The organism is Bradyrhizobium forestalis (assembly GCF_002795245.1).
In the GTDB taxonomy this organism is placed as follows: Bacteria; Pseudomonadota; Alphaproteobacteria; order Rhizobiales; family Xanthobacteraceae; genus Bradyrhizobium; species Bradyrhizobium forestalis.
Window position 1 is genome coordinate 1 of record NZ_PGVG01000015.1, and the last position, 57,671, is coordinate 57,671.

At 58.4% G+C, this 57,671-nt stretch carries 35 protein-coding genes, 5 pseudogenes and 1 riboswitch (1 of these 41 running past the window's edge); of the genes and pseudogenes, 16 read left to right on the forward strand and 24 right to left on the reverse strand.

From position 1 onward, the window contains the following. Positions 1–532: 532 nt before the first annotated feature. Positions 533–1,849, reverse strand: coding sequence for a preATP grasp domain-containing protein (locus CVM73_RS18930; RefSeq protein WP_100233429.1), 1,317 nt, complete (start codon positions 1,847–1,849; stop codon positions 533–535). 131 nt (positions 1,850–1,980) lie between these two features. Between CVM73_RS18930 and CVM73_RS41760 the strand changes: the two genes are divergently transcribed. After that, positions 1,981–2,283 (forward strand): hypothetical protein, encoded by a 303-nt coding sequence (locus tag CVM73_RS41760; protein ID WP_430641308.1) that lies wholly within the window; start codon positions 1,981–1,983, stop codon positions 2,281–2,283. Between the two features lie 55 nt (positions 2,284–2,338). On the opposite strand, the gene CVM73_RS18940 is transcribed toward CVM73_RS41760, so the two are convergent. Next, entirely contained in the window at positions 2,339–2,602 is a 264-nt protein-coding gene (locus CVM73_RS18940) for a hypothetical protein (protein WP_100233431.1), read from the reverse strand. A 966-nt stretch (positions 2,603–3,568) separates the two neighbouring features. Then, positions 3,569–4,427 (reverse strand): annotated as a pseudogene (locus tag CVM73_RS18945) (M20 family metallopeptidase); the annotation flags it as partial. A gap of 709 nt (positions 4,428–5,136) precedes the next feature. Here CVM73_RS18945 and CVM73_RS18955 point away from each other — a divergent pair. Then, positions 5,137–5,865 carry an outer membrane protein gene (locus tag CVM73_RS18955; RefSeq protein ID WP_100233432.1) on the forward strand — a complete coding sequence of 243 codons (729 nt, stop codon included), beginning with the start codon at positions 5,137–5,139 and terminating at the stop codon, positions 5,863–5,865. 348 nt (positions 5,866–6,213) lie between these two features. Here the strand turns inward: CVM73_RS18955 and CVM73_RS18960 are convergent, their stop codons facing one another. The 3 genes from CVM73_RS18960 to trpD form a co-directional block, all read right to left on the reverse strand. Beyond that, positions 6,214–6,732: a flavin reductase family protein gene (locus tag CVM73_RS18960; protein ID WP_245452349.1), complete on the reverse strand. Its 519-nt coding sequence runs from the start codon at positions 6,730–6,732 to the stop codon at positions 6,214–6,216. Between the two features lie 441 nt (positions 6,733–7,173). Further along, positions 7,174–7,359, reverse strand: coding sequence for a hypothetical protein (locus CVM73_RS18965; RefSeq protein WP_100233433.1), 186 nt, complete (start codon positions 7,357–7,359; stop codon positions 7,174–7,176). Between the two features lie 252 nt (positions 7,360–7,611). Beyond that, a complete protein-coding gene (trpD, locus tag CVM73_RS18970; RefSeq protein ID WP_100233434.1) occupies positions 7,612–8,625 on the reverse strand; it encodes an anthranilate phosphoribosyltransferase in 1,014 nt (337 codons plus the stop codon). A gap of 1,751 nt (positions 8,626–10,376) precedes the next feature. Here trpD and CVM73_RS18980 point away from each other — a divergent pair. The 5 genes from CVM73_RS18980 (at position 10,377) to CVM73_RS41035 (ending at position 19,356) form a co-directional block, all read left to right on the forward strand. Beyond that, positions 10,377–10,583: a hypothetical protein gene (locus CVM73_RS18980; protein WP_208639223.1), complete on the forward strand. Its 207-nt coding sequence runs from the start codon at positions 10,377–10,379 to the stop codon at positions 10,581–10,583. A 2,060-nt stretch (positions 10,584–12,643) separates the two neighbouring features. Then, entirely contained in the window at positions 12,644–12,967 is a 324-nt protein-coding gene (locus tag CVM73_RS41765) for a DUF7694 domain-containing protein (protein WP_430641312.1), read from the forward strand. Positions 12,968–13,773: 806 nt separating this feature from the next. Further along, positions 13,774–14,463, forward strand: coding sequence for a YopT-type cysteine protease domain-containing protein (locus CVM73_RS41030; RefSeq protein ID WP_283809927.1), 690 nt, complete (start codon positions 13,774–13,776; stop codon positions 14,461–14,463). 1,179 nt (positions 14,464–15,642) lie between these two features. Beyond that, positions 15,643–16,098: an IS1096 element passenger TnpR family protein gene (locus CVM73_RS41770; protein ID WP_430641309.1), complete on the forward strand. Its 456-nt coding sequence runs from the start codon at positions 15,643–15,645 to the stop codon at positions 16,096–16,098. A 324-nt stretch (positions 16,099–16,422) separates the two neighbouring features. Then, positions 16,423–19,356 (forward strand): Ulp1 family isopeptidase, encoded by a 2,934-nt coding sequence (locus tag CVM73_RS41035; protein WP_245452351.1) that lies wholly within the window; start codon positions 16,423–16,425, stop codon positions 19,354–19,356. Positions 19,357–19,542: 186 nt separating this feature from the next. On the opposite strand, the pseudogene CVM73_RS19015 reads toward CVM73_RS41035, so the two are convergent. The 7 genes and pseudogenes from CVM73_RS19015 to CVM73_RS19045 form a co-directional block, all read right to left on the reverse strand. Further along, positions 19,543–19,758, reverse strand: a pseudogene (locus tag CVM73_RS19015) (transposase domain-containing protein); the annotation flags it as partial. 100 nt (positions 19,759–19,858) lie between these two features. Continuing rightward, on the reverse strand, positions 19,859–21,475 hold the full coding sequence (locus CVM73_RS19020; RefSeq protein ID WP_100233442.1) for an acyl-CoA dehydrogenase family protein: 1,617 nt from the start codon (positions 21,473–21,475) through the stop codon (positions 19,859–19,861). Between the two features lie 753 nt (positions 21,476–22,228). Then, on the reverse strand, positions 22,229–22,360 hold the full coding sequence (locus CVM73_RS41930) for a hypothetical protein (RefSeq protein WP_488226283.1): 132 nt from the start codon (positions 22,358–22,360) through the stop codon (positions 22,229–22,231). Between the two features lie 765 nt (positions 22,361–23,125). Further along, positions 23,126–24,766, reverse strand: a complete 1,641-nt coding sequence (gene groL, locus CVM73_RS19030; RefSeq protein WP_100233443.1) for a chaperonin GroEL — start codon at positions 24,764–24,766, stop codon at positions 23,126–23,128. Positions 24,767–24,851: 85 nt separating this feature from the next. Beyond that, complete coding sequence (locus tag CVM73_RS19035; protein WP_100233444.1) at positions 24,852–25,166, reverse strand: co-chaperone GroES; 315 nt, start codon at positions 25,164–25,166, stop codon at positions 24,852–24,854. 100 nt (positions 25,167–25,266) lie between these two features. Further along, positions 25,267–25,368: pseudogene (locus tag CVM73_RS41040) on the reverse strand (co-chaperone GroES); the annotation flags it as partial. A 973-nt stretch (positions 25,369–26,341) separates the two neighbouring features. Then, the gene (locus tag CVM73_RS19045; RefSeq protein ID WP_100233445.1) at positions 26,342–27,595 is read right to left on the reverse strand and encodes a DUF418 domain-containing protein; all 1,254 of its coding nucleotides are present in this window, start codon (positions 27,593–27,595) and stop codon (positions 26,342–26,344) included. A gap of 388 nt (positions 27,596–27,983) precedes the next feature. On the opposite strand from CVM73_RS19045, the pseudogene CVM73_RS19050 reads away from it, so the two are divergent. Both CVM73_RS19050 and CVM73_RS19055 read left to right on the forward strand, forming a co-directional pair. Continuing rightward, positions 27,984–28,414, forward strand: a pseudogene (locus tag CVM73_RS19050) (ATP-binding cassette domain-containing protein); the annotation flags it as partial. 1,172 nt (positions 28,415–29,586) lie between these two features. Further along, a complete protein-coding gene (locus CVM73_RS19055; protein ID WP_100233534.1) occupies positions 29,587–30,234 on the forward strand; it encodes an FkbM family methyltransferase in 648 nt (215 codons plus the stop codon). Positions 30,235–30,977: 743 nt separating this feature from the next. Here CVM73_RS19055 and CVM73_RS19065 read toward each other — a convergent pair. From CVM73_RS19065 to CVM73_RS19095, 6 genes and pseudogenes are all read right to left on the reverse strand, one after another. Then, positions 30,978–31,338, reverse strand: a pseudogene (locus tag CVM73_RS19065) (hypothetical protein). Positions 31,339–33,887: 2,549 nt separating this feature from the next. Beyond that, positions 33,888–34,880 carry an acyl-CoA dehydrogenase family protein gene (locus CVM73_RS19075; RefSeq protein ID WP_245452352.1) on the reverse strand — a complete coding sequence of 331 codons (993 nt, stop codon included), beginning with the start codon at positions 34,878–34,880 and terminating at the stop codon, positions 33,888–33,890. 213 nt (positions 34,881–35,093) lie between these two features. Next, complete coding sequence (locus CVM73_RS39260) at positions 35,094–35,384, reverse strand: hypothetical protein (RefSeq protein WP_146006623.1); 291 nt, start codon at positions 35,382–35,384, stop codon at positions 35,094–35,096. 952 nt (positions 35,385–36,336) lie between these two features. Continuing rightward, positions 36,337–37,074 (reverse strand): carbonic anhydrase, encoded by a 738-nt coding sequence (locus tag CVM73_RS19080; RefSeq protein WP_100233447.1) that lies wholly within the window; start codon positions 37,072–37,074, stop codon positions 36,337–36,339. A gap of 52 nt (positions 37,075–37,126) precedes the next feature. Beyond that, the gene (locus CVM73_RS19085) at positions 37,127–37,825 is read right to left on the reverse strand and encodes a thermonuclease family protein (protein ID WP_245452370.1); all 699 of its coding nucleotides are present in this window, start codon (positions 37,823–37,825) and stop codon (positions 37,127–37,129) included. 1,816 nt (positions 37,826–39,641) lie between these two features. Further along, the gene (locus tag CVM73_RS19095; RefSeq protein WP_245452353.1) at positions 39,642–40,445 is read right to left on the reverse strand and encodes a nodulate formation efficiency C protein; all 804 of its coding nucleotides are present in this window, start codon (positions 40,443–40,445) and stop codon (positions 39,642–39,644) included. 634 nt (positions 40,446–41,079) lie between these two features. Continuing rightward, a riboswitch (cobalamin riboswitch) is annotated at positions 41,080–41,280 on the forward strand. A gap of 103 nt (positions 41,281–41,383) precedes the next feature. On the opposite strand from CVM73_RS19095, the gene metE reads away from it, so the two are divergent. Continuing rightward, positions 41,384–43,729 carry a 5-methyltetrahydropteroyltriglutamate--homocysteine S-methyltransferase gene (metE, locus tag CVM73_RS19100; RefSeq protein ID WP_100233450.1) on the forward strand — a complete coding sequence of 782 codons (2,346 nt, stop codon included), beginning with the start codon at positions 41,384–41,386 and terminating at the stop codon, positions 43,727–43,729. Positions 43,730–44,917: 1,188 nt separating this feature from the next. Here metE and CVM73_RS19105 read toward each other — a convergent pair. From CVM73_RS19105 to CVM73_RS19125, 5 genes are all read right to left on the reverse strand, one after another. Further along, the gene (locus CVM73_RS19105) at positions 44,918–45,517 is read right to left on the reverse strand and encodes a hemerythrin domain-containing protein (RefSeq protein WP_100233451.1); all 600 of its coding nucleotides are present in this window, start codon (positions 45,515–45,517) and stop codon (positions 44,918–44,920) included. 926 nt (positions 45,518–46,443) lie between these two features. Beyond that, the gene (gene fixJ, locus CVM73_RS19110) at positions 46,444–47,049 is read right to left on the reverse strand and encodes a response regulator FixJ (RefSeq protein ID WP_100233452.1); all 606 of its coding nucleotides are present in this window, start codon (positions 47,047–47,049) and stop codon (positions 46,444–46,446) included. Then, entirely contained in the window at positions 47,046–47,354 is a 309-nt protein-coding gene (locus CVM73_RS19115) for an ATP-binding protein (RefSeq protein WP_245452354.1), read from the reverse strand. Before CVM73_RS19115 ends, fixJ begins: the two co-directional genes overlap by 4 nt. 171 nt (positions 47,355–47,525) lie before the next feature. Continuing rightward, positions 47,526–47,777 (reverse strand): hypothetical protein, encoded by a 252-nt coding sequence (locus CVM73_RS19120; RefSeq protein WP_245452355.1) that lies wholly within the window; start codon positions 47,775–47,777, stop codon positions 47,526–47,528. 19 nt (positions 47,778–47,796) lie between these two features. Beyond that, positions 47,797–48,117, reverse strand: coding sequence for a hypothetical protein (locus tag CVM73_RS19125; protein ID WP_146006624.1), 321 nt, complete (start codon positions 48,115–48,117; stop codon positions 47,797–47,799). Between the two features lie 1,310 nt (positions 48,118–49,427). On the opposite strand from CVM73_RS19125, the gene CVM73_RS19140 reads away from it, so the two are divergent. The 6 genes from CVM73_RS19140 to cysN all read left to right on the forward strand — a co-directional run. Next, positions 49,428–49,655 (forward strand): hypothetical protein, encoded by a 228-nt coding sequence (locus CVM73_RS19140; RefSeq protein ID WP_100233537.1) that lies wholly within the window; start codon positions 49,428–49,430, stop codon positions 49,653–49,655. A gap of 1,793 nt (positions 49,656–51,448) precedes the next feature. Beyond that, positions 51,449–51,760: a hypothetical protein gene (locus CVM73_RS19150; RefSeq protein WP_208639224.1), complete on the forward strand. Its 312-nt coding sequence runs from the start codon at positions 51,449–51,451 to the stop codon at positions 51,758–51,760. A 749-nt stretch (positions 51,761–52,509) separates the two neighbouring features. Beyond that, complete coding sequence (locus tag CVM73_RS19155) at positions 52,510–52,695, forward strand: hypothetical protein (RefSeq protein WP_183246806.1); 186 nt, start codon at positions 52,510–52,512, stop codon at positions 52,693–52,695. Between the two features lie 1,943 nt (positions 52,696–54,638). Next, entirely contained in the window at positions 54,639–55,739 is a 1,101-nt protein-coding gene (gene noeE, locus CVM73_RS19160) for a nodulation protein NoeE (protein ID WP_100233459.1), read from the forward strand. A gap of 220 nt (positions 55,740–55,959) precedes the next feature. Then, on the forward strand, positions 55,960–56,916 hold the full coding sequence (gene cysD, locus CVM73_RS19165) for a sulfate adenylyltransferase subunit CysD (RefSeq protein ID WP_283809928.1): 957 nt from the start codon (positions 55,960–55,962) through the stop codon (positions 56,914–56,916). Beyond that, a protein-coding gene (gene cysN, locus CVM73_RS19170) for a sulfate adenylyltransferase subunit CysN (protein ID WP_100233461.1) crosses the window boundary here: on the forward strand, positions 56,916–57,671 show its 5' portion. It continues 1,128 nt past the right edge of the window; 756 of the gene's 1,884 nt are visible here — the first part of the coding sequence; its start codon is at positions 56,916–56,918; its stop codon lies beyond the right edge, outside the window. Before cysD ends, cysN begins: the two co-directional genes overlap by 1 nt.

Consider the following 57,671-nt stretch of genomic DNA (forward strand, 5'->3'; position numbering starts at 1 on the left):
GCCTCGGGAGACAATGTCAGTCGGTAGGTCATGTACAGCCTCATCTGGTGGTCGGTGATGTGAAGGCCAGGCAAGGCATCGATTCCCTCTTGTCGAGACGAATCAACAGCTTGCACCAGCCGCACCCGGCCGCCAGACGGGTCCGAAAAACGCGACGCCGATGGGGACGGTCCTCCGGTCGGGCTACGCCCTCCCTTCGGTCCGTCCCCATCGGCGCAGTCTCATCCTGATTGTCGCTAAGGTCTCACCTTGATCGCCGCCGCCCAAACGGCCATGATTGCGGGGTCTACGTGGTAGAGGCGACGCGAGCGCTGATTGGACGATTGGCGCGGGGCGAGCGGCCAGACAATGAGCCGATGCACCTCGAGCACCTCATCGCCGATCGGCCAGCCCTTCAGGAGCGACTTAAGGGCGGTCGCGATTGGAGCGGACAGAGCTCGAGCTAGACGAGCGTCAGGTACCGCGCGCGATCGAAAGCAGGGACAAGTTCCGATGAATTGAGCGGTTGAAGATATGGCCGCTGTGATCTCAATCAAACCATTCGCAGTAGGTGGTGCTGTAGATCGCGGGCCGCGGCCCTATCGCGCGCAATCACAAGGCACTCCACCGTGCCAGCCTCTTGGTCGGCGGCAAGCGGGATCACGCCCTCCTTGCGTGTGCGGTCGAACAGAAATCCTTCCCTGACCAAACGATCATGTGCTATTTTGAGGGATCCTGATCGAACATTTCTTACGGATAGAATAACGTTGCAACCGGAATAGTCGAATCCCAGCAGCCGGACGGCAATGCTGTGTAACACCGAGCCGCCACCCCAACGGCCGTTCGCTTCATTAAACAGCAACCGTCCGTCAGTAGCGAAAATGGCGTCAATGTTGATCATTCCGCGATATCCCAGGTTTCGCGCAAGCGCCACAAATCGGTAGGCATGCGCCTGGGCAGTCAACCATTGCTCGTTCCCCAGGTCGCTTGGAAGCTCAAGTCCTGTCCAGATCAGAGCTCTCTCAGATCGATCCGCGCTTTTACACAGTCGTATGTTTCCACTGTTCCTGAAAACGATTGAACCATCATCCTCGATTTCATACTCGAGATAGAACAAAGACTTCGCCAGGTGGTAGGACTCAACGACCAGCGTCTTACAGGATGCCGTTGTCATCTCAGACCAAAGCGCGTCAGGATCAAAGGACGGCCATGGAATCCGCCGGGTATCTCTTGCTCCAGGTAGTGGATCGCTTTCATTGCCGGTCAGAATGACATTTCCGACCCCACCGGCTCCATTGTCCAGCTTTACGATGACACTGCCGGTCTGGGTTCTGAGCGAAGCGACCGCTCTGAATAGTTCGTTCGAGTCCGTCGTGACAGATCCATTGGGCAGCGGAAGTGCGACGCTTGTCGCCAATTGACGGAAGTGGCTCTTGCGGTTCAACAGATCAGGCCCTCGCTGCAGAGCGAAGTCGTCGCCGATCTGCGGTATGCCCAGCATGGCCGCCAGGCGTGCGACGCCTTCAGTAGAGTAGCAGGGATACAATCGCCAAGTTGAGTTCTGACGAATATGTCTGGCGATTCGCTCAACAACAGTCTTGGACAGGAGTGTGCAATCATCAAGGACCGGCGATTGGCTGCCGCCTTGAGGTACAAGCAGACAGAGACTCGATGCGTGGAAATCGAGCGTCGCGCCAATGAAGGATAGCAGATCCGCCGGGATGACTACCGGGGAGACTATCAGGTCACCCTCATGAGAAAACCACGCTGAACGGTATGCCGAGTTGGCGGCCAGCGAAAGTTGAGCTGGTGACAGATCGGCGCCCGACATTTGAGCCGTACCGGCATTCATGATCAGGATCCGCGGCATCCGCGACCTCCGGACATCTTGACGCGATCAGAAAGGGATCGTGATGCAACAATGCTGAACTTGCTGCGCCGTGGTGAGGCACTGAGCGAAGCTTGATTTCGCGCGGTCTTGCTCCGAGAGAGGATAGGTCGGTGCGTTCTCATCGACCATTACAGCCCCAGAAAATGCGGCCTGCTGAAGCTGAGGATCGCTATCCGCTCTCCCTTCTGCACGCCGAGCTGATTGAATGCGCGAGCGATACGCTCAGTCTGTCGGTTGAGGCTGACGTAGCTGAGAGGCTGCTCTTCGAAGTGGATCGCAGTTTTGTCGCGAGCATACGTAGCGTTTCGGTCGATCAGGCTGCAGAGATCCAACAACCTATTCATGCGCCTCGCGCCCGCATATTACGTTTCCGCCGCAATCCGGAATTGCTTGGCGAGGCCCCGATCACATGATTCGGTCTCCCCTTGTACAGGCTATGATTACACGGCCTTGGAAGGATGATGGTTCTCATGGGTTGCGAACAATGGATATTTCTTGAGGGATCTCGGCCGATTGATCTCTCTCTTTGCTCTGCTGGGCGGCGGTCGTGTGCATCTGTCCGTAGTGATAAACACACCACGAAGACAGTTTCTTGCCGCGTCTTTGATATACAGGCTCGCCGCACATATAGGCCTCTCTGGCATCTCCATCTTTGAAGCCGATGATGCAACGGCATTGGCCTTCAATATGGTCGATCAACAGGACCTTCTTGAGGCCGTCGGGCTCCTTCAACTTGCTGCTCCATAATGCCAACCAATATCTTCCGATGCCGCGCGGGCCACGCGGAGCGACAATTGCAGCTTAGGCTCGTTGAAAACCTGCGCAGGCCCGCCGTCGGTCGCACCTTTGCGCGATGGAAATGCCTTGCTACCACGGGAAAGCAGTAACAGAGCGGAAAGCCGGGTCGGCAAACTGATTTTGGCGCGGTGCCGCGCCAGAGGAGGGGCTTGGTTCAGATTCGGGAAGCAGCGTCGCCCACTTAGGGGTTCGGATGGAGGCCTACGTCGCTCAATTCTGACCTCGTCGGCTCTCTGATGCCCCGGGCCAGAACAGCCACGTAGTCTCGTTTCCGGAATGGCGAGCCTTTCAAAGCTACGTACGAGCGATTGCGCCGCAATTAGGATTCGCTGCAGGACCCTTCCGACCGACCCGCCACTGGGGGTGAGGATCGACGAGGATCTGACCAGCTGAGACATTCGCAATCCTTCACGATCCCCGCGGCAGAGCGAGATATGTGCCCACCTCAAGACCGTACAACGTAACGTTACGTCCGATTCAAGCCCTTTTATGCAGCCGTGTGAACGTGGCCAAGCTCTCAAATCGGGCCGGCCGGCCGGTCCGGTCTCGCACGCATTTAGCGCTGCGATTTGCGTCAGGAAAGCTCGTCCTCTCTTTGAGATCAGGGCCGCTGCCGATAAGCCCATTGTCGGAAACCGCCCTTTTGCGACCAAGTGCTCACTACCTTTGCAGCCGATTGCCCCCCTGACCTCCGGTGCCGTCATCGGATAGCTCGGTCACTTCTATCCGACGCTGATTTGCAATGCGAAATCCGGCCTGCGGCCGATAGTTTTCGATGAGGTCGGCCTGACGGGGCGCAGCCTGTAGCCCTTGGGGAGGGCGAAGAACGGTCCTTCGAATCTGCCGGCGGCCGTCAATCAAAACGCACGTCGCGGTCACTGACTTCGCCTGGCGCCGCGATTATCGCAGCGTCTGATAGAGGCGGTACAGCAGCCGCGCGCGAGGGTCAATCGACGAGATGTAGAGTTGCTCATAACGCGTACGCGCGCTCTTGCCGTCAACGCCAAGGCCATCAAGGGTCGCGGTATACGGCGCGGTGAAATTGCTGTCGGAGCCGTCGCCGCTGAACGCGTCGAGCAGCTCGAAGCTAAGTTCGGCGGGCGAGCGTTTTGGCGTGCGCGTAAAGTGCGACACCGGCGCTGGCCTTCTCATATGGCGGACGGTTCAATTCGCCTGATACCTTCACGCTGACGCCCTCGGTGCGCGAGGTGATGCCGAGAATCTTGGGCACCAGCTCGTCGGCATGGGCCATGGTCGGGACGCGCATGTCGACTTGCGCATAGGCCAGTTCCGCGACGACGTTGGGCCTGGTGCCGCCGCGGACGCCCCCGACATTGACGGTGATACCGCGCGTGAGATCGTTCATCGCCTCCAGCGTCTGGATCACATGGGCGAGTTCCCGGATCGCGCTGCGGCCGTCCTCGGGCCGCGTACCTGCATGCGCGGGAGCGCCATTGATGAATACGTCAAAGTGCGCAACGCCCTTCCGCCCCGTGACGACCTTGCCCCCGTCGCGCGCCGGCTCGGTCACTAGTACGTATTTGGCCTTGCGGCCCTCGGCCTCGATCAGCGCGCGCGAGGTTCGGCTGCCGATCTCTTCGTCCGAGACGTAGAGGTGCGTGATGCCGAGCGGCGGGTGTGCATCATCCGCGCAGATTTGCCGGAATGCGTGATAGGCGAGGTAGGCACCGCCCTTCGTGTCGTAGATGCCGGGGCCGAACGCTCGGTCGCCCTCGATCTTGAATGGTATCCGTTCGATGGATCTAGCTCGGATGGATACTCTCGTTCTCGGCGTCAAGCGCGAGCACCATCTCGGTCAGAGCTGACGGATCGACCATGAGCTCGATTCGCAGGGCTATCTGACCGACGTGCTGGAGCGCATCGTCTCCGGGCGCACCAAGAGCCATCAGCTCCACGAGCTGCTTGCCTGGAACTGGAAGGCTGCCCGCCAGCGGGGCGGCCGATGCTTGGACCACCCCGAAGCGGCCGAGAGACCGCCGACTTTCTGCGTAACGCCCACGCCGATATTCCAGCGGTCGTCGAGGCCATGCGCCAATATTGGATGCCGATCCGCTACCCACGCGCCCGCTGATCACCGCAGACGTGGAAGCTCATGCCGGTTACCATGCAGCAGCTGGAATGAGAGAGTGACCTTACAACTTCGAAGGGCAATCATGCTACACTCTCCATCCATGCCCTGAATAATTATCGTCTGCGCGATCAAGTAACGCCCGTCGCTCCGCATACAAGGGCGTGAACTGAATCATCACGCCTTCGCCTCAGCCAGCCAAGACGCAGCTCGAAACGGCTGTACAAAAATTGAGTCTGCAGCGCACTTCAAATCTAACGCTAGGTTCGATTCCAATTGAAATGTCGAGAGGGTTGTTGCAGCTCTGTGACAGCATTTCTCGCAACAGATGGTAAGGAAGGGTTCGCTCGGGGAATGAGTACAAGGAAGTAGCACCGACATGAAAATGAGCCGAATACTGAGCGCGAGCGTTATCGTTGTTTGCATTCTGCGACCCGCATTTGGCGCGGACTCCGCTCCGCGACAAATCTATAAGGCGCTGCCGCCAACCGAGATTGCTGCCGCCTACTACGATTGGAGCGGCTTCTACGCCGGCCTAAATCATGGTTGGGGATCCAGTCAAAACTCCTGGTATCTAAACGGCACCACGCCCGAAGGCTCGCACGACGCAAGCGGGGGCACTTTGGGAGCGCAGATCGGCCACCGGTGGCAAGTTGGCAGAACTGTTTTCGGGGTGGAGGGCCGAGCCAATTGGTCCGACTTTAACGGCTCCAATAACAGCGAATGGTCAAACGCCAAGAATCAAACGGCGCTGAGCAAGGTGGGATTGTTCACTGGTCACCTTGGATATGCCTTTGGCGAAGCGCTGCTATATGCCACCGCCGGCGCCGCGGTGACGAGTACCTCTTATAAGATCTACTCGGATGTGACAGGGCAGCAGCTTGCGACGGCAGATATCGTCCGCTGGGGTCTCGCTGTTGGAGGGGGAATTGATGTCAAGCTCGCAACGAACTGGTTCTTGGGACTGGAGTACAATCATCTCTTCCTGCCTGACAACGATGTGAACTTCTCCAACGCTTTTGGGACTGATCGAATCCACCAGGGCGTTGATCTGGTCACGGCGCGGCTCAATTATAAGTTTGGCGACCCGATGGCTGCCTTCAAATAGGCCGGCTCGCATGGTGAGCTTCTTCTGTTCTCCCCACGGGGCTCTCTGGATCGCCAGGGAGGCGTGGACGCGCGACCCCGTCCTCGGGATCCATTCCGTTGGCCACGAACCGGTCGCTCAAAAAACGTGAACGGGGATGGGGAGAACGAGGCATGAGATCTCCTGCGTCCGAGCACGACAGGCGAAGCGCCGAAATCGCCGGAGCTGATAAGACCTTTCAATACGAGCTCTAATCTGTGAAACCAGTCGCAGCCCGGGCAATTGTTCGATGACTGTCGTGGAAGCGACCAGGGATTGAGGCCATCGACCGTTCTGCTCTCCCGACGGGATCTGCGCCAAAGATCGCACTCAGTCAAAAGTACGAAGCGCGCCCCGGAAGTTGATCAATGGACTCCCATCGCTTTGTCGGGTCGCGATAATTCGCCCGATAAAGACGGTGTGTGTGCCAAGCACCTTGTGGTCATACAAAACGCATTCGAGCGCGCAAAATGCATTCGGTAATAGCGGTACATCGAGGGCGCCCTGATCCCAGGGCGCGGTATCGAAGCGGTGAACGCCTTTCGCCCCCTCCTCACCGCCAAAACGCAAGGCAAGGTCCTCCTGGTCACTGCGGAGAACGCTGACTCCAAAGCTGCCATTGGCAAGGATGTCATCATGTGCTTCGGAGCGGGCATTGATGCCAACGACCAGGCACGGCGGCTCCATGCCGATGGACGTCACAGAACTCACCGTCAGTCCCCGTCTTCCGGCTGCCGTCCCGGTCGTCACGATGGCGACACCGCTTGGCAGGCTTTGCATGGCATGGCGGAACTCTGCCGGTCGGATAGACGGCATATCCCGAATCGCAGGAGAGAACTGGTGGGTCATGATCAGCCTCTGCAGTTGAACCCCACTTCTAGTGTCTCCACACCAGAGACGACTTTGATCCCTGTTGGGCCTGTAATGGGGTACGCGGTTTCAAAATTGCGTGACGAGTAGGCTCAGATTGAGACCGAGTATGCCTTTGATGTCCTCTGGATCAGCTACAGTCATGACCGGACGGACGTGCAATATCTCGGCGCGTTACGCTGGATGGCGATCGCGGCGGCGGAACTGAGAATTGTCGCCGCCACTGTTTCAACAGGGCCCCCATCAAACAGCGAACCGTGCTGAGCAGCCCGGCGACGCACCAGTGCACATGGAGCGGTGGTCGCGCTCCGACCAGCTGGGCTGGAACCTCGCCGGGCCTCGTGCGGACCGGATGATGCCGATTGCGGCATCGGCCCGCGCCTGCCAGAGTTTCTCCGCATGTAGACGGCATCGGCGCACCTAATGTACTTTTAGGAGAACACGTTTTTTTGCCTCGAGAAGATGCTGATCGAGCGTCGCGTGCAGCGTACCACGCAGCTCCGGCGGGATTGAGCTATCTGTATCGATCAATTCCCGAAACTTGCGAATGATGTGTTCTATCACTGCAATAGATCCGAGTGTCTCAATCCTCTGCCAGGACATCATCGATTATCTCCTTTGGCGCGCAGCGCTTCGTCGCGGGTTCTCACCTCGGCAACCCGGGCTGCAACAGGCTCTCGTCGATAAGAAAGTTGGCTCTCGCGTCCCGTGCTCAACGCGAACTGGCGTCAGGCCGAGCTCAGGCGGCGCACGCTCCTTGAAATTCCGCAGAAGTGACGTGCATTCCTGGCTGCAATATTTTCGCGCTCGTGAGCTGCAGACTTGGTCGCAATACTGGAACATCGGCCAACTCGGCTCTCAGGCGTTCGAAACTGCGATGAGGCGCTTCAGTCGAGCGGCTGCGGCGCCGCGATCAAGTGATTCTTGTCCAAGTGCTACGCCTTCCTGCAGTGTCGAGGCCCGCCCGGCCACGACCAACGCCGCCGCCGCGTTCAAAAGCGCGGCGTCGCGAAATGGACCTGATGCGCCATCAAGTGCATTTTGCAGCGCAACGGCATTAGCCTCCGCATCGCTGCGCTCCAGCGCGTCGTTGCGGCAGCGGCGGAGCCCGGCTTGTTCCGGCGTCACTTCGAAGGTGCGGACTATACCTGCCTCAAGCGCAGCGACAAATGATGGGCCGGTGAGGGTTAGTTCGTCGAGCCCGTCCGAGCCATGAACAACCCAAACCGACTCGGCACCAAGGTTCTTCAAGACGCACGCCAGAGGCTGCACCCATTCGGGAGACAAAGCCCCAACGATCTGCCGCTTGACCCCGGCCGGATTGCACAGAGCCTCGATCAGATTAAAGATCGTATGGGTTCCAACTGCGTTCCGGATCTGCCCAATGCGCTGCATCGCCGGATAATGGGCTGACGCAAACATGAAGCCGATGTCGGCTTCCTGCACACAACGTGCGATGGCCTCAGGCTTGAGATCGACCTTCACACCGAGGCGCGCCAACACGTCTGCGGTGCTTGAACCAAAAGACGCAGCGCGGTTGACATGCTTGGCGACAGGAATGCCGGCCCCGGCGACGATGAAGGAAGCGCAGGTCGACACGTTGACGGAATACATAAGGGTCTCGCTCGTGCCAGCGAGACCGACGGGCTCGCATGCCACCTCGACCCGCGGCATTCTATTCCGCATGGCCGAGGTGGCGCCGGTGACTTCTTCGACCGTCTCGCCCCGGACCCGCATCCCCATCAACAAGGCACCGATTTGCGAGGGAGTTGCGTAACCCGACATCATGCTGTCGAAGGCTGACGCAGTTTCGTCACGCGTCAGAGCGGCGCCTGTGGCAACTTTGCCGATGATCGATCTAAGAACTTCCATCGAACTTTACACGTTCCCTGTCCAAACCTTGAGCTCTTCCGTTCAGCGAGACATCGTTGAAGAGACCCGGAACCGATTGCCTTGATGCAGCGGCCCGCCCCACGCGGCATGGCCTCATTGACGCTTGAGGCGACAGTTGGTTGTGTGTGGGCACACTTGGCGAGGCTACAACCTGACGCAACGTGAGGGTCAAGCTCTCCATTTCGGTGGTGCCGTCGAGAGGAGATCGTCGACCAGCTAGAACACTGCAGTTTCTTGTCGTAGGACCGATGACACTGTCTCGCGCCCGGTGGCCGCGTCCGCAGCGGCCTCTTTACCGCGGTCTTCCGGCCGGATCACGCATCCTACAAAGCCTTTTAGCCTTCGGGCGCCGCCGTGGTGAAGCGTTGAAACGGTAAACGAACAGCCGCCACATCGTCACTTCGATTCGCTGCTTTTCTTGCCAGTGTCTCGCACGGAGATCACGTGGCGACATTGCTGACTGAGGTTCGCCTGCTTGGATCTGAGGCAGGCAGTGATAGCTGCGCGATCTGGTATGTAGCTGCTACAAAGGCGGAATACGTCCTCCATGCAGGCCTCTTTCTCTTCTGCGGTCGGCGTTTGATCGCGCGCGTTGACCGGCCCGGGGATTACAGCTGTCATTGCGACGACAAGAGCGATGGCGCAGTGGTAGATTGTGAGGCGCGGAGTTAACTGACTTCGTTGATTTTGAGTCATGATATCCCTTCAAGTCCGTGTAGCTACGTTATTGTCCTCTGCGCGGAGCGCGACATGACCTGTCAACCGGTAAACAGGCCGGAACTGCTTAAGGACGGTGCCGGCATGCTCGTGCTTCCGCTTTTGCGGTCCGCATGGTGCTGGTCATCTGTCCGGCACGACAGAAACGACACGTGCCCTAGTGGCGCAGCACCACTAACCGTGGAAGCACTGGCGGCTGAGCTGGTCCAGCAAGTGATCATTCTGGAACTTCCAGTTGTTCGGTGCATGCCTCGACGTCGCGAGGCATTCTGGCGCCTGACATGTGCTTAGGTACTCTGGCTCACCGTACCGCCAACCGACTAATGACGCCGTAGCAGGGGAGGGCTCGTGCCAGCTATCTCGAGGCAGAGAGAGCAGGCAAAAGGGGCAGGTGCGCCCAAGCCACTGTTGATGATGCATTCGATCGTTCAGAGCGAACCATGATGGCGCGCGCCGAGACTATGTTTGGTGTAATCGCGCCTGTGTTCCGCGATATGTGAAGACCTTGGGTGGGGTATCTGGGATGGAGCCTCCATCGTCCGCTCTGCCGAGGCGACGGTGATGGGAGCGCCTACCGTGCAGAGCTCGAAACGCGCGATTTCGTCCAGCCGCGACAGGAACAACTCCGACGCAGCGCGGACAAGGATGCACCTGGAGGATCTTATCGTCCTGATCGAGTCGCGCCAGGTGAGCCTAGATGTCTGAAACATTCGCAATTCTCATGACCTGTCCGGAACGGTCTGGATTGTCGGACGTGGTTCCCGCTTGTCGAGGATCGTACAATCTAACGCTACGTGCGGTTCAAGCCCCTTCGTGCGTCTGATCGCCTGAGGATGTCGGAGCTGTGCATTCTTCGTAAGAGCCTCGGCTGCAAAGCGCACTGTGGTGTTTCAGAATAGCGGCTGTGCATGCGACTGTCCGCTTCGCAACCGTGGCTCCGAGCGTCGCTGTTACGTGATTATACGGAGCGCCGGTGTCGCATTTCTTTGATCTGCGAATTGCATGCTCGCGGCATGAATCCGAAAAGTAAACTCTACCAACCCGACCACTGGCGAGGCCGTGCGGAAGCAACGCGAAAGAAAGCGGAAGCGCTCGCTGACGGAAAAGCCAAAGACAGGCTGCTCAAAATTGCCGTGGAATACGACAAGCTGGCTCGGCGCGCCCACGTGTGGCAGATGCACAAAGAGGAGGACGAGACCTGGCATGAGGAAGAGCTGTAAAGCGTCCCTTCGGATCATCAAAAGGCGCCAGCCTGTTGATCGCTAGCCAACCCAATGGCCACGCAAATGTCGCTCAGCGAGCAAGTCAGTGCCTGGAAGGGACGTTGAGGGGCATCGTAGGGTGGCGCATCCTGACGGTCCTGTGCCGCGCTCCAGATCGCGACATATATGTGAAGGCGGAGCAGTCCGCCTGCCGAACGCTCCTTCAGGCCTACTTGTTTAGTCAGCTTCTCGAAAGCTAATTCTCATATAAAAAAATGCGCAACTTACACCTCAATTTGCAGTCGATGCGTCGCAGTTAACGCGGAAGCCCGTATGCCATCTGCGCCGGAACGCTCAGCTGTTACAGGTCCAGTGTTTGGAACTTCGTCGCGGCTGCAATTGCACATCAGTTTCGCCAATTCGAGACATCTGCGTCATGCCTCAACATTCCTTTACGTTCGTCCGAGGGGCAGATTTCCAGGTAGTCGGGCGAAGTGTGCGCTGGAACCAAGTCTGTGAAAGAGGTCTCCACGTCCGGTTGATGGTCCGCAGATGGTGCGGCCGCGGCCTGCGAGAGGCGTCGGAAAGCTCCTCGCGCCTCTGCCGTCCGCGAGGATTATTTCAGAAGAACGCTGCGATGATAAAGTAGAGTCCAGCCCAAAGCAGCGCATTTACGAGGAGTGCGGCCAGAGGCCAAAGGTTCCACCTCTTTTGCGCCTGCCGGGAGCGACAATCGCAGCGGTAGTGCTTGATCGGTGGGTGCTTTGGTGCGCGCCAATGCGTCATTTCATCAGACGTCGCGCTGGTCCCCCGAAAAAAGCCGAGCTTTGCATGCCTCATACCACTCATAAGTTCGTAGTCCTCTTTCATAAGGAGAGTATCAGATCGTTGTCTGTTGCGCGGCGATCCTCCGGTCGATGTATGCTCGTGTATCGTCGGTACAGTTAAGGTCGCTTTCCGTCACCGCAGCAATCTACATGCCACGACGCAGAAGTATCGGTACCGCTTTGCTGCCAACAAAAGCGCGTCTGTCGGGCGTTGGCGATACAGAGTCGCTGCCAGAGGTCGGATTCGCGACGTCCATGTCTGAAAGACGACACCCGCAATGGCGGCAAAAGGCGCTGCGCTTCGCGAGCGCGATACCATGAACAATGAGTTGGGACTTGCATCGTAGTGACGCGGGAAGATCGGTCGACGGTCGCCCAGATTGAGATCGACTAATCATTGTTTCTGACCGTTAGCTTACGAGGAGATACCGAGATGCAGGCGACCCGCTGGATGCTACCAGCTCCAAGACAGTTCATGTCAGGCGTCCGCGGCTCTGGTGCAGGCGGCATAGAGGGTCGAACTCGACGACAAGCTGTGAATGATCAAGTGCGATCTCACCAAGCAGTTAATCGCCGGGCAGCATCAACTGGTGCCATCAGTGGCTTTGCGAGTCGTCATGGAGTGTGGATGTCGAAGGTCCTACGGGAGCATGCCATGATGACGACCAATTCGTTGGAGAGGAGGAGCCGCCAGTGTATTGTGCTCAAGCAGGTAGCCATGAAACATGAATGCCCACTAACGCTTGCTCGAAGCGCGGGAGAGCGATGGCGGGCATCAGTGTTGCTGATGGGCGCTCTATTCGTCGATGTGCGACCAATACTGGCTGGCATCGGTGAGTAAGATGCGTCGCATGAGAGGGGCTCGATGACAGAGTTGCATCATGACGGGAAGTTGCGATTGGCGGACTGATTCGCTATCGCCCAGATCGTTACCGCCGTACTCAGGCAATCAGTGGCCCCTGAGAGCGCTCGGCCCACAATGCGATCGAAGACTATAGCAGGAGAACGAGTGATGATGGACATCTGCGGTTTGCTCAGATGGTGCTCTGAAGAGCGGTATAGGAGCGCTGGGCCGAGGATCGAACCGGTTTACGAGTTGCGAGACAACGTCATCTGCATCGAGTTCAAGGCCCTCCGAAAGGCAGAGGAGCGGGCGTGCGAGCGCGGCTGATAGAGAAGCTGGAGGCCGGCCGCGTGCAACACGGCCGGTTCGCTACGGTTCCGGGATCAGGTCCTTGCGGCGTGTTCTTTGTGCAGGGGCCTTGCGGGTGTGAACTAAAGATAACTGGATTTGTCCGTCCTGGCTGGGAGCATGTCGCTGTCTCGACGCCGCGGCGTTGTCCGAACTGGGAAGAGATGTGCTTTGTCAAGGACCTGTTCTGGGATGAAGAGGAGTGCGTCATGCAACTGCATCCGCCACATTCGCAGTATGTGAATAACAGCCGATATTGCCTTCACCTGTGGAGACCCACTCATCGGGACATCCCGATGCCGCCGCCGAGCTTTGTAGGCATCGTTGGACTAGGGCCCTCAGACGCGGCAATGTTGTTCGCGCGGATCAGCGCGACACCATGATGAGCTGAGTTATTAATATCCAAGCGGAAGGTGACGCCGAGCGGCTGCAGAAGCACCGATTCGGCGCCGCCGAACTGACGCGTCAAAAGCGGGTATATGTCAGGATCGATCGGCGGTTGCCGTGTGCGGGGGCCTGAGCCTGAATTAGCTGCGATCAACTGGGAGCAGCTAACAGTGCACTGATCCCGGAAAGATCGCGGAGCCGTGCTGAAGGCGCTTCGCCAGCAACAACAGTCGACGCGACCGGTCACAAGGCAATCAGTGCGCGATCCGAGGACGCGAATGGCGCACTTCTTTGGCGCGAGAAGTGTGTGCCGAGGCGAAATAACGCAATGATGGTGAATCGAGGCCAACGCGACCGTCGAATTCGGTTTGACGAAGGAGGCGTTGTCGGCCCGTCACCCTGACTGCATCCGGAATTGCACAAGGTCGGCTTGCCGTCGCTGTGCGACAGTCATGAGCTCGTGGACGACTACCCCGCCTCTGGAGCGGGGCTCGTAGGCAGAGACGGTCCAGACACCAACTAGGCGCGGGGGAGGCGGTAGATTCGCCAAATATCTGGTTGTCAGCTCGTCGTCAGCTTGCCGCAAGATCATCCGCAAGCAGAGCGTAAGCAGCCCGCGCTCTGAGGAAAAGTACGCTGAAGAAGCAGGCGAACCGACATGTATAATCGAGTTAGTGACCGATCGACACGCCCTGATCAAGCTGACGAACCGAGTCGGTCGGCGGACAGTTACGAATTTGCCCAAACATTGACGGATCTCGCTCAACGGGAGAGCCCGGCAGCTGGGGAATTGTCCGACAAAATGGGGCTATGTTGCAGCAAGCCACAGACCTCAGATGCAATCATTTATAGTCCAAGCACCTCGGACCCCAGCACATCCCCTGTGTCCTCCAGCTCAAATTCATCCTCGCCAGCGAGGCCTATCCGTCCTCTGTTCGAATACAGGACTGCTGAATTGTCCGAGGCCAATGTCAACGGAATCTGCGTTGGATTGGCAGCGGAGTGGCTGCTCAATCTCCCGCGCAGTCCTTCATCCCGGATGAGCGCGCTGCGCCCGGGCACTCAAAATCACAACTCAGCGGCAATGCGGCAGCAGCGGTATGAAGACCTCAAGAGTCTGTTGCGAAGTGATGGGGCGGAAGGTTCTCACAACCTTCAGGCAAAAAGTACGATGTTACGCGAAGCCGGCATAGAGCCGTTCGCCGAACAGACTCAATATGAGTTTGGTACATCTTCGAGCATTGACCGAATCGTGAATGAGGTCACTGACGATGGGTCGATCTATTTGGTCAGCTTGCGTTTCGCCGCAGGTGGCGCCCACACAATCGCAACGTCCACATCGAATGGAATGACGACCCTCTTTGATCCTAATTATGGGGAATTTACTGTTCGGTCAGATCAGATGGGTGAGTTGTTCAAAAGTCTCGCCGATCGCTACAGGAACCCGAATCGACATGATATATCGACTGTCGCCACACAAAGGATAACGTGAGTGTTTCGGAGGTTGCAACAGACCCGAGGCCCGCGAGTGAATCTTTCGCGATCGATGCCGGACAGCCGCAGCCTCCGACAGCGCACCCACGGCAGGGAACATGGATGTGGCGCCCTGAACGCGCGCCCGACGTGTTAGCGAAGCTCACCGCGGCCCTTCGGACGTTGGAGGGGCACGCTCAAGAGAAGCTCTCTGGAAGTAGTGCGGCGAGGGGAGAATGTTCAGAGAGAGGCTGGCCGGTCACTCAGGTTGATGAGCTTGTGCCCTGGCGCGTCAAAGTCTGAATGGGCTGCGCTTGCACACAAGCAGGACCGTTGGCCCGTTAGACTTTCCTGATAGCTGGCTAATTTCCTCGTTGGGAGTTTCGACGCCTTTAGCCCTTGAGCTTAGGGCTAAGGGCGGGCATCACGCATCCAACACACGCGGCACAAGCTGTTTTTTCGGTTTGCTTCGGAATCGTCGCAGGCCCGTTTCTCTACTGACCTCGTCAGCCAAACAGCTGCTGTCAGCGACAATGCGTGCCGTAGCACCAGCGCGCGAACGACACGACGCTCGCCACGCGCTGCGCAACAATCCTTGCCCTTATCCTCGTCACTGCGCTTTCGCTGAGGTCCGGCTCTGGTTGAAGATCTCAAAACCGGACCAAAAATGATAGCACTACGCACCGTGTTCGTTCCAAGCAAACGTTTGCGCCGAGCCGATTACAAGGTCATTTAACAATTTTCGAATTTACGGCCTGGACCCCTCTCCGCGGAGCGGGCGCAAGCTGGCTATTAGTTTGATCTGGAAGATGTCGTCTGGTGGTTTTCATATGATCCCAGTCTCACACCGGGAGCAGCACGGGCGCGACTCGGCGTTGGTCAGGCCGGTGGATCAGACGCTGTCGCTGCCACGCCCGCACTGGTTGAAGTTAGCAGAAACGTGACTCGGCGCCCAAAAGCCCCACGCATACACGGGGCAAGCGCTGTCCCTACCACGCACCACTAACTTCGACGTCACCGTACAGGGACTAGCTTTCCGAAAGCTGACGAACCCGACGCGATTCACAAAAGCGAAAGCTGCGGGTGTGGGTCGGTGCCCTTCTGGAACCCACCCATCTGTCCAGCGGGCATCCGATTTAACGGTATGATCAAGCATAGACATAAGCCGATCTCTTCAAAGAGAGCGTGAAACTCGCATATGCCATGTGCCGCGAGAAGGTGTCAGCAGAAGTCCATCGATATTTGCAAAGGCGCGGCTCTGCGACATCGCAGGAAAGACGATCCATTATCTCTGGACTTCGACTACAGCTGGGCCCATCCGATCAAGCTCGAAAGTGATCGGCAACATGACAACGAACGGCCTTTCATTATTACTCGATGCCGCCGGTCGCGTCCCGAGGGAGATGTCGGCGGTGTGTCGGACGATGTCGAATACCTCGATGTCAAAGGTCATCCGTCTGTTCCCGAGCACGAACACTGGGCCCGCGCGGCCCAGATAGATCTGATCGCTGCCGGTCGTCTTCGCATTGTCCGGAAAATGGAAGGCGCGTCAGCCGCTGGACCGACCGGGCGCATACACTTCCAACCGCGAGAGAAGATCGACCGCGGTCAAGTGCGGAGCCGCCGGTATGCCGTTTTGCAACCAGAGCAATGACGAGGCATCGGGTCCCATGCCGCCGGAAGGCCTCTCGGCTGCGAGCAAGGCGGGTTCTGAATCCCATGAAACCCCGCGACGATTGAGAGGCGCGGGGCAGTTTCCTTTTGGAGATGTGGCTATGCATTGATTCGGCGACGGCCTCGTCAGCTTCTGGAAAGCCTATCCATAATACGATCAACTCAATTGTTTCTTGGACGTGAGGCTAGCATGGACCCATATAATTTTGATCCGTCCAATGTCCCAGCTTGGTCCCGGGCGCAGCAAGCTGTTCCGGACGAGCACCAGGGGGGCCATGACGCGCAAGAGGTCTTTGAGCAGCACTTGACCGAGGCGCGCCCAACCGACCCGAGTCCTGTCTCTGGTGGCGGCCACAACCACCATCCCCATCTCTCTACAGAACAGCGGGACACTATCGACAAGGCGATTGCCCAATATGAGGCTCAGAAGAGCCCGACGCCGAAGACAGTTAAGCGCTACACTCAGGCGCTTCGTCGACTAGGAAATCATCTTGGCGCTCATCGCCAAACGATTGATCTGGGGGATCATGAGGCCCTGGTCCGTTACGTCAAGACCAACTTCCCGAAGGACGAAGACATGAAGAAGGGGTTGGGTGTCCTTCGTGCGTATCATGATCCGAGCTTTGTATCTTCTGGCGGGCGGCCGCGCACAATGCCCTCAGCGGACGACGCGCCCCTCTCAGAGCGGCTTAAGGCCAGCGGCATGACGCCGGGCAGCGTCGCTCTTTATGATCGTAGTCTTCGCAGATTTTCTAAAGCGCTTAATGGTGCGGGCTACTCGATATCCGGGCTAGACCACGCCGCGCGCATTGAATTCGCTCAGAAGTGGTCCCCGAAGGACGAGCATGTATTGATCGCGTTAAAGAAGGTTGGCGAGGCCGAGGGCGTTTCCGCAGCGGGTGCATCTCGGAAGCCCAGCCGTCGTGCTGCCCCGTCGCCCACATTGCATCTTTACCCCGATGACGCTCGCATCATAGATGACCTGGAAAAGGCAGAGCTGAGCATGCTTAAACCCGAGGACAGCCGGAGAAAAGTTGTTCAAAATCTGGCCCAGAACCAACGAAGATTCGGGGGGTGGCTTCAAAGGGAGGGGCGACGGAGCATAGTGAGCCGACTCACCGGCACCAGTGAACAGCAAAAGTCTTTGAACGACGATCACACGGACTTTAAAAAAGCCAGTCGAAACGCCGACATGGGCTTCGATCGTCTTCGGAGCTACCTATTGCTCGTCGAGGCGAACGCTGCGCTGGGCGTCTCCCCTGATCGGGCGGGCGGAGAGCCGCGGCGTGGCGAGTCGAACTCAACGTGGTCGCCGCACCTGCCGTCCGATTTCGAGTGGCCGACGCCGGAAGCGGTGCCAGATGGGTCGTCCGCGATCTACCGAGGTCTCGACTCTTTGGTTGATCTGCCGCACTCCTTGCAGGAGGTGAGAGACGATGCTCAGTCCGGGCCGGGGGGTGGGGCTGCGGGGAGACCGCCACTCTTCACCGGATCATCTAACACGCCAGCTCAGTCGTCAGACATCTACCGCGGTCTCAATTCTTTCGTTGATCTCCCATACACACCGCAGCAGATGCAAGACGATGCTGAGTCCGCGCCGGTCGGTAGGGCTGCCGCCGGACCGCCGCTCTTCATCGGGTCACCTGAGACGCCAGCTCAGTCGTTAGGCATCTACAGCGGTCTCAATTCTCTCGTGGATTTGCCGTACACACCGCAGCAGATGCGAGACGATGCTCAGTCAGCGCCGGTGGCTGGGGCTGCGGGGAGACCGCCGCTCTTCACCGAACCATCAGACGCGCCAGCTCAGTCGTCAGACATCTACCGCGGTCTCAACTCTTTGGTTGACTTGCCGTACACGCCGCAGCAGATGCGAGATGATGCTCAATCAGCGCCGGTGGGTGGGGCTGCACGCAGACCGCCGCTCTTCACCGAACCATCCTACTCGCGAGCTCAGTCGTCGGACATCTACCCCGGTCTCAGCTCTTTGGTTGACTTGCCGTACACACCGCCGCAGATGCGAGACGATGCTCAGTCAGCGCCCTTGGGTGGGGTTGCCGCCAGACCGCCGCTCTTCACCGAGCCACCAGACACGCCAGCTCAGTCGTCGGACATCTACCGCGGGCTCAACTCTTTGGTTGATTTGCCGTACACGCCGCAGCACATGCGAGACGATGCTCAGTCAGCGCCCTTGGGTGGGGCTGCCGCCACACCGCCGCTCTTCACCGAACCACCACACACGCCAGCTCAGTCGACGGACATCTACCGTGGGCTCAACTCTTTCGTTGATTTGCCGTACACACCACAGCAGATGCAAGATGATGCTCAGTCAGCGCCGGTGCTCAACTCCGGCGGTAAACCCGAATTCTTCGTCGGGCGGTCGGGCGTGCTTCAGGAACTTGAGGACATCGGATACCGAGCCGACGAGGATTGGCAGGATGGCTCCAAGCCGGTACCGGATTTCCTGCTCGGTGTCCCGGATAACATCGAGGGCCGGCCGACCCAGTTCAGCGGCCCAATGAAGGTCTCCATGAACGGTGAGACCTACTCGATCACATTGGGGCGCCGAAGAGGCGGCGACGCGCAATTCATCCACGATCCTCGCCCGCCCCCTGTCCCGGGTGCTCAGCTTGGCCCAACGGCTACCGCTGCCTATTCCGACCATCGCAGCGGGCCCGTTCTGGGCCCCACGCAGTGGCTGGGTGACGAGCATATCCAGCGGGATTATGAGCTCCTGGCGCACGAGTTACAGCAAAACAATCCGGATCTCGCCGCCCGAACGCGGTTCGTGGATCCCCTGATAGCCCAGATGTTGCGATCTCCCTTTAAGGAGGTCGCCGAACGAGCATTAGGGTGGGTTCGCTATGATACAGCCGACTTCTTATTCCTGCCGGTGAGCGATGCCAGCGATACGGACAGACATCGGCGCGGCAGTCACTGGTCGCTGCTGCTGGTTGATCGCCGCGATCGGGGCCGGCCGGTCGCCTATCACTATGACTCCACCCAGGGATACAATGACAGGCACGCAGCGGAACTCGCAGGACGGCTCGACGCTAACCTGCAACGGGTACCGATAAGACAGCAGCAGAACGGTTATGACTGCGGCGTCTTTGTCGTGGACGGCACCCGGGAACTGGTTCGGCGATTGGCAGCAAGACGGCCGGACCTGAACCTCAATAATCTTGTCATCAGTCGTGAGGCACTGCGGGACCGACTAGGCCCTGGTGTCCGCTTCAACTGAACAGGGTGCGCGATCGACTCAAATGCGCTTCTTGCCGATCGAAGATCCGCAATCGGTGTGTTCGCAGAGCATCATAGTGTCTCACGTGAGGAGGTGCGCACGCATACGACGAAAACCGCCTCATTGACGCATGTGCGCGGGCACAATGAGCTCTGCGGCGGGCTTATCGGCCTGGTGCAGGAGCTTTCATTCCCAGGGCAGCAGTTCGTGCAGGCGTGTCGCGGGAAGGTCGGCGATCCGGGTCAGGACCTCGGTGAGACAGGCCTTGGGCTCGACGTCGCTGAGGCGACAGGTCCTGATCATCGTCAGCATGGTGGCGGCACGATCGGCCCCACGCTGGCTATGAAGGTCCAGTTGGGCTCCCAAGGCGGTGCCTCTCAATGCGCCCTCAGCGCAATTGTTAAAGGGCATGATGCTTTCGGCGCCTCAAACGCTGATGGTGAGGACTGGCCGGCGGCTGCCAGGACCACCAGGTGGAAAGACGTCCGGCATCCGCCAGATGTCAGACATACTGCACCAATCTAAGGTAATCGTCCGTGAGGACAGGTGAGCGAATAGAACAGGCCGCGTCTTCAAGGAAGGTGGTCAGAGTCCGACTAGCCCGATCGCGGACTTCGACAGATTGCCGAGTCGGCGCGCGAGTACGGAGAGTTGCAAGTTCGGAACTGACCAGGTCAGCCGCCGCTGCCGCGCAATCTGAGGCAGAGAAGCAACCAGCAGACATGACAGCTTTTGCCAGTCCCAATGTGGTGAGCCAACCCGCATAGATCAGCACGGCACCGTCGGTCTCATTGAGCCCAGAGAGCTCCTCGATTGCAGCAGCATGGACTGATGCCGCTCCAACTGACCGAAAGAGATTGGCTATTTCGTCACGCGTGGCTTTAGAGAGGAGGCAGCGGCCGAGATGTGATAGGAGTGCCTCAGTCGGACCTTCGAAGATGCGAAGGATGCGAGCGTCTCGATAGATTTTGGCTAAAGGCGCTCCCTCGTCGTAACCACGGCCACCTAAGAGCTGGACGCATTGATCAGCGACAAGGCCGCACCACTCCGAGGACAAAACCTTCGTTGCCGACGCAAGGTGGACGTTTGGCGCGCCCTGCGCTGAAACAAGTCGGCAGGATGCGGCCAGCATCGCCTTCACGACTTCCCGCCGCAGCACCATCTGTCCAAATAACTGCTCGATGTAGCTGTTCTCGATCATACGCAGTTTACCGAGCCGACGATGGCTTGCATAAGAGGCTGCGACCTGGATAGCGCGCTCAAGGGCTCCAAGACCCATAGCAGCCACACCGACACGGCCGCGGTTCATACTAGATGCCGCCGCGCCCCAGCCGTCTTGATCGCGAGAGAGCACGTACGAACGCGGCACCTCGACGTCGTGGAACTCCAGGGTATTCTGAATGATGCCACGTAGACCGAGTGTGCGATGCTCGTGCGTGACCTTTAGGCCTGGAGCTTGCCTGTCAACGAGTACACCAACGAGGCGACCTTTCGCATCGGGTCCAGACGCGCGCGCAAAGCAAACGATCCAGCGAGCCCAGTCAGCGAGGCCGATCCAGATCTTGCGGCCAGAGATACGAACTTTATCTTCGCGCATGAGAGCCGAAGCCTCTATGTGCCTCGGGGCCGAGCCAGCTCCGGGCTCCGTCAAAGCGAAAGCGCAGAGATCGCCACGTGTTGCACCCCAAATGATATGCTTTTGCTCGGGGATGTGCGGTGCCGCTTGGATGCAGGGCAAGGCCAGGAAGTTATGGATGACGAGGGTAGAGGCAGCGGAGACATCGAAGGATGCAGTGGCGGAGATGAGGTTGATGGCTTCCTGCAACGGAAGAGCTAATCCGCCGTGCTCTCCTGGTGTGGTGAGCCCGAACAGTCCATGCCTTGCCAATATGCTGTGTAGGGTCGGAGGGAATGCCCGGCGGTCATCCGCGTCAGCGAAATTCAGCTGACTGAGGTCAGAGATCAAACTGGAGTATAGTGCAGCTGCACGGCCCTCGGCCGTGCGTTCCTGCGCCTCCCGGAATTGGGAGTAAACCTGAGCATACATAGTCATAAGTCCGACAATGAACCCGGTCGCGCTTCGTGCCAATTCATCCCCGTGGCTATCTCGGTTACACATTGGTATAGTGTGGATGTAAGCGCAGTATAAGCACGTTCTCCGGGACTTGGATTTATTGCGGCCGCTGCGCGGGCTCTCATCAAGGTAAGTCTTGTCGATATGACCTATCGGAGGCGCACGCTCGTTTCAGTGATCTCCCATTCCCCTCAAACTCACACAGCGTTGTCGATTGGTGTTTCGTCCCAAAGAGAGACGACCGGGGAGAGATCCGTCATGCACCAATCGGCATGGGCTTTCAATCATGTCCTCCGTGGCTGTTCGGCATAGCGCGGGCATACGCGCAGTACCAACGAAACGAACCGAATGATCTTGCGCTCGCGTCTGCAAACGGATCGCTCCCATCGTGTTCAGGGCCGCCTACCTTGATCTCTCGCCACGAGCACCCGAACGGTGATGTGGGACAATGGTCAAGGAAGAACGTTTTCGAATGTGGACCGAAGCCGCGGTTCGATCCCTGGGCTGGCTCCCTGGTGCAGGGCCCCCGATCATCATTTGTGCAATTCAGCTGGTCCTTGCTTGCGCGTTCGTCGAACGCAACCCAGAAGCCGGTACGTAATTGCTCCGGAAGGCGACCGGTACTCAGGATTTGATGAGCTCCGACCACGCAGTTCCTCTGGGATGGTTGCAGTATTCGACCAGATTGCGAGCGGCATCGCCGCGACGGGTCCCCGGATTGACGGCAATCATCGGCGCGACATCGGCGGCCCTGCACCAGTCCATGAATTCATTGGGGCTGTTCGGCTCGGTGCTGAACTAGGCCAAGTCGAGGCGCGCCGGCCTCGTTTCGGGTGGTCCAACGCCGTCCTCCCAATTGTAACCGGAGACGAAATTGCCGCCAGGGTATCGAACGAGGGTCGGGCCGAGCTCCTTCACCAGCGCCAGCACGTCCTTCCGAAAACCTCTTTCGTCTGCATGGCCGGGCTATCATAGTGCATCGGCCCAGATGTTCGGCGAAAGCACCAAACAGACTAGGGTCCGTGTGACCAATGTAAAGTCGCGATCGATCAGAACTTTGGCTTTCCTCATGTTTCTCTCGGGTGGCCTGCGGCTGATGACAGTTACGGCGTGGCTGCTGCTCTGCGAAGGGAACGAATCAAAAGTCGTGCCGAGACTGGAGAGAATTCCATGAAACCGATCCGCATCTATTGTGGGATTTGCGGATTGCGAGCTTCGACAGCGACGTCGTGGAGATACCTGAAATGGCCTACAGAGAAGTGGGATGTCGACGATCCGCGTCGAGCAGAGCAGCGAGTTAGTCTCGTGCATCTTGCCTGACGGCTACAGCTCGGCGTGCTGAGTTTGGCAGCCCGGCAAGCCAAACAATAATGCGCTTGCGGTCGCTTCCGGGCGGGATCTCAACACCGATCGGGCCTCAGCCTTGCAGACGCACAGAAAAAGGGGGAGATTTGGCGCAAATACTACAACAAAAAACGCCGCCAGGGGGCATCGGCAACAGATCGACGATTTTGCCGCAACCGAGCGAAAAGTCACAAGCAAATTAGGTCTGGGCCCTAGCGCCGTTCATACGGATAGGCCGATAGGTTGGGCTTTTGGCGCGGCTTGCTAGGACTACGTTGCAAGGTCGCCGAGGCAAAACCCTGGCATTCGTGCCAGGGTTTTGCATGGTCGTCGACAGTTTGACAGAGTGGATCAGAAGTCCATACCGCCCATGCCGGCGCCTGGAGGCATTGCTGGACCGGCCGCGGCCTTCTTCGGCAGCTCGGCAACCATGGCTTCCGTCGTGATCAGCAGCGCCGCCACCGAGGAGGCGTTCTGGACCGCGATACGCACGACCTTGGTCGGGTCAATGATGCCCTTGGAGACTAGGTTGCTATACTCGCCCGTCTGCGCATCGAAGCCATAAGAGTACTGCTCGTTGTCCAGGACTTTGCCGACCACGATCGAACCGTCTTCACCGGCGTTAATCGCGATCTGGCGGGCCGGCCAGGACAGCGCCTTGCGCACGATCTCGACGCCGGTCTTCTGGTCGTCGTTCTTGGTCCGCAGGCCCTTGAGCTGCTCGGAGGCACGGAGCAGGGCGACGCCGCCGCCCGGCAGAATGCCTTCCTCGACAGCGGCGCGGGTCGCATGCATCGCGTCATCAACGCGATCCTTGCGCTCCTTCACCTCGACCTCGGTCGCGCCGCCGACGCGGATCACCGCGACGCCGCCGGCGAGCTTGGCCAGACGCTCCTGGAGCTTCTCGCGGTCGTAGTCCGAGGTGGTCTCCTCGATCTGCGCCTTGATCTGGGCCACGCGCGCCTCGATGTCGGCCTTCTTGCCGGCGCCGTTGACGATCGTGGTGTTCTCCTTGTCGATCATCACCTTCTTGGCGCGACCGAGCATGTTGAGCGTGACGTTCTCGAGCTTGATGCCGAGATCTTCCGAGATCGCCTGGCCGCCGGTCAGGACCGCGATGTCCTGCAGCATGGCCTTGCGGCGGTCGCCGAAGCCCGGAGCCTTGACGGCCGCGACCTTCAGGCCGCCGCGCAGGCGGTTCACGACCAGCGTCGCGAGCGCTTCGCCTTCGACGTCTTCAGCGACGATGACCAGCGGCTTACCACTCTGCACCACGGCCTCGAGCAACGGCAGCAGCTCGTTCAGCGAGGAGAGCTTCTTCTCGTTGATGAGGATGTAGGCGTCGTCCATCTCAACGCGCATCTTGTCGGCGTTGGTGACGAAGTAGGGCGAGATGTAGCCGCGGTCGAACTGCATGCCCTCGACGACGTCGAGTTCGGTCTCGAGCGACTTGGCTTCCTCGACCGTGATCACGCCTTCGTTGCCGACCTTCTTCACGGCGTCGGCGAGGAACTTGCCGATCTCCTGGTCGCCGTTGGCCGAGATGGTGCCGACTTGGGCGATCTCCTCGTTCGAGGTGACCTTCTTGGAGTTCTTCTGCAGGTCCGCAACGACGGCTTCGACCGCGAGATCGATGCCGCGCTTCAGGTCCATCGGGTTCATACCGGCGGCAACCGACTTGGCGCCTTCGCGGACAATCGCGGCGGCCAGGACGGTCGCAGTGGTGGTGCCGTCGCCGGCAGCATCCGCCGCCTTCGAAGCTACTTCGCGCACCATCTGGGCGCCCATGTTCTCGAACTTGTCATCGAGTTCGATGTCCTTGGCGACGGCAACGCCGTCCTTGGTGATGCGGGGAGCGCCGAACGACTTGTCGAGCACGACGTTGCGACCCTTTGGACCGAGCGTGACCTGCACGGCATTGGCGAGGATGTCGACGCCGCGCAGCATGCGGTCCCGCGCGTCTACTCCGAATTTGACTTCTTTGGCTGACATAAAGAATTTCCTCAGTTCTTATTTTCTCATCCTTCAGTGCGCCTAAGTGGGCGCTCGTCAGGGAGTGAGCTGTGCGATCGCTGGGTTAGGCGGCTTTCTTCTTGGGAAACACATCGGTGAGAACGCCCATGATGTCGCTCTCCTTCATGATCAACAGCTCCTCGCTGTCGATCTTGACTTCGGTGCCCGACCATTTGCCGAACAGCACGCGGTCCCCGACCTGGATGTCAATCGGAATCAGCTTCCCAGTCTCATCGCGGCCGCCCGGGCCAATTGCAATGACTTCGCCCTGCGAGGGCTTTTCCTTGGCTGTGTCGGGAATGATAATGCCACCAGCGGTCTTCTCATCGGCGTCGATGCGCTTGACCACGACGCGGTCGTGAAGCGGACGAAAATTCATACAAGACTCCTGAGCGTTTCGAACAAGTTGGAGATAGTCACAGTGTGACAAGCCCAATTATAGCAAGGGTCAGGCCAATAATGAGCTGAACGATCCATGCCTGCAGCTTTTGCGTGGCTGTGTCGGGAATGATAACCCCACAAGCTGTATCGGCGTCGATGCGCTTGACCACGAAGCGGTCGTGAAGCGGACGAAAATTCATGCAAGTCTCCTGAGCTCAAGTTGGAGATAGTCACATTGTGACAAGACAAATTATAGCAAGAGTCAGGCCAAAAATGAGCTGAACGATCGATAGCTGCAGTTCTGCTGAATCGTTGCCTGGCCTGCGCGTGTCTTTGTCCGGAAGCAAACGCCATCAGATACACGGCCCGCCAAGTTGTTGCGAAGATGACATTGCGTTTCACCGAAACACCCGGTTGGGGCCCGGGCGTCCTCAACATTAACGGCCCTTAGACCGATCGAAGCACCGCGTATTTCGAAGGCGGTAGCCGGGCTGCACATGATTGCTGTCGTCTGACAGCGAGCATCGAGGGGCTGGCGCCGGGAAAACGTGCGGCGCACAAGATCCATCGAAGAGCCCGGCCCGAACAATATGAGACCCTCGCGCATAATAAAGATTATGCCGACATCCCGAGCGCGGGCGTTCAAGAAGTTATCTGCACCGACCTTGATCAGGCCACTGGATGCTGCGGTACGAACACAGCAGAGGCGGGCCATGACAATGGCGCACGGAGTCAGGCGTCATCGGCACGGCGTTCCGCCGCGGTCGCCGACCACACGTTCGAGCGAGCCGCGCTTCTGCACGCTTGGCAACTACGACGGCAAACCGCGTTCGTCACATCCTCTCGTCAGCGTTGGATCATGCTTCCGCTTCCCCACGTTCGAGCCTTGGAGCGTCAGCCACCATGGTACAGCGGTGCTGATGGAAATCCGGTTCCTCAGTTCTAGCAGCCCGGGTCGCCCACTCCGGATGCTCACCGTCTTCTTCACATTTGTTGTGTTCGCGGCTGACTAGGCCATGTACGTACTCACTAAGTGACCGGCCGCCTGATGTCCGCTCACCCCAACAGCGGCGGAAAAGCGGACATCTCCCGGGGGCGCTGAAGGGCAAAACCAGCCGTACCCGCTTGGGTGGCTTCCTCTTGAAGCAAGAGGCAGTTTGATAGGGGGCCGCATCAAACTGCTCTGGTCGTGCGTATAATGGCTAAATTGACCGTTGCCCGCATCCGCTGCGGTACCCCATACATGCACGAGCGCCAGAGCCACTCGACAGGACCGAACCGATAGCGGCGCAGCCACCACGCGCTGAACACCACCTGCGCGACATACACCAAAATGCCGATCCCCAGTGTCGCGGCCACGCCGAGGCGACCAAATTGGCCTAGACCATAACCGTAGAAGATCCAGCCGCAGATCACAGATTGCGCCAGATAGTTGGTGAACGCCATGCGGCCAACCGGCGCGGCCCAGCTCAGCATCTTCCGCCCGCCCGAGAGGTTCACAGCGGCGATGACCGCGGCCGCATAACCCAGGGCCAACACGACCGCCCCCAGCTGTTCCACCGGAATATGCGCGCGCCCGAGCGACGACCAATCGAAGAGCTCATGTCCTGCTGCCGCGAGGCTCAATCCGCCCCCGAGAAGAATGCCAAAGGTTGCGACCACGAACAGCAGGCGCCGGTTCGCCGAAGTCCGACGCACAACCCCGCTGCGCCACGCGAAGGCGCCGACCAGGAACAGCGCTACAGTGCGCGGAAAGATCAAGACGTGCACCGGAAAAATCACCGGCACCTCCCGGATCCGGAACGCGAGTACGTCGAAAAATCCGCCCGTGCCGTAGGCACGCGCCGCGTCTGCGGCAAGAGCGGCCATCTCGGCTGCACCCGGCAGCGGCACGATCGGCGGTAGCACCAGCATGGTCACGTAGAGCCCCAGGAGCAGCAGGGCTGCACCCGCCATGAGCCTCCGCGGGGCGCCGAGGAAGGGCAGCACCACGAAGCCCGCCAGCGCATATTCGACGAGAATGTCGCCGTTCCAGATCAAATAGAGATGCACCAGGCCAATCGCCAGCAACGCCACGAGCCTGCGCACGAGCAAGATCATGCGCCGTGCATTGCCGGCAAGCCGCTCGAATTGGATGGCGAGGCCGACGCCAAACAGCAGCGAGAACAGCGCAAGCGCCTTGAAGTCGACGGCGACCGTCAGCACACCCGCCACCGCCCGGTCGAGCAGCCCCGCCGGCTCCGCGTTCGGCAAGAACGCCGCGAAGAAGGAGACCCGAAATATGGTGACGATGTTCATGGCGAGCACGCCGAACAGGGCCAAGCCCCGCAGCACGTCAATCGAGTCGAGCCGTTCCGACGGGCTCATAGGCGTTGGAGGCGCGTCACTCCCCGGCGCGGTTCGCGAGCCGATGCGTCCGCCGGTCATTGCAGGACTCCCCCCGTTTCCGATGGAGAGAGTCAGTTAGAATGCCGCCTCGTGCTGCGTCAAACTACCTAAATTGGGGAGCCGAATCGAACCATGACATATTGTTCCACTGCCAATGCGAGGAAATAGACAAGCCGGCGCGTGGCAACGCGCTATGACAAACTCGCCGCCAACTACCTCGCATTCGTCCAACTTGCATCAATCAGGCTGTGGCTGCGCGTTAATGAGTCCACGTCCGAGGCTAGTCGTGTTGCGACCTAATGGAGCGGGTCTTCCTACTTCACTCACACACGTTGCCGCTGTCCTGAGCGGCTGGCACGAAATTTGAGGCGTGGAGCAGCACACCCTCGACGATCATATGCGCAAAGAGTGGGCTTGGGTATCCTGTAACATCGCACTTTGTGGATTCGAGCCTAAGATCGATAGGATTATGAAAATTTGCGATCAAACTGGGCTGCGGGAGGTAATCGAGCATTGGCCCGGTGGTTTCCAAACCTACCTGGGCGAAAATGGCGTAAAATTGTCTGGTGGCGAGAAGCAGCGCCTTTCGTTAGCACGAGCTCTATATCGGAATCCGGAAATCCTAATCTTGGACGAGCCGACCGCCTCCCTTGACTCGGTTGCCGAAGCCACTGTGCACTGGCTCCTTGAGAAGTTTGCGTCGGGCCGGTAAGACGATCGTGGTGATCTCTCACCGACTCAGCACCATCTGTGGTGCCGACAAGATCGTCGTCTTAGACAAGGGGCCGGATCGTTGCGGAGGGCAGACAGACAGATCTGCTGGCTGAAAGCGCTTATGCGCGCTTGTGGCAGACGTAAACCGAGCGGCCCTAAAGTTGCAGATGATGGCTTATCGCAAAATTGGGCGGAATCGCGGAGAGCTTATCCTCTCAGACTGACCCTGCTGATCGACGTTCGAAAAGTGTATACCACGGTCGTGTGACGGAGCGAGATCGGCAGCTCAACAACGACCACGCCTGATGACCGACGATGGCAAGCATCGGGAGAGCGTGCGCGAAATCAACCATAACGCATGTGAAATCTCGAGGTGAACTACGCCAGCGGCAAGCTGAGGCCGTCAGACGGCGTGGTCCCATGGCATAAGCGCGTCGATTTCGTTCCAGGGTAAGCCGTTGGCAATACGCTGAAGTATCTGAATATAGGCGAATGGATGGACATTGTCATTTCCGTTGTGCGGCAGCGTTGCGATGGCTGCCAACGTTTGTCGCCGCCGTCGCTGCCCGCGAAGAGCTTTTTTGAATTGTTGTAGCTGATGGGGCGTTCGACGATGGTGGAGTCGAGCTCGACGCGGCCGTCGGTGGGAAGCGTTCGAAGATGGCGCGCCGAGAGACGGCATAGCGGATCGCCTCGCCCAGCTTTGGTTTCCGGAGATCCGCCGCAAGGTGTGCTGCCAGAAGTCGAAGAGATCCGCGGCGACCGCCGTGCAGTGTTTTGCTTGCGCCCGGCAACGCGTGCGTCGATGCTTGACCGCGTACGGTCTTCCGAAGAGCAGCTGATTCCGAGGACTGGAGTGGTTCACACATTGCGCCAGCGATCTGTGATGGCAGCGGTTAGTCGGCAGAGCACATCTCGCCTGTCGCAACTGTGATCGAGGTGATTGGCTATTGGTGCGCACGAGAGATCAGTCTGGCTGGCACGCTTTAGAGAGAATAGGCGACGACTGACATTCGCACGAAGCCGATCTTTCCGCCGCTCCTAAAGGCGGACCTGAGACGACCATTCTGGCTCACAGTTGGCGGTGTCTCCCGACACCGAGCGGCAATTTGCGTTGCAGGGTAGTCGCTGCGCCCCCCTTCCGACAGGCTACCCTTTTGATGTTGATGGCATCCAAATAGCTGCCATGGATCAAGGGGACCGACGGGTACATGAATCATATACATTGATATACGTTGTGCCGGCGCGTCTGGCGTGTGATTGCTGCGTCAAAGACGAAATTCATCGGATCTTCGCGCCAAATGGAAAAAGCACCTGTGTCCTCTGTCGAAGTACACCAGCACATTGTTTCACTTCTTCAAAAGCCGAATCCCGTCATCCTGGATATCGGCTGCAATGACGGGACCGATACGCAACAGTTTCTCAACCTCTGCCCGCAAGCTAATCTCTACTGCTTTGAGCCGGACCCCAGAGCGATTGCGCGCTTCAAGAAGAAGCTGGGCCCATCGCTTTCTAAGGTGAAGCTGCTTGAAATCGCGATCAGTGATCGAAACGGGATGATCGACTTCCATCCAAGCAATGCAGATGGTGATGCGAAGGAATGGGACCTCTCCGGCTCAATACGCCGGCCGAAGAATCATCTTACTGAGTATGATTGGGTTCGGTTCGATCGCCCTGTCTCGGTTGAAACGCGGCGGCTGGACGACTGGTGCAGCGAAGCCAATCTGAATACAGTGGATTTCATCTGGATGGATGTCCAGGGAGCTGAAGCCGATGTTATCGCTGGAGGCATGCAGACCTTGAGCAACACGCGCTTTGTCTACACGGAATATAGCGACCGCGAGCTCTACGAAGGGCAGTTGTCCCTGCAAGCCATTCTTGACCTATTGCCATCATTCGAAGTGGAGGCCCACTTTCCCCGCGCAGTAGAGGGTGATGTATTGCTCAAAAATACGCGCTTCTAGTGGCTAATCATATAGGACGCCTCTTACATCGCTGCAAAACCTGATCAGCGCGCTTATGACGCCCAAAGCTGCAGAATGGGTGATCATTCGAGCGGATATCAGCCGGACGGGCGCTCCGGTTTCCGGTTGCCATTGCAGACCCCGCGCACGACGTCGGCCGTCGGGCGGGGTGGCGGGTTTCTCGCAATCATTTATTTAGCGGGCCGGCACGAGCGACGACTTCGCGGTCAGCAGCCCGAGCCGTTTCAGACGCTTGAATCAACATTGCCAGCCGATGCTCGAAGCGTTGAATCTTCTTGAACCGCTTTTGTATGGGCTGGCCCTCTAGGAAGCCGGTGCACTGCTTCGATCAAATGCGAAAGAAATTGCATCAGTTCTCCTAGTTCCGCAAGATGGGCGGATTTCAGCACGCGCTGGCGTGAGCTAAAGTATGTGTTCATTCCAGATTAGGTCGCTGTGTGGCGGCCGGCATAACTCCAGCAGCCGATTGTCCCGCAAGGCGTCCGGGACGAAGCGCAGGAGGAGGTGGCGGCCGATCTCGCGCCGGATCGGATCAAGATCGTCACCGCAATCGGGGTTACTTGCCTGCTCATTTGCCGCAGGCAGAGCTGACCATCGAATCTGCGAGGACGTTCTGCCCGTGCGGCTGCGGCGCGATGGCGAAGATCTGCGAGGACGTCATTAAACGCCTCGACGTAATCCCGGCGCGATGGCGCGAAGTTTCTCCTAGCCGCGTCGCCCGATCACCCACAATTCCAGATCGGCCCGATCGGCGTCCGGGGTCCAGCACGGCCCGAAACTGCCGCCGTTGTAGCGGCCGCCCCGGAACCCGGGGTGGCCGAAATAGTGCCACTCGCCATCCCAACCGTAATACTGAGGAACCGGGTCAATATACCAGTGGCGCTGGTCGGCACGCGAGGGCCGGCGCATCGCGTCCTTCTGTTTGTAGAGCGGAATGCTGTTGCTCAGCGGCTGGCGATAGCCGGGCAAGAAGCCGTAACCTTGCCAGACCGGCTTGGGCCGCTTTTGAATTGGCGCAGCGTTCGCGACGACCGGCAGCAGCGACAGCATGATAGTAGCAGCTAGACAAACAAGGCGAGACATGGATCGATAATAGTCGGTCGGTTGCGCGGAGGCTATTCAAATGTGGGTGCAGAGTTCTGCGTAATCTTGCGCAGAAGTTTTCTTTTCGCTGATCACGCCCTTCTTGATCAGAAAGCACGCATATCCCCGGTGTCACCCACCTGCACGACGCCGAAGCTGCAGCGAGAGAAAATCCGGACGCGAGAGCTTGCCGCGACTGAAGACACACACCGTGCGCGTATGTGGGACGGCCGACCGAGCGTTCAATCTCGACCAGCACGATGCGCTTGCGTCCGGGCAAACGGTCGGGATCGTCGACGGGCATCGTCACGCGCACGGATCGACGAGATCGTCGAGCGGATGGAGCGTAGTATGGCGCGGACGGTCCTCTCTAACTCATGCCCGTCAGCTGAATCAGGCGCTCCGAGTAGAGCCGTGGCGGCGATGCGGTTGGCCGGGTGGTTGGCGTCGACGGCCACGAGGTCGCCGCCATAGCCATGGAGGCAAGTAGACAGAGCGGCTCGGGCGTTAGGATCGGATCGATCGATTTCAGCATGCGACGAACTATCTTCCCGATCAATCGCTTACTAACCGTTCGCAATCATCAGAGATCGCGGGCCGGAACACTTCCAAACTGTCGCTCATCAGTGGCAAAAAAAGGCCCGGCCTCGTTTCGATGGCCGGGCCGAAGTCAGTCGCCGACAGAGGGAGAGAGCTGCCGACGGTTCTTGCGGCAAAACGTTCACCGCAAATTCGAATTAAGGAAGGATCAATGAATGGAGAGATCTGGCGTCGTTTCCTATCAATCAGACCATATTGATGGAATGCGGCTCAACACTTGCTCGCACAAACCTTGAAGGGCGTATTGTCCCTTGTTTTGCGTATCTTCAAAGCCATTGCGATTAAATGAGCGGCGCCCAACAGAGACGATCCTCGGCTGTTCGAACGGCGCCGACGTGCCCGGCCGCCAAGCGCAGCAACCCAGTACCCCCTGGGCTTGGACGAAGTACGTTGTTGTTCGCATGCGAGGACTGGGACCCCGTCCGCCAGACCTGGCAGACGGGGATTGGGGCCGTGTCGCCCATTGCCGTACACACATCGACCGCATTGGTATCATCGTCTCACCGATGGCAGCAAACAGCGGGCCGGTCCGATTTGCCGGGCATCCTCGTCAGCAACTTAGCAATGGTACAACGTGACGCCACGTGCGATTCAAGGCCTTTTAGCTCATCCGTATAAAATTCAAGCCGCCGATCTCTCACAGGCAGCTGAGGAAACCGCCAGCGGTCGAGGTGCGTGATTCTATTTTGAATGGGCTTGTACACGTGAGCGCTCAAGGCACATTGCACGTCATATTTTGTGTGATGCAATATTGTTGCGTTCTTCGCGTCGAATGCGCACAAAGGAGACGCTGGCGAATGGCGCCCGACTTCCACAAGCGAGATCGGTATGCGGCGGGTGGGTCCTATCTACGGTGTATTTGCTGCGTGGCTGCTGCGTTTTGCACCGGCCGTGAGCCCGAGCGGTCAGGTTCATCGAATTGATTTCTGGGCATCGCGAGCTCTTAGTCGCGGCAAACAGAAGTATTGGTTCAACGCTAAGAAAAGGCAACATCCCGCGATTGGTCGTGAGCTATAACGGAGATCACATAACGACAGTCATCACAAATCTGCTCGCCCGAAAGCAGATGCTCATTAAGCAACTTGATTGTAGCCAGGACGTTGGGCAACGCGAAAAGATCGGGCGTCAACTTGAGGAGAACGCGATATCGACGACCAGGGCGTTTTGACGCGCGGCCTCTGATCTTGCAGCAAAGACTCGCGCTGCATCGGGTCCGCCGCGCTTCGGTGTCCCAATCAATTTTGCAAACGGGCGAATGCTGTTCGCCCTCCTGAAAACTCAGCCAGAGTCCCGCGAACCTCCTCCGAATGAGTGGACACCTGTAATAGCGTCAGAAAGCCTAGAGATGCGAATGCCAGCACGTCAACGTAGATCGTTCACAGAGGATTTTAGCGCTAGGCCGTTGCACTGGCGGGTATCGAGCGGTCGATCGATCGGAACGGTCGAAGGAAGTCGGTCTTGGGCGACTCGGTGCAGCGACGCTGGGTGGATAAGCTCCGGCAGGAGCTGGCATCAGCGGCGTGGCGCCCGCGCAGGGCGACGCCTAAGCAGGCGCACCGGGCTTCGGAGATCGCCCGCCTGCGACAGGAGAACGAACGGCTGCGCATGGAGCGCGACATCAAAAAAGGAAGCCGGGCTTGGAAGGTTCGTGAGTTGAACCGCCGGCTGTCGTGCCGAAATGCAAGTGGATTGTGCTCGAGATGACAATGATCGAGGCGGGGGCGTAGAGACCTATGAGAGCGCGTTTGCGATGGGGAGGGATGCCCCACGGATATGAAGTGGTGTTTTTGAGAAGCGCCTGACTGCAAGGGTCTCTCTCTCTCTCTCTCTCTCTCTCTCTTGTCCTTTAAAATAAGGTCGGCAGGCGACTAGGTCCTGTAGCTGCGAACAGCATCATATCGCGCGTCCGGCAATCCTGCCGCGGGGTGTGCGGAACGTGAAGAACCAGTTCATGGAAATCCCGGCTGTGCTGCACTTCCGAGCAGGAGACGGCCGGCGCTCTGAAGCGTTCCCTCGTTTAAAGCTGCGTGCTGGGCAACCACGAAGCTGTCGCACATGGCGCGTGCCAGATTGCTGGTGGTATAGAGCGACGCACTTCCAGCGAGACCGCTCGCAACGTTGCAGACCTCAGCGCTCTGCCGCGCGGCGTTCGTCGCGGCGAGCCGCATCAGCGTCGCCCTGTTCGGGGTTACGGCACCTTTGAGCGCTTCCTTCCACAGCTCCTCGGTGGCCTCATAGAAGAAGGCACGGGCGGAACGCAGCATGGCTTCGGCTCTGGCCATCTCCAGTTGGACATAGCCGCGCTCTGCCATCACGGGCGCTCCCGTGATTGAGGCGCGGCTTCCGGCCATGGCGATCACCTCGTCCAGCGCGGAGCGCGCAATACCGACGCCGACAATCGCATGCGCCTGCGCGGCGAAAGTCACGGACGGATATCGATAGACCGGCGCGTCGAGCGTCGGCGGACCGCCGCGGATCAAGGTCCATTCCTCCGGCACAATGACATCGTTGACAACGACGTCGTGGCTGCCGGTGCCTTGCAGGCCAATGACGTCCCAATTGGGCCGGATTGTCACCTTCTCGGCCGGCATCACGGCTACACGCGCAAGGCCACCGGTCGGATCGTCTTCCACAGTGATGCCAACGCCTATCAGATCCGCGCCCGGTGAGCCGCTGGCGAATGGCCACACGCCGTTCACGACAAACCCGTCAGTGCTTCGCCTGGCGGGCTGAAGGGGGAAAAGCGCACCTGCCAACACCACGTCAGGTCCGTTCGCGTATACCTCGCGAAGCGTGTCGTCCGGCAGAGCTGCGAGGTAGCGAGCCCCATCGCCGAAGCTAGCGACCCAACCGGCGGAGCCGTCGGCTTCGGAAATTTGCTCGATCAGGCGACAAAAATCGGCCGGCGTTCGCTCCTCGCCGCCGAACCGCCTGGCGGCCAAAGCCCGATAGACGCCAACGCGCTTGAAGCCTTCGATGATGTCGTCTGGAATCTTTTGCGCGCGGGCGAACTCGTTTCGACGCGCGCGGATATCGACCAGCAGCGGCGACAGATTGTCCCAGGTCGCAGCCGTACCTTCGGTTTCTGAAGTGATCTTCTCTGGTGAAGCGTTCATAAGCTGTCCTCGGTGCCTTGAGCCGATCGACGCCGCGCTTCATTGATTTGGATTGCGCGCGCATGGCGAGGCCGGCCGGATTGAAACCCAGTCGGAAGGGATCGTTGAAACTGTCGCAGTTGATATCGACTGTGATGCGATTGCAGGCGGTTGCCTCCAAAAAGGCTGGCTCAAAGAAAGGTCTTGAGCGCTGGGAAGGCTGACCGACATATCGCTGTCGATGCTGTCTTTGAGGCTGAAGCGGCAAAGCAGCCGATATGCGGTGGCGAGATCGATCCGCCTCTGCTGCACTATGTCTCCGACGGTTGAAAGCAGCGCTCGTTTTGTCATGTCGTCTCCAACGGACGATTTGTCACAATTGGTGCCGGCCGGCTCGAAGCATGCTGTGAATTCCTGACTTGGCGACCGCGAGGCGCCCAAGCCTGCGGCTCGTTTACATGTCCCCAGCAATCGATGTGCCATCAATGATGGTCTGCCGGCCGTGTCTGAATCGAGCGAGACCCCTGCCGCGCCAGCAGGATGCTCGCGCCTCCCGTGTCTGATCCCAGGCACAAGACGTCATCAACCGAACACGGCAGAAGGAGAACGACTGAAGTGGAGCTCGACCGCGAACCAGTCGGGCTCGGCTTACCTCCTGCAGTTTCAGGCCCGCTCCGACCTCCGACAACCTTCTGTTTATGCTGATCCAAGGTACAGGCCCGAGATAGATGCAACGAGGCTGCTTTTGCTACACTGGCGGTTTTCCAAATGGCTGAGCAGGAGAGGTCCGTCTGATGCCGACGCGAATAGAGCTTTTCTTTACATCGGTCGGCTAGGCAGTCGTCGTGGTTGTAATTTTGCACTCTATGATCTTCGGACCTGGCTGAGCCTGCTGATCATGAGCAGGGGCCATAGGTGGCCTCCCGGATCGCGGGTGAGAATCTACCGGAAGTTGGTCGCATGCTCCGAAGGCCGAGGAGCTCAGACCCCGCATGCCTCGCACCCGATCTGCCGCTTGAACTACCTCCGTCGGCCTAGCGCATCTGCGTCCAGGCATGAATACTGTTGCGCGGCGGTATGAGAGTCTCTTGGTGCTGGCCTCGCGTGCCCACATGAGGACGTAGAATACGAGGAGATTAAGAGGCCGCGCATACCAAGGGTCTTCCCGAAGCTATGACAAATTGTGGAGCGGATTGTATTCGGTGCATTTGATGCAGCCGATGCGCGAGCGAATTGCGCGGAACTCGACCGAAGCCCTGTATCAGGCGGCAAACGACTGTCCGGCAGCGCGAAGGTGCCAGCGTCAGCTCAGCAAATCGACTCTGCCGGTGTCGAGCCGATACAGACCCCCAACGACCTTCAGTCTGTTCTGCTCGACTGCCGCGTTCAGAATCGGCCCCGTCGATTTGAGTTTGTTGACATTGTCGATTACATTTTGTCGGGTTGCTTCGGCGGACGTGTCACCGGTTTGCTGGCGAGAGACTTCTACCGCTGGCGCAAGCGCAGCGACCAGGGATGAAATGTGCCCCGGCGGCGGCTTATTGTCGTGGAGCGACTTGATCGTGGCGTCTATCGCACCGCAATGGTCGTGGCCAAGTACCAGGATCAGCGGCGTGTTCAGCACGGCCACCGCATATTCCATACTGGCGAGCGTGTCATCGTTGACGAAGTTACCAGCGAGGCGGCAGACAAACAGATCACCAAGTCCGCTGCCGAAGACAAGTTCAGGCGCCACGCGAGAATCGGCGCAGCTCAGAACCGCGGCATATGGATTTTGCCCATCCACCAAAACCTGACGCTCGCGCTTGAAATCGTCGCGTCGTGATACGCCCTGGACATAGCCATCGTTCCCTTCCATCAGCCGCTTCAGGGCAGCCTCCGGCGAGATCAGGTTATTGGGCTTGGGCGGCGCTGTTGCTTCCTTCGCATCGACAATGTTGTTGCTAAACCGTAGGCAAACCGCCGAAGCAGCGAACAGCAACAGCGAGCGACGCGAAAGCGCGGTCTTGGCCAGGTAGGTCGGAGAATGGCCTGCCTTCATGCATCTCACCTCATCGCGCCGCTTTACGCCACCCGGTGGCTTCGGCTTCCGCTTAGCTGCAGAGCCAGCGTTCACCGGGCTTCGTCATGTCGATTTGTTCGTAACTGAGTTGCCCGCGCAGGTGATAAATGCGATCGCCATTGCTGCCCAGAGTACCTTTTATCACACACTCGGGCGAGGGCGGGTCCGATAGCAGCGCGGATCCGAGCAGGAGTTCCCGAGCGTCGATCGGAACCGAGCTCGCGCCGATGATGATCGTCCCCTTATTGCGGCGACGCCAGTCCCAGGGGGCGATGAACGCCCCCGACCACAGCCCCGCGCAGGTTTTGCTCGCCACAACTTCATAGATGACGTACGGACCCGAGGAGAGTGCCCAACCGGAGCGTACCATCCAGGCGTTCACGTCCTCGCCTTCTATGAAGCAACTGCCGCGCGACCTGCCGTATTCATCACCTCCTGTGATATGACAATCCCACGTTCGTCCGTTTGAATGCTTGATCAGCTCGTCGCGAGCAGCTATGCCGCAAGCCCATTTCCGACCGTGGGCGTCGAGGCAAATCTGGTCAGTTTCAGGAGCTTCGATGCCTGAGAGCCGAAGCTTGGATTGCTCGATCTCGATCGTATTGCCGTCGAGGATGCGGGCAGGGCCGCTGAGCTTCGCCGCGCAGACCGGAGATGTGATGACAGCGAACAATGCGACCATCATTACGCGCTGTTTCATCCCCACAATAATCTCCCGCTCTTGATCCATGTTCACGCACGATCCGGCGCGCCACGTTCGACTGCTTAAACACTACGTACGTTATTCGGCCGGCATCTTTGGACGTTTGCTCTAGGAAAGCGTGGCCGTCATTTCCAAGCTACGACCTGACGCTGCGTGAGGTTCAAGCGATTTCTTCCGGTGTGCGTGTCGCGGCATCCTTCGAGGCTCGCCGGTCTCTCTCTCTCTCTCTCTCTCTCTCTCTCTCTCTCTCTCTCTCTCTCTCTGAGCGCGCACTGCACCCTCTCGACCTGAGGAGGAGATCCCCATCGCTCAGCTGCGAACTCGGTATGTGAGAGAAAACCGAACCTCGGAACGCTGTTTCTCACGCGCTTGAAGAACAAAAGTCGCCTGTGAATCTTGACAGACGAGTGGAAGTCAGGCGGGGGAGGAGCAACTTGGCTAGCTTTGTGGCAACCACCATCGGCAAGGCCCCGATGGTTTCAGCGACGGCGATGACATTTCGCCGTCAATTCTTGTCAGGAAAATATTGATCTCCGAAGAGAAATCTGGTCTCGCTTCCTCTGAGATCTGGACAAAGGCGCGACGGAGTTCAGCTCAACACCCGCTGCGTAAAATGAATCGGTATCGTTTTGCGCAAACCGCGCCAAACCCGGAGCCCTCTTTCGGAGAGTCAGCCGGGTGATCGTTGATGCCAATTGCATTGAGGCTTTTCGCATGTCTGCGCTGCACCATAATCGTTCGTGGTGCCATCGCCGCGTTCGTACAAGGACCGGATTGTCATGGCCCAGGCGGCGCGACTGGCGGCCGCTCTCTCGTAGTATGCTTCACCGCGATCACATGCGGAGAGTTATCTAGCAAGCCCGGCGTGAGGGCGTGCGTTTTGCGCCACGGAAATTTGGAGCGGCAACCTCCGCGGCTTCGTCGTATACGCACTGGGCGAGGGGTGAGCCGCCCCGTGTTCGGACGATCGCGAGTGCCATCCTGTGCGAAGCCTCAATCCACAACATGGTTGCCCCCGTTGCGGCACTCGGGCAGCTAGCTCTGGTGCGGTTTAGCCGACTCAAGCTACAAATCATTCTCAATGACCTCACTACAGAATGAGAATGAAATGGCTGCCCCCCGGGAATTGCCAGTCTCTTCTTACGCGCTTGAAGTAGATGGCCGACTCAGAGCCGAATTCGCAACCAGAGACGGCGCCAGGGCAGGCGGAGCAGAACTAAAGAAGCGTTTTCCCACGCTTCAAATCCGGATCTATGACGCGCAGACGAATGCGCGCGAGGAAATCTAGCACCGACCCAGTTCGGTCCTCGATACCTGGCGCACGGCGCCGGGTTCCTCGCCGGGGTCACTCGCCGGTGCTCAGGGGGCGTGCCGGGCCGCTAACGCTGCCCCATTACCGTCTTAACGCGCTTCGTCGCAGCACTCGATCTCGCGTGCCGCCTCGGCGTCGGCACGCTCACGCTCTTGCGGGTGCCAGTCAGTCGCGCGATGCGCGGCGCGCACGCCGGATCGGGCTTGGGCCCGAGGCATCTCCAGGCCCGGTCCCTTGAAGACTGGCATGGAGAGCTGGTTCCCTCGCGGATTGGTGTCCTCCCACTGCCTCGGTGCCCCGGAGGCCAAATCTCGCCAGCTGGCACGTGCCGCTGCACTCGACTACTCGCAGAAGGAGGCGGTGGTAATCTTGCTGTCCGATTTTTTCCTGACGAGCTGAAAGCTGCGGGAAAAATCTCGAGACTGTTGAAGGCGCAAACACCGACATTTTAGAGCTGATATGTCTTGCAGTTGTTCAGAGGCGTTCGGCGGTAAAAGGAGCTACGGCGCGATCTTGCTCTGCGCGACCATTTTACCGAGGGCTTTCGTCGCCTTGCTCTTCCCGATCCTTTGGCTCTATGCGAGCGAACCAGGAGCCAGGAGGAAAGGCCGCGATACGCTTGGCAAAGGAGGATTGCGGCTTCCAATCTTGCCCTTCGCTCTTCTCGAAAGTGATGACCCCGTTGTGTGTAAAAAAACGGGGTCCTGCGATATCGCAGTTCACTAAAAGCAAAACGCGCCACAGATCACCTTTCTCGGTCGGTTTGTCATTCTGCTTCGGCAAGTAGTCCACTCCAACAGGTTCAACGATAGTGCAGCGGCCCTGCCGCAGAAGATCGCCGAGCCGGCCTTGCGTGGTCGTCACAAAGTTGAAATTGCTCGGATCATGCAAAAAGCGAAGATTTGCGTCCCTTTCGCCATCCTTGACTTCACTGGCGATCAACGAGAGCGCCAGGGCGCGCCAGCCCAATTCCATCGGCTTCGCATAGGTCGACGCAAGTTGAAAGGTTCCGTCGTGCGCGATCTTCCAGGTGATAACATTCTGTTCGCCTGATGTATCATCCCGGTGCCTAGTCCACGAAACGAACACATGGTCATCTTGATCAAGTTCAGCGAGGCCCCACATTCGAGGGACGAACTGTGCCACCTTCGAGACGTTGGAGACAATTTGTTCTATTGTCTCGCCGTCTTGCGCTCGCCACGTTGACTTGAATCGTTCGATAAGGGGGCTCTCGTTGGCGCGAACACCGTTGCTCGTCGGAGCCAACCCGGCCAGGTAGATCAGGCATTGACCAAGACAAAACCATAACGCGCGTCTTCCAGAGATGTTTCTCATAACTGTCGGCCTATCTGGTTTCATCCACACGTCGTTCTAAAGCGAGCAACCTTCAACCAGTATGCGCGAGCGCAAGAAGTTAGCGGCGACGCGACGGGGAGAGCGATGGTGTCCCGTGCGAGCAGGGCTCCCCTCTATGTCACGCGCCGCTAACTTCGCTGCCGGCGACAGCCTCAATTTGCTGTGCTGGACATGCCCAGAAGGAGAAGACTGGGTATGCCGAAGACTTGCATCCTTCGTGCCAGGTAATGGACTGCAATTCACACCGCTTTTGTGTTCTCTTTGTCGACTTTCCGACTGGCCCATGTCTCGATGTTTCCGTTCAGCGCTATCCAGCGCGGCTTATGCATCCTCGTCACGCGACCGTTTAGTTCGGTATCGTTGCCATCGGAAGCCGGGACTCGCAACAGATGCGTTCGGCTCGAGGCAGCAGTCCCGACTGCGCAAGCCGCATTTGTCCCTGCCACCGATCTGCCATGCGGCCCGCGGGCAGCTGCGATGGTCATTCCGATATGGCCGATTGAGAGCGCTTCTACATCATCTGAACCATAGAGATGCATGGTCATTCGCGTCGCAGATGTCGCAGCTCAGCTTGAGACATAATCTGAGAGGTTGACGGAAGACTTCTCTTGCCGATATTCCAAGCCGTCGAGGTTCTCCGGTTTCCACTTGCCGGAGCTAAGAGGGAAGCCGGTGACAATGCCGGCGCTGCCCCCGCAACTGTGAGCGGCAAGCCGCTGTCCAACGATGTCACTGAAGCCTGCGCGGCTTCGGGAAGGCCGGACAGAAGCGATGACCCGCGAGCCAGGAGACCTGCCCCGACAATATATTCGTCCACGGGCGGGGTGTCCCGGTGGTGCGCCAAGCAGCCGTCGCACCGCGCGACTTCCCCTGCCTGCGTCCGCCATGGCCTTTGCCCCCAACATGGGGTTAACGCTATGTCTCTTCTCTCCCTTCCGGTTGCTACGCTCGGAACGCCACGCATCGGTCCAAGGCGGGAGCTCAAGCTCGCTCTAGAAAGCTACTGGGCCGGAAAAAGCAGCGAACAGCAGTTGCTCGAGGACGCAGCTGGCTTGCGTGCCGCGAACTGGGCTCGACAGAAATCTATCGGCGTCACAGTCATTCCATCGAACGATTTCTCGCTGTATGATCAGGTGCTCGACACAAGTGTCATGGTTGGCGCCATCCCGGAGATCTACGCCTCGAAAGCCGAATCCGTTTCGCTCAAGACGTACTTCGCCATGGCCCGCGGATCACAATGCGACGATCGGGATGCGAATTGCGGTCACGGACTGCGCGGATTTGGCGCACCCGCGCAGGAGATGACTAAGTGGTTCGACACCAACTACCACTACATGGTCCCGGAGTTTCACAGTGGGCAGACTTTCAGGCTATGCTCTCGCAAGCCGATCGAGGAGTATGAGGAAGCCAAGGCCCTTGGCTTCCAAACCCGCCCTGTCCTGATCGGGCCGGTCACATTCCTAAAGCTCGGCAAGAGTCCCGATCCTGCGTTCCAGCCACTTTCACTACTGGATGAACTGATACAGGCCTATATCGAGGTTCTGCAGGAATTGGCCAAACGTGGGGCAAATTGGGTTCAGTTCGACGAGCCCTGCCTGGTTCTTGATCTGGATGAAAGGGGGCGGCAATCTTTGCGACATGCCTATGATCGGCTCGCCAAGGAGGTGCCGGCCATCAAGATCTTAGTTGCCAGCTATTTCGGCGACCTCGGGGACAATCTGAACACCGCGTTGAGCCTGCCAGTTGCCGGACTACACCTCGACCTAGTTCGAGCGCCACAGTTGTTGGACCAGATCAGCGCTGGCGGCCGAAGTGATCTCGTCATGTCGCTCGGTGTCGTCGACGGCCGGAATGTATGGCGGTCGAATTTGTCGTCGCTGCGCCAGCGGCTCGAACCTGCGATTGCGAAGCTCGGCAAGGACCGTGTACAGATTGCCCCATCCTGCTCGCTACTTCATGTGCCGGTCGATGTTGAACTCGAAACCGGGCTCGCTTCCGACGTCAAGAGCTGGCTTGCTTTCGCGGTCCAGAAGATGCGGGAGCTTGCGATCCTGGCGCGGGCACTCGCAGGCGACCAGAATGTTGCGCCAGCTCTTGCCGAGTCGGAATGTGCCGCGACTGTTCGCCGGACTTCGCCGAAAATCCGTGATGCCAATGTCGCTGTCCGGATGAAAGCGATCGATCAGACCATGCGTCGGCGGGCCAGCCCATTTGCCCGTCGTGCCGAGATCCAAAGCAATCGTTTCGGACTACCGGCTTTTCCTACCACGACCATCGGATCGTTTCCGCAGACCACAGAGGTCCGGAATGCCCGTGCGGCGCATGCGCGAGGCGCGATAAGTGACGAGCAATACGACAGGTTCCTCAAGGAGGAGACTGCGCGCGCCGTACGTTGGCAGGAGGACATCGGTCTCGACGTCCTCGTGCACGGCGAGTTCGAGCGCAACGACATGGTGCAGTACTTCGGCGAGCACCTCGCCGGCTTCGCATTTACCAGGAACGGATGGGTGCAGTCGTACGGCTCGCGCTGCGTCAGGCCGCCGATCCTGTTTGGCGATGTGGTGCGGCCGAAGCCTATCACCGTGGACTGGTGGCGCTACGCGCAATCACTAACGAGGAAGCCGATGAAGGCTATGTTGACCGGACCGGTGACGATCTTGAACTGGTCCTTCGTTCGCGATGATATTCCCAGAAGCGAGGTCTGCCGCCAGATTGCGCTCGCGATCCGAGACGAAGTCCGCGATCTCGAGAATGCTGGTGCGACAATGATCCAGATCGACGAAGCCGCACTGCGCGAAGGAATGCCGTTGCGTCGATCGGAGTGGACGGCCTATCTCGACTGGGCCGTGGATTGCTTCAGCATCTGCTCATCGGGTGTCGCCGATGAAACACAAATTCATACACATATGTGCTACTCGGAGTTCAACGACATCATCGGTGCGATCGCTGCAATGGACGCAGATGTCATCTCGATCGAGACGTCGCGCTCGAAAATGGAACTACTCGACGCGTTCAGGAACTACGAATATCCAAATCAGATCGGGCCGGGCGTGTACGACATCCACTCCCCACGCGTTCCCGAGGCGGGCGAAATGAAGGAACTGATGGCGTTGGCTCAGACCCGGCTCCAGGATTCGCAGCTCTGGGTCAATCCGGACTGCGGCCTGAAAACGCGCAAATGGGAGGAAGTGCGGCCGGCGCTAGCGAACATGGTCGCTGCCGCCCGCCAACTGCGCGCTGCATTCGATCTGCGAGGCCGTTGATCCGGGCTTGGGTCGCTTCTCGACAAAGCGGATCCTCTTGCGGTCATTTGCGCTGTCGATGATCGATGGAGCCTTGGGAATACAAAAAAAGCCCGGCCCCGCTTAGCGGGCCGGGCGAAAGTCTGGGAGAAGCGACGCTGACGCATCGCGCCGACTTCCATCGGGAGAGAGGTCAACCGCCGGTTCGATCACGGCAAGGACATTCGCCGAAAATCTGAGCTCAGTTGAAGCACAAGCTCAGCGGAGCTCAATTATGCCGTGGTATGCGACCGTTAGCCTGAGGTTTATAAAGTTACACCAAGGTTTGTCGCTCAAGAGCACGTCGGCAACGATTACGACGGCGACGAGGGACGGTGATGCCGGGCGGTCAGCGCAGCGACGAGCCGCAAACTCGGTGCGCTTTCCTGCTTGGAAACCTTATGCTCGATCAGCGCGACGATACGAAAAACCCGGCTCCAAGGATCTTGCAAGCGTAGACAATGCATGAGCGGTTGCTATTGATTTGAACCCTGCTTAAGGTAGTCCTTGGTCGACCAGTCCCACTCGATAGTCGGGTTTCGTCTTGGGCCTCTGTTTGAGAGTCTATGAGCGAACCACGCGGAGGATGTCACGAGCTTGAAGATGGCACTGGTGCCGACAGGGTGCTCCTCAGCCGTGAGCGTGGTCCTGCCCTCAGCACAGGCCAGTTGAATGATGGCGATCTCCGATCCGACACGACTCGGCGCAGAGTTAGACCTGACCTCGTCCAGCGCCTTGCCGTTCGTGCTAAACGTACCCGGGCGAGCAGTGCCTGGCAATTGGCGTGCTGTGGGTCGAACCGGCGCGGTCGGATCATTCAGAGCGTGCCAGGCTGGCAAAGAGTGTGAGTGCTTCGCCCCACCCGCGCGGCGGAAATCGTCCGTCGTTGTGGGGCGGCGGACATGAGAGGCATCCGTTTCGCGCGATGTCACTGCGCAACTGCCAGACCTGCGACATCACATTGTGGAACGTGCCGGAACCAGGGCTCAGGAAGGCTCAGCCTGCCGTTGGCACCGGAAGCGATCATCGTGCGCAGAAAGCCATTTTGGCGGTGCGGCAGGCTACGTGCCCGCGAACACCCCCATTTTCATTTCGACAGGATGAGCATGAGGTCTAATTCCTGCTGTAAGACGGCGCCGATCAATACGGCCCCTACGTCTCGGCGCCGTGTCACGGGTTGCCGGCCTTGGCGGACGAAAACGCGACCGAGCTCCGTTCGGCCTCAGCTTCTTGCTCCAATTGCAGAATATGCGCTCTTAGCGCGTCGGAAGTGGCTGCCGCTGTCTCGCTGAACAGGGGATCTCCATCATCGGTGACGGCGGAAGCGATTTGGGTCCATTCCTGTGCCGAGAGAGCCTTCAGTGCGGCCGGAAAGAAATCTCGTTCTTCCCACATCATGTGGCGCCGCTCGCGTACTATAAAGTCGCGTATGATATCGCCGACGTCTTGCCGAAAGAGTTCACGATCCGCGAGGATGGCGTCAATAGCTCGCGCGAAGTGGTGCAAACGGTCGACCACTTCCTGGTGTTCAAGCGCGAGATCGCCGACGATTGCAGCTGCATCCGGATCGCGAGCCTTGAGCTTGAAAAAAATCAAGTCTTCTTGTGGATGATGGTACAGCTCGGGGTAAACCTCGAAATAGCTGATAATCGCGCGAATGACCTCATAATCGGGACGAACCCCTCTCTCAAAAATCTCCAATTCGCGTTGAAGAGCGGCCAGAAGCAGCTCAATGTTGCGATGCTCTCGAAGCAAAAGGTCGATGATCATTCCGGTGCTCCTGGAGGCACAATGTAGGCCGGAAGCGTTTCTGCCACTTACAAGATCGCCCAAGCCGAATTCGGTGTCCTTCGCTACGCCGCAATTTTCTGCGCTGTTCGACGCAAAAACGCAGCGCGCTTTGAATTTGAGCTGGCGCAGATCAACTTAGCCGAAGTGTTGAGGTTGCCCGCGCAAGACGCTGGTCGGATGACGGCTGGTATCGGTAAATTTGCGGGCTGGGCGTGCATGGCGGACCCTATTTTGCGGACATCGATGGGACGCAGATTGGCTGCTCCTGACGAACTCGAAAATTTGGATGTTTTCCCTAGGTAGAAGTCCTTAAGTATTTACCCGTCAGTGCCATGAGCAGGGCGGTCTTGAATGGGGGCGGCGGGGTCCCTTTTGCTCAAACATGGCCAAACCGGATTAGAAAGCTGCATGCTGGCTTCCTCGGCCGCGTCCATGGAAGCAGTCGGAAGCGCACGGCCGCACCCGTGAAGAGCTCCAGCCAGCCGAAAAGTTGTCGTCCACCGCCACTTTCGGCTTGCCGCAGGAAGTCTTGTTCGGGCGCCTTGGCTCTGATCCCCGTCAGCATCGGTCGGCCGCGGAGGTGACCAGGCAGATATTGACGGCATCCCGATCGATGTACGCTGGCCGACGTGGTCGACGCGCTCGATGATCATGCGATACGCTGTCGTAGCCCCCGTTCTCCGGGGTGACAGACCTGCTGTATATCGGAGCACAAATGTGGGCCGACGTAATTGATCTGCTTCATGTGCCGTCGTGATTCAAGAAACCAGCAGCGTGTGTTGCATAGGTAGCCGTCATCGAAAACATGGCCCGCTCGGTGCGGTGCGCCTGAAAACCGTCGGTTCGTGGTCTGGAGTGCGCAGCTTGAATGCATGAATAAGCCATTCGCGCCATTTGCGCTGGTGCTAGAGTCCCGCCGTAATGGCGATCCGCATCAACTCGGACATGCTGCGGACACTTGTCTTGGCCATGAGGTTTGCACGGTAAACCTCGACTGTCCTGGGACTGATGCCGAGATCATGGGCGATCACCTTGTTAATCTTGCCGGCTAATAGTCCCTGCAGGACGTCACGCTCGCGCGACGAGAGGCCCGCGAGGCGGGCTTCCGCCTGGAGTTTTGCTGCGTCATCGGCTGGTTTTGTTGGCCGCGCTTCCAAAGCACTATTGATCGCACGCAATAGCACCTCCTCCACGAACGGCTTCTCGAGGAAGTCGACCGCACCCGCTTTCATCGCTTCGACTGCGAGCGATACGTCGCTATGACCAGTTATTAAGACGACGGGGCAGTTGACGCGATTGGCCTTCACTTTACCGACTAGCTCGAGACCGCTCATACCCGGCATGCGGATGTCCGACACAATGCAATCAACTGGACCGCTCGCGACGTCATTAAGAAACGCGGTCGCCGTCTCATAGGTTGCTACGTAGAAACCGTTAACATCAAGAAGAAACGCGAGCGAGTCCCGCATTGCGGCGTCATCGTCGATCACAAGAATGCGCCGCCCAATCATGCTGTCCCTTCGCTAAGCTCCACAAATGGCGCGGTGAACTGAAGGATCGCGCTGCCACCCGGTTTTGCTTGCGCGACGATATGGCCGCCATGTGACTCGATGATCGTCCGGCAGATTGATAGCCCCACACCCATGCCATGCCTTTTGGTCGTGACAAAGGGCTGGAACAGTCGGTCGGCGATATCAGCGCTGATGCCGGGGTCCTTATGAGCAACTGTAAACCTGTCGACAGCAACTTCGCCGCGCGGGCAGGAAGCCATGGCCTCCATTGCATTGCGTATCAGGTCCAGCGCGACCTTCTGCATCTGGACATTGTCCACGACAGCACGAGAGGAAGCGCGGCGGCTGCCGCGGCAGTGCCATAGCCTTACCAGATGTGGTCCGACATGCTTCCTGGTAGACCCTCTCATTCGATCGACTCTACATTGTTTCCCACGAGGGCCACCGGAGCAGAACGCGCCTCAGCTCACACCAATCTATTGTGAAAGACGGCCGCCGCCATCTGGCCATATGCGCCAGTGCGTCGGCTGCACGGCTACGTGTTCTCCGGACTTGGCCTTGATCCAGCCGCCGAAGGCCCGGCGGCAAGGAAAGACCACCCGGTGAATGGCATTCCCCTCGATCACGGCAATCTCCAGATCCTGATCAAAGGGCGGCGCCGTTTCGACCCGCTCCCAGGTCAGGTCGCCAGTAGATCTTGGACGGTGTTCATCGCTGTAGGCTGACAAATTCAGGCAACCTTCTGAACTATACAGGAGATGGCTTGGCCGCCGCGCGAGCAGGCTCAGCCCAATATTGCCCAGGCGGCGTGGTCCCCATTGCGCCAGCCGCGGCCGGGGTTTTATCGGCCGTGGCGCCGTTGAACCTATCATGCCGGGACATGATCGGCTCGCCACCCGAAATATTAGGATTGGCGCTGCGAAACAACTCCCGGGCCTCGGTCGAATCGATCTGGATCAGCTCAGGTTCTCGGCGCTTGGTATTAAACGCTGTTCTGCAGAAGTTGAACTGGACTGCCGCTCCCGCGATCTGGCCGGCGGCGGGACGAATGTCCCCGTGGTCTGTCATGTCGAACACCCCTCGTTGGTGGGAAATCTCTTTGTCCCACGGCGTCAACGTGGGGCATTGGGTTGTGATGACGTCAGCCGCGCCCTTGTGAGCGGGGCGGCATCCCCGAGAACCCGAAGACGCCGGAACTCGCTTGACACCATTCGGATGAGCCTAGCTGCGCTCGGCGCCGATCATCGCGCCCGTCCGCGGGTCGATGAAGTGGACGCCTTCGCACGCGGCGCAGGTTCTTGTGTGTAGGTCATCGGCACGCGGCTCGGGGACGTCCGGCAGCAGTCCTTGAACTCGGTCGCCGGTATCTGGACATGAAAAGATGATGGGGCGCCAAGTCTTTCTTTCTGCCATGTGTGTGACCTTGGACGGGAAGCTCACTTCTATCAGTAGGCAGTCGCCGCAGTATTTGATACAGGTCAAAAAGAGCTGGGCCGAGCTCGAGCGGCTGCTGCGAGCCCCACAGGCCCGCGTTGGCTGGCAACATGTCCCAAGTCGGGCGATCCGCGAGGGCCTCGCGTTGGTCCGCAACGCGCCAGCGTGTAGCGGGGTTGATTTGAGGCGTGCCGCTCGCGAATGGGCCACGACGGCATTTGTCCTCAATGTTTGCGATAGCCGGCAAGCGGATGGTCAATTGATCGCTCGCCTCGCAATGCCGGTGGCCTTGCCGGGCAGATCCCAGCCAAAGGCTTTGGCGCTGACGTCTTGAGCCGTGGGCTCATCGAAACTTTGGCTGCGACAAGCGTGATCATCGGCTGTGCTGTCGCGGCCGCAGGGGCAGTTTGCCTCATCTTGGCCCACGATCACGTGCGCATAGGTCTCGCCATCGATTGCTTCGGCCGCCGGCGCGCCTCAGAAATGGCTCTGTTCAGTGATTGGCGCGACGACCTGGTGTTTGCGGCAATGCCTCGTGAGATCACCAAGTATCGCGTGTAAAGTTAGCGGCCTCTCAATATTGCCATCGGTTGAGTATGGATCGACAGAGATCAATAGCCGGCATCTCGGGCGTGACGGCGCATGCGTCGTCTCTTCAGACGTTCCTCGAGTCATCGGTCGTTCAATTTTGTCAGTCGAGGGCATGAGTAGACCAGAAGGCGTTATCCCTCGGCGCAAAACAGAGTGCGATCCGCCAAGCTGGAAAAGTAGAGGCCGCGTGGTCTGCGCGACAACAGGAGCGCTCGAGTCGCGCTGCCAAAGTTTCGACCTTATCTCGATGGAGGAGCGGACAACCGGTTGGGGATGCCGCTTGAGGCAGATCAAATACTCTTGTGGAGCGAATGGCAGAATGGTGGATAAGCAAACCACAAGAAGAGGATGCCATGCCTTCATTTAATGTTCGGTTCATCAAGACCGTTTGTGACGATACCGGGCACGAACATCGTGCCTGTCAGGCGACGTTCAAGGTCGATGCCGCCTCGGTGTGCGCTGCTGCACAGCAGGCGGAGAGCGATTTCTGCAAGCAAAAGAGTGTCCGCGACTGGACCGTCTTCGCCGATGTGATAGAGCTCCGAACCCCGCCTGCATTGCCGCCGGCATGGGCTGGTTAGCCTTTGGCGGAGGGAGTCTGCGAATTGGGTTGTGGGTCAATTTATAATCTAAGCGTGATCCCGGACAGGGTCGCGTCGACCGTCGATTCGAGAACAACTGGTGATGCTGGCGTCAAATCGGCGAGCGCCCTATTGTCTCACGACACCTAGCGGACCTCGCTGGAGGGTTTTCCGCCTGCCGCCCAACTGGCTCTGCAGCGCTCCGTAAAGCGTCGTACCGGCAGGGCCACCCGGATCGAAGGATCCGCTCCCACAAATCGGTCTTGTTTGATTCGTGACAAGAGCAAGTCTGCCTCTGGCAGCCATGGCTGTCTCAAAGGGTATGCGTGGTTGGCCAATCTGCAGTTAAGGCATTTACTCAGCCGGTTGCGCGCGAGCCCGTCCCGGACATCCGAACCGGCCTTCTCTTGAGCCCGCAGCACATCGATGCGATCGCACGTGACCTTAATCTGTCCGCATCTGCCTTTCAAACCATGGCGCAAAGAGCGCGCTCTCCTGAACAGCTCAGGAGCGCCTCGCGCTTGCCGGGTGTTCCGAGAACGCGCTTGCTGCGGCTATGGAGACGTATTGCGCGATCTGCAGCGGGTGAGCGGCCTATGTCAGACCAAAGTCCTCTGCGCCGCCAACCTCGAGAGGCATAACCATGCAAGTCCGCTCGTGAGCATGCCCACATTCGAAGAAGGCCGACACAGGACAAGCCTCATTGCCGAAATCCACGACAGCCCTTATGTCTGTACTCGCTGTTTGGCGGCGATGGGAATACGATCCGGCGTTTACCTCTGCGGATTGCTCACTTTCGCCGCCAGGCTGCCAGCGTCGCCGTCGTCCTCAATAGCCGCTATGAACGGGCGGTAAGTTGGGACGTGAACACGTTCGCGTCCGTCGGCACCATCGCGCCCGCGACGGTCCTCACGTACATTGTAACATCAGCATCCGAGTACGATTCGATCGCGCGGTGGTCAGGGATAAACTCAGAACAAAAGAGAATTGCCACGGCAGACAAACGTTCAATCAAATTCGTCCGAGCGGCAAAAGTCCGTCGCATCACAGATCAGGCCCCTGTATAAAGGGCAACTCAGTTCACCGGCTCGTTATCGATCCGACGGTCGCCTGCAAGGCTTTTTGCCTTGAACGACGCCCAGAGAGGGGGAATCTGTTAGCGACAATAGGGCGCGCGCGAAGGCTCCTGTATTCTCGGCAATGCGGAGCACGTGAAGGAGAAGCGAGATTGCGCCGTGCACTCTCAAGTGCGGGCGAAATCCGGAGACAACTCGCGTAGTCTTTAAGCGCAACTGTTGCTTCGATGTCACCAAATGTATGAACCGGAAATCTACGCTGGTGTCAACCGAGGGACGACATGTTCGATATTTATGTGAACGGAAGACGCGATCTTTTGGTCGTTCCGCAAGGGTTTGCGATCCCTGCGGGGTTGGCCGGCAGTTGGAAGCGAAAGAAGCGGGCGGTGCGTTCAGTGAGCGATGTTATTCGCCAAGATGTGCAACAGCGCGGTTACCACCGGCGTAGTTTGATATCGAATCGGTCGAAGACGGCAGTCGAGACCTCGTCACACGCGTAGCCAACGCGGCTATCTCCGCTGACCCATTCTTCAAAACACTCTGGGCAGGATGTCGCCGATGCCGTCGAGAACCTTGCTTACCGCGTCGACGGCGGGCGGGTACTCAGCTTCATTAGGCTTATGGCGCAAGTTTTCTTTTGAAAAGCCGCGCACGGCGCTGCGGCTTCCCTCAGGATAAGTATTATGGAGCTTTTCCTCGACTCAATGGCGTGCGCGCGTGAGTTTTCAGCTGTCCATACTAAAGATACTTGCCGGCCAGCCGCACGGACGGGCGAGCATCGAAGTCGTTAAACAGCATTTGGCCATTTATTACAGCAGCGGCCCAGAGTGGCCGGCGCGTATGGAGCGCATCGCGAGCCGAGCGCCCCGACTCGATATTTTTGGCCAAAGGCTGATCGAGCGAGAGGCCGGGTGCTGGATTATCACCGACGAGGGAAGGAAGACTCTTGAAAGGCTCGAATTTGTAGATGTGGGTACTATGCAGGGTCAGGTTAAGCGGGAGATCGCTCAAGAGCGCGAAGATGAGTAGCCGCCCCTGGTGTCTTCGCAGCTACGAACGAGCGCGCGCAGAAAGCGCTCGCCGGCAAGCGCTAGAGCACGAAGGGCTATCGGCGTGACGGCTTGCCGCTCAATCCCTTGCTGATGGCCACGTGCGCGGACTAGATTGCGCAAGTTCAGTTTGGATATAAATGCAGTGGCTATTCGTACTGTGAAGTGGTTCAACGCGACCAAGGGATGATATAGCTTCATCTAACCTAAGGAATGGTGGAGCTGATGTCTTCGTGCACTCCGACGCGTTGAGCCGAGCCCGAACCACCGACACGAAGCCCTGACCGATCTAGTATTCGCGCACGCCCGAAGGGAGCTCTGGCGTTTAGATAACGAGCGCGCTAATCGTCATAAGGTGACCAAGAGACCGCCCCGATGTCTCTCAGGGCCTCGATGTTTGATCACTCTAGGCTTAATACAAATCACGAACCTACGCGAGATGCAGCTGTTCAGGTTCATCGCGATTGGCTTGCTCATTCCAGAACATGTTAGTCTACGTGCTTCGCTTCGAATAGAAAGGCGTCGATTGAGCATTCAATTGTAACGAATCCTCTCTACACAGAGGCTGTACGAAGTTTACAATTCCTGCACTAGGGTCCAGACGCCTTGTCTTCCGAAAGCATGACCGAGCTAATACCTGGCGCGAGTTCCGATGATGGCCCTTTTTTTTACGGTCGTCGCTGCGAAAAAACTATGTTACAAGCGCTCTTCTCAGAAGGAGCATTCATCGTGAAAAAAGCAACAAAGAAACGCGTCAAGCGGCGCGAGTGGACGAAGGCTGATATCAAAGAGCTCAAAGTCCATTCGAAGGCTCGGACCCCGGTCATAAAAATAGCAAAAATGACCAGACGCAGCGCCGGCGCGCTGCGCCAGAAGGCCTTAAATCTCGGAATTGGACTCGGACATCAGCGGTAATCTTGAGCAACGCTGGCTATGACGCGGTAGGGCGGCTTGCGGGCCGCCCTCTTTGGTCATAGAAACTTTGTCGCAAAATAGCTTTGCCGATCCGCGCTGAGAGAGTTTTTCACGCACGTGCTGGATGGCCTTCAACGTCGCGGAACGGGCCCCAACGCGTCCTCATCTTTGATCAAGTTTTTTGGAAGGCGCTTTCGACGGCCGCTAGCGATGTATGATCGCGAGTGAAGAGATACTCTTAGCCCATAAGATAAAACACCGAAACGCTCGGTCCCCGGACGCATGCGATGGGGCCAAAACGCCGAGTCCTAGGCGCGTTAGCTCCCGAGAAGCTAACCAGTCTTAAACGAACTCCCATAGGGCCAAATCGAGCATCCGTTCGGTCAGCAGCTTCTTCAGCTTCGGCGAGACAGTCTTGGCCGCGCTGGGCCGAACTCATCGGCTGACCGCTTTAGCCAAATGGAAACAAACTCGCGAAAGGGGCATCCTCGAAGCTCGTGCCCGGCTAAAGTTTGGGCGTAAGCCAACCTCGCCGAGCCTGTCGGATAGCTCGAGCTCCGACGCGATATGGCGCGCTCAGCAGCAATTGAAAAAGCGCTCTGTTAGCTTGGTAGATGGCGGCGGACCGGTTACGTCCTGAACCCGTCATCACCTGCGCGCCGTCGGCGTTGTGAACGGACCACAACCACCTTCGACCGCGCCGCTTCAAGAAATATTCGAAGAATGGGCGACTCATGGTTAGCGAGCTCCATTTCTGACAGCCGTGCTTTTGGTCTTTCTGAATGCCAGAGCCGGCCCATTCCAGGCGATGTCTCACTGTAGCAGCCTTGGCAATGAACTCGCTTGATCGGTCAATGCCGCTTTCATCAAAAGTGAGCTCATCCTGTGCTGCCTGTCGTGGCGCCAAAGTCGCGAGATGCTTGCGCGTTTTGGCCGTTAGCGACATCTGCAGGATCAGGTCATCGTTTGCGGAGGACTTATGCCGCAGCACCGTTTTTCTCTAGCAACTTTGAGTGGGTCGTCACGAAGGAAGAGCCGCCGTGCATCAATCGTGACACCAGATTGGCGGGTACAACCCTTTTTTCTCTGCCCAAATAGGTCACCGCCATCAGGATCGCCCACCGTGGCCCAGTGATGCCCAGCACAATGGCTCTCCCACGTGATCGGCCGGACAATCTCGTTTCCGTCAGTATAGATGCGGCCAAGCGCGCTTGCTGGATCAGCCATCTTAAGCCAGGTTCCGTCCTTTACAACCGTCCTTAGCGCCGATTAGGGGGGGGGCGGCAGTGCTGCAAGAGCGGGGAAATCAAACAGTTGGTATAGTTCGGACGGATGGGCTTGCGAGATCGTGTCCCTGGCGTGGTGTAGCTGACGGCAGGTCACCGCCCCGGAGCTATGGCTCAGTGTCTTGGACCAACGGCAGTATGCACGGCAAAGTTGTGTAGGATCGATACGCGCTGACAAGATAGCTGCGCGTCGCCCAGTGAGATGTCCGCGATGTGGGCTGCTTCTTTGCCGCGCTCGCCGGTCTGCCGAATATTCAGCGAGGTGCATGTCGCATTTACGGCTTCAATGCCCCAGCAACGGGCAACTTATGACTACACGTAATAGCCTTCCTGTATCGCGGGCGGTCTTCGGCAAACGTCCGTATAGTTCTTTCCAACCTTCCCATATCCGCAATCGATCTTCGTGTAATTGAGCTGCCGCTTGACGTCGTTTTAACTGTCGGGCAATCGAGGGGGGGCGATTGCAGTTATCTTTCGGTGATCCCGCCGATCGATCGAACTGAACGGATCTAAACTCATGAGTGCTAGACAAAATTCTTGTCTCGTTTTGATGCTTTGCACGGAAGCGACTGCCCATGTGATCCCGCGGCTGGCTTTGTTTCGCTCAATCGAGCGAGTGCCGGCAGGGTTTGCTTTTCAGGCACGAGGGTCTGAACGATGAGCGGGCGTTTTGGCCGTTCGCCTGCGGTGTGCTTTCTTCTTGGTATTCCACGATCCGGGACGACACTCCTGGCGCATTTGCTCCAGCACCATCCAGACATTGTGGCTCCGCCTGAACCCTGGTTGATGCTGGCGCTTGAAGCATTTGGCAGGGTGGACCAGCGCCATCCGGCGGGCAGCTCACTGATCAAGGCCGCGACCTCGGAGTTCCTGGGGCGGATAGATCGCACGATCGCCAGCCGCGCTTATGCCGATGCAGCATATGATCAGTATCTGGCGGACGCGGGCAAGCGCATCATTATAGACAAGACACCACGGTATTGGACCGTGCTCGAGTTCCTTGAAGCTGTCTATCCAGAAGCGCCACACATCCTTCTGATGCGAAATCCCTATGCCATCGCCGCTTCACTGAAATCGACGTGGGGCGTCCCACTGCGGACAGAAAGCCCGCATTCGGTTAGCGTATCCAGTCTCGCCGATCTCATGCTCCGTCTGCCCGACGTCATCATAACTTTACTCGCCGATTTGGTTCTGGGCCTTCCCAAGCTCGCCGCGCACCGCTCTCGCCCGCAGACACAGTTCGTGCAATATGAACTGCTCGTGGCGCATCCGGACGAGGAAATCCGGCGTCTGTTGAAGGGGCTCGGCTGTGACCCAGCGTCCGTCGCATCGGCTGGGATGAGACAAGCAGATTATCTTCGATCCAGCAGCTTTGGGGATCGAAAAATCTTGGAACGAAACGCCGTCGACGAAAGCTCTGTCAAATCATGGCAATCTCAATTGAGCGTCGAAGAGATGCAAACCGTGACTGATTTGGTCGGCGCTGAGCTTTTGCTAGAACTCGGATATGAGCAGGAACTGCTGCGGGCACAGAAAGCCGGAGTGCTGGATAGGGGAGGTGAGGTAACCGAACTCTATCGCCGGATATTCCGAACCTGGTGGGATTTGCGAAGTACCAAGGCCGGAGCATTATCCGGCCCCTGTCACACTGGAGAGCCGGTCCATACTGCTTGGAACGTTTCGGAGAACCGCGACGCGGCTATCGAGATGTTGCGAGGCGAGGTCGCGCGGCTTGAGCAGATCCTCAATAACTCCTAGGGCGATCTGAATGCTTGCGATCAAAACACGCTGGTTGATTTAGCCAAGATCCTTGACCCGCACGAGCTGATCTCCCGATCAGGTATGAGGCCGGCGCCGGCCGCACCAGAGGAGGAATAGGATATGCTGCCGCGTCTGCAAGTCTGCTGCCCAATGGAGCTTGACCTCATGGACGAGCCTGCCGCTTGGCCGGCCGTATCCGCCGCGGATATTCCACACTCTGGGCTGGAGCCACAGAACGGCGAAGAACAGCGATCCTGCATCGAAAAGAAGATATATGCTGCCGATACATCTGCGCCGTCTCGAAGCTGAATCGATTGAAATCATGCGTGATGTGGTCGCCGAGTTTGAAAGGCCGGTCATGCTTTACTCGATCGGAAAAGACTCAAGCGTGATGCTGCACATTGCGATCAAGGCGTTCTATCCGGCAAAATTGCCTTTCCCCCTGCTTCACGTCGACACGACCTGGAAGTTCCGTGAGATGATCAGCTTTCGAGACGCGACAGCCAAGCGGCTCGGCCTCGACTTGATTGTCCATATCAACAAGGAGGGCATCGCGCGCGGGATCAATCCGATCGATTCCGGCTCCGCGCTCCATACCCAGGTGATGAAGACAGACGCGCTGAAGCAGGCCCTCGACCTCCACGGATTTGATGCCGCCTTTGGCGGCGCCCGGCGCGATGAGGAAAAGAGTCGCGCAAAAGAACGGATACTCTCCTTCCGTTCGGCCGGACACGTATGGGACCCCCGTAACCAGCGGCCGGAGCTTTGGAGCCTGTTCAACACACGCATACGCCAGGGTGAAACCATGCGCGTGTTTGCGATGTCAAACTGGACCGAGCTCGATGTCTGGGAATACATCATGCTCGAGAAGATTCCCGTCGTTCCGCTCTACTTCGCAAAACAAAGACCCACAGTGCGTCGGAATGGTGCGACGATCATGATCGACGACAAACGATTGCCGCTCAACTGCGGCGAGACGCCGGAAATGCGGATGATCCGCTTTCGCACGCTTGGATGTTATCCTTTGAGCGGGGCTATTGAATCCGATGCGATGGCGATTGAAGACATCGTCGCAGAAATGCAGACTGCGACTGTGTCGGAGCGCCAGGGACGTCTAATTGATGTCGATGAAGCCGCTTCAATGGAGAAGAAGAAGAGGGAAGGCTACTTTTGATGTTTGTAAAGCCGGCAACGGAAGCGGTCCCGGCCAGGACAAAGGATCAGCTGCGATTCATCACGTGTGGCTCGGTGGACGACGGCAAATCGACGCTGATCGGCCGGTTACTGCACGACAGCAAGATGATCTATCACGATCAGCTCACGGTGCTGGAACGCGACAGCATCAAGCACGGTAGCGCCGGAAATGACATCGATTTCGCGTTGCTCATGGACGGGCTCGAGGCCGAACGGGAGCAGGGCATCACGATCGACGTCGCCTACCGCTTCTTCACGACGCCGCGGCGCTCCTTCATGGTGGCCGACACTCCCGGCCACGAGCAGTATACCCGCAATATGGCTACCGGCGCCTCGCATGCCCAGCTCGCCATCATCCTGATCGATGCCCGCAAAGGCGTGATGGTTCAGACCCGCCGCCACTCCTTTATCTGTTCGCTGCTTGGTATTCGTCATGTCGTTCTGGCAGTGAACAAGATCGATCTTGTCGCATACAACAAAGAGTGCTTCGATCGGATCGCCCGTGACTATCTGGCCTTTGCCGCCGGTCTCGGCTTCACCTCGATCGTTCCGATCCCGATCTCGGGCCGCTACGGCGACAACGTTGTGGATCGCTCCGCTCATGCCAACTGGTACGATGGTCCCTGCCTGCTCGAGCATTTGGAGAGCATTGACATCCCGTCCGGCACCGCAGGCCAGGCTTTCCGCTTTCCGGTCCAATGGGTGAACCGCCCAAACCCGGATTTTCGGGGCTAT

Excerpts from the sequence above, each read along its gene's own strand:
- CVM73_RS39260 (WP_146006623.1), bottom strand. The coding sequence starts at position 35,384 with ATGACAAAACGAGCGCTGCTTTCAACCGTCGGAGACATAGTGCAGCAG.
- CVM73_RS19115 (WP_245452354.1), bottom strand. The coding sequence starts at position 47,354 with ATGCAGAAGGTCGCGCTGGACCTGATACGCAATGCAATGGAGGCCATG.
- CVM73_RS19105 (WP_100233451.1), bottom strand. The coding sequence starts at position 45,517 with ATGATCATCGACCTTTTGCTTCGAGAGCATCGCAACATTGAGCTGCTT.
- CVM73_RS18980 (WP_208639223.1), top strand. The coding sequence starts at position 10,377 with ATGAATCCGAAAAGTAAACTCTACCAACCCGACCACTGGCGAGGCCGT.
- CVM73_RS19080 (WP_100233447.1), bottom strand. The coding sequence starts at position 37,074 with ATGAAGGCAGGCCATTCTCCGACCTACCTGGCCAAGACCGCGCTTTCG.
- noeE (WP_100233459.1), top strand. The coding sequence starts at position 54,639 with ATGAGCGGGCGTTTTGGCCGTTCGCCTGCGGTGTGCTTTCTTCTTGGT.
- metE (WP_100233450.1), top strand. The coding sequence starts at position 41,384 with ATGTCTCTTCTCTCCCTTCCGGTTGCTACGCTCGGAACGCCACGCATC.
- CVM73_RS19085 (WP_245452370.1), bottom strand. The coding sequence starts at position 37,825 with ATGGATCAAGAGCGGGAGATTATTGTGGGGATGAAACAGCGCGTAATG.
- CVM73_RS18955 (WP_100233432.1), top strand. The coding sequence starts at position 5,137 with ATGAAAATGAGCCGAATACTGAGCGCGAGCGTTATCGTTGTTTGCATT.
- CVM73_RS19125 (WP_146006624.1), bottom strand. The coding sequence starts at position 48,117 with ATGACAGACCACGGGGACATTCGTCCCGCCGCCGGCCAGATCGCGGGA.
- CVM73_RS41030 (WP_283809927.1), top strand. The coding sequence starts at position 13,774 with ATGGGGCTATGTTGCAGCAAGCCACAGACCTCAGATGCAATCATTTAT.
- CVM73_RS18930 (WP_100233429.1), bottom strand. The coding sequence starts at position 1,849 with ATGCCGCGGATCCTGATCATGAATGCCGGTACGGCTCAAATGTCGGGC.
- CVM73_RS19020 (WP_100233442.1), bottom strand. The coding sequence starts at position 21,475 with ATGTGTAACCGAGATAGCCACGGGGATGAATTGGCACGAAGCGCGACC.
- fixJ (WP_100233452.1), bottom strand. The coding sequence starts at position 47,049 with ATGATTGGGCGGCGCATTCTTGTGATCGACGATGACGCCGCAATGCGG.
- CVM73_RS19035 (WP_100233444.1), bottom strand. The coding sequence starts at position 25,166 with ATGAATTTTCGTCCGCTTCACGACCGCGTCGTGGTCAAGCGCATCGAC.
- CVM73_RS18960 (WP_245452349.1), bottom strand. The coding sequence starts at position 6,732 with ATGACCCACCAGTTCTCTCCTGCGATTCGGGATATGCCGTCTATCCGA.
- CVM73_RS19045 (WP_100233445.1), bottom strand. The coding sequence starts at position 27,595 with ATGACCGGCGGACGCATCGGCTCGCGAACCGCGCCGGGGAGTGACGCG.
- CVM73_RS18965 (WP_100233433.1), bottom strand. The coding sequence starts at position 7,359 with ATGATGTCCTGGCAGAGGATTGAGACACTCGGATCTATTGCAGTGATA.
- CVM73_RS19140 (WP_100233537.1), top strand. The coding sequence starts at position 49,428 with ATGCCTTCATTTAATGTTCGGTTCATCAAGACCGTTTGTGACGATACC.
- CVM73_RS19095 (WP_245452353.1), bottom strand. The coding sequence starts at position 40,445 with ATGAGAAACATCTCTGGAAGACGCGCGTTATGGTTTTGTCTTGGTCAA.
- CVM73_RS41770 (WP_430641309.1), top strand. The coding sequence starts at position 15,643 with ATGCCATGTGCCGCGAGAAGGTGTCAGCAGAAGTCCATCGATATTTGC.
- groL (WP_100233443.1), bottom strand. The coding sequence starts at position 24,766 with ATGTCAGCCAAAGAAGTCAAATTCGGAGTAGACGCGCGGGACCGCATG.
- trpD (WP_100233434.1), bottom strand. The coding sequence starts at position 8,625 with ATGGAAGTTCTTAGATCGATCATCGGCAAAGTTGCCACAGGCGCCGCT.